General features: G+C 73.5%; 49 protein-coding genes (2 of these 49 cut by a window edge). 19 read left to right on the top strand and 30 right to left on the bottom strand.

Translation table 11 applies throughout. From position 1 onward, the window contains the following. Window positions 1-282, bottom strand: partial view of an SGNH/GDSL hydrolase family protein gene (locus tag ACIGXW_RS29530; protein WP_399575797.1) — the start only. 522 nt of this gene lie to the left of the window's left edge; the window shows 282 of its 804 coding nt (coding positions 1-282); it begins with the start codon at window positions 280-282; its stop codon lies beyond the left edge, outside the window. A 306-nt stretch (window positions 283-588) separates the two neighbouring features. Here ACIGXW_RS29530 and ACIGXW_RS29535 point away from each other — a divergent pair, with 306 nt between their 5' ends. The 6 genes from ACIGXW_RS29535 to ACIGXW_RS29560 all read left to right on the top strand — a co-directional run bounded on the left by ACIGXW_RS29535 (window position 589) and on the right by ACIGXW_RS29560 (window position 8,865). Further along, a complete protein-coding gene (locus ACIGXW_RS29535) occupies window positions 589-1,056 on the top strand; it encodes a hypothetical protein (RefSeq protein ID WP_399575798.1) in 468 nt (155 codons plus the stop codon). A 1-nt stretch (window position 1,057) separates the two neighbouring features. Beyond that, window positions 1,058-2,152, top strand: a complete 1,095-nt coding sequence (locus ACIGXW_RS29540) for a GNAT family N-acetyltransferase (protein ID WP_399575799.1) — start codon at window positions 1,058-1,060, stop codon at window positions 2,150-2,152. Window positions 2,153-2,560: 408 nt separating this feature from the next. Beyond that, window positions 2,561-3,379 carry a glycosyltransferase family 2 protein gene (locus ACIGXW_RS29545; RefSeq protein ID WP_360913686.1) on the top strand — a complete coding sequence of 273 codons (819 nt, stop codon included), beginning with the start codon at window positions 2,561-2,563 and terminating at the stop codon, window positions 3,377-3,379. Further along, window positions 3,376-4,449 carry a glycosyltransferase gene (locus tag ACIGXW_RS29550; RefSeq protein WP_399575801.1) on the top strand — a complete coding sequence of 358 codons (1,074 nt, stop codon included), beginning with the start codon at window positions 3,376-3,378 and terminating at the stop codon, window positions 4,447-4,449. Before ACIGXW_RS29545 ends, ACIGXW_RS29550 begins: the two co-directional genes overlap by 4 nt. Beyond that, a complete protein-coding gene (locus ACIGXW_RS29555; RefSeq protein WP_399575803.1) occupies window positions 4,446-5,246 on the top strand; it encodes a polysaccharide deacetylase family protein in 801 nt (266 codons plus the stop codon). Before ACIGXW_RS29550 ends, ACIGXW_RS29555 begins: the two co-directional genes overlap by 4 nt. Next, the gene (locus ACIGXW_RS29560; protein ID WP_399575804.1) at window positions 5,239-8,865 is read left to right on the top strand and encodes a lipopolysaccharide biosynthesis protein; all 3,627 of its coding nucleotides are present in this window, start codon (window positions 5,239-5,241) and stop codon (window positions 8,863-8,865) included. The genes ACIGXW_RS29555 and ACIGXW_RS29560 overlap by 8 nt, the downstream gene beginning before the upstream one ends. Window positions 8,866-8,876: 11 nt before the next feature. On the opposite strand, the gene ACIGXW_RS29565 is transcribed toward ACIGXW_RS29560, so the two are convergent. The 3 genes from ACIGXW_RS29565 to ACIGXW_RS29575 all read right to left on the bottom strand — a co-directional run bounded on the left by ACIGXW_RS29565 (window position 8,877) and on the right by ACIGXW_RS29575 (window position 11,282). Next, window positions 8,877-9,500, bottom strand: a complete 624-nt coding sequence (locus tag ACIGXW_RS29565; protein WP_071964907.1) for a hypothetical protein — start codon at window positions 9,498-9,500, stop codon at window positions 8,877-8,879. A gap of 2 nt (window positions 9,501-9,502) precedes the next feature. Continuing rightward, window positions 9,503-9,757, bottom strand: a complete 255-nt coding sequence (locus ACIGXW_RS29570) for a hypothetical protein (RefSeq protein WP_399575805.1) — start codon at window positions 9,755-9,757, stop codon at window positions 9,503-9,505. A gap of 118 nt (window positions 9,758-9,875) precedes the next feature. Then, the gene (locus ACIGXW_RS29575) at window positions 9,876-11,282 is read right to left on the bottom strand and encodes a xylan 1,4-beta-xylosidase (protein WP_399575807.1); all 1,407 of its coding nucleotides are present in this window, start codon (window positions 11,280-11,282) and stop codon (window positions 9,876-9,878) included. 113 nt (window positions 11,283-11,395) lie between these two features. Between ACIGXW_RS29575 and ACIGXW_RS29580 the strand changes: the two genes are divergently transcribed. Continuing rightward, window positions 11,396-12,499, top strand: a complete 1,104-nt coding sequence (locus ACIGXW_RS29580) for a DUF5925 domain-containing protein (RefSeq protein WP_399575809.1) — start codon at window positions 11,396-11,398, stop codon at window positions 12,497-12,499. A gap of 161 nt (window positions 12,500-12,660) precedes the next feature. On the opposite strand, the gene ACIGXW_RS29585 is transcribed toward ACIGXW_RS29580, so the two are convergent. The 13 genes from ACIGXW_RS29585 to ACIGXW_RS29645 all read right to left on the bottom strand — a co-directional run bounded on the left by ACIGXW_RS29585 (window position 12,661) and on the right by ACIGXW_RS29645 (window position 28,477). Then, the gene (locus ACIGXW_RS29585) at window positions 12,661-13,035 is read right to left on the bottom strand and encodes a GntR family transcriptional regulator (protein ID WP_071964904.1); all 375 of its coding nucleotides are present in this window, start codon (window positions 13,033-13,035) and stop codon (window positions 12,661-12,663) included. A 14-nt stretch (window positions 13,036-13,049) separates the two neighbouring features. Continuing rightward, a complete protein-coding gene (asnB, locus tag ACIGXW_RS29590) occupies window positions 13,050-14,915 on the bottom strand; it encodes an asparagine synthase (glutamine-hydrolyzing) (protein WP_399575812.1) in 1,866 nt (621 codons plus the stop codon). Between the two features lie 170 nt (window positions 14,916-15,085). Then, the gene (locus ACIGXW_RS29595; protein WP_399575814.1) at window positions 15,086-16,273 is read right to left on the bottom strand and encodes a type III PLP-dependent enzyme; all 1,188 of its coding nucleotides are present in this window, start codon (window positions 16,271-16,273) and stop codon (window positions 15,086-15,088) included. Continuing rightward, window positions 16,270-18,042, bottom strand: coding sequence for an IucA/IucC family protein (locus ACIGXW_RS29600; protein WP_399575816.1), 1,773 nt, complete (start codon window positions 18,040-18,042; stop codon window positions 16,270-16,272). The genes ACIGXW_RS29595 and ACIGXW_RS29600 overlap by 4 nt, the downstream gene beginning before the upstream one ends. Window position 18,043: 1 nt before the next feature. After that, on the bottom strand, window positions 18,044-19,255 hold the full coding sequence (locus ACIGXW_RS29605) for an MFS transporter (protein ID WP_399575818.1): 1,212 nt from the start codon (window positions 19,253-19,255) through the stop codon (window positions 18,044-18,046). Beyond that, a complete protein-coding gene (locus ACIGXW_RS29610) occupies window positions 19,252-20,997 on the bottom strand; it encodes an IucA/IucC family protein (protein WP_399575820.1) in 1,746 nt (581 codons plus the stop codon). The genes ACIGXW_RS29605 and ACIGXW_RS29610 overlap by 4 nt, the downstream gene beginning before the upstream one ends. Continuing rightward, a complete protein-coding gene (locus tag ACIGXW_RS29615; RefSeq protein ID WP_399575822.1) occupies window positions 20,994-22,235 on the bottom strand; it encodes an acetyl-CoA carboxylase biotin carboxylase subunit family protein in 1,242 nt (413 codons plus the stop codon). Before ACIGXW_RS29615 ends, ACIGXW_RS29610 begins: the two co-directional genes overlap by 4 nt. A 162-nt stretch (window positions 22,236-22,397) precedes the next feature. After that, window positions 22,398-23,402 (bottom strand): ABC transporter substrate-binding protein, encoded by a 1,005-nt coding sequence (locus tag ACIGXW_RS29620; RefSeq protein ID WP_399575824.1) that lies wholly within the window; start codon window positions 23,400-23,402, stop codon window positions 22,398-22,400. Window positions 23,403-23,442: 40 nt separating this feature from the next. Continuing rightward, complete coding sequence (locus ACIGXW_RS29625; protein WP_399575826.1) at window positions 23,443-24,270, bottom strand: ABC transporter ATP-binding protein; 828 nt, start codon at window positions 24,268-24,270, stop codon at window positions 23,443-23,445. Next, a complete protein-coding gene (locus ACIGXW_RS29630) occupies window positions 24,267-25,325 on the bottom strand; it encodes a FecCD family ABC transporter permease (protein WP_399575828.1) in 1,059 nt (352 codons plus the stop codon). Before ACIGXW_RS29630 ends, ACIGXW_RS29625 begins: the two co-directional genes overlap by 4 nt. Continuing rightward, window positions 25,322-26,287: a FecCD family ABC transporter permease gene (locus tag ACIGXW_RS29635; RefSeq protein WP_399575936.1), complete on the bottom strand. Its 966-nt coding sequence runs from the start codon at window positions 26,285-26,287 to the stop codon at window positions 25,322-25,324. The genes ACIGXW_RS29630 and ACIGXW_RS29635 overlap by 4 nt, the downstream gene beginning before the upstream one ends. 150 nt (window positions 26,288-26,437) lie before the next feature. Then, window positions 26,438-27,949 carry a carboxyl transferase domain-containing protein gene (locus ACIGXW_RS29640; protein WP_399575830.1) on the bottom strand — a complete coding sequence of 504 codons (1,512 nt, stop codon included), beginning with the start codon at window positions 27,947-27,949 and terminating at the stop codon, window positions 26,438-26,440. Between the two features lie 12 nt (window positions 27,950-27,961). Next, window positions 27,962-28,477, bottom strand: coding sequence for a DUF402 domain-containing protein (locus tag ACIGXW_RS29645; protein WP_071963040.1), 516 nt, complete (start codon window positions 28,475-28,477; stop codon window positions 27,962-27,964). Between the two features lie 156 nt (window positions 28,478-28,633). Between ACIGXW_RS29645 and ACIGXW_RS29650 the strand changes: the two genes are divergently transcribed. The 9 genes from ACIGXW_RS29650 (at window position 28,634) to ACIGXW_RS29690 (ending at window position 35,773) form a co-directional block, all read left to right on the top strand. Next, entirely contained in the window at window positions 28,634-29,251 is a 618-nt protein-coding gene (locus ACIGXW_RS29650; RefSeq protein ID WP_399575832.1) for an RNA polymerase sigma factor, read from the top strand. Next, window positions 29,248-29,964 (top strand): hypothetical protein, encoded by a 717-nt coding sequence (locus tag ACIGXW_RS29655; protein ID WP_399575834.1) that lies wholly within the window; start codon window positions 29,248-29,250, stop codon window positions 29,962-29,964. The genes ACIGXW_RS29650 and ACIGXW_RS29655 overlap by 4 nt, the downstream gene beginning before the upstream one ends. 147 nt (window positions 29,965-30,111) lie before the next feature. Further along, window positions 30,112-30,717 (top strand): hypothetical protein, encoded by a 606-nt coding sequence (locus tag ACIGXW_RS29660; RefSeq protein ID WP_399575836.1) that lies wholly within the window; start codon window positions 30,112-30,114, stop codon window positions 30,715-30,717. Between the two features lie 51 nt (window positions 30,718-30,768). After that, window positions 30,769-31,047 (top strand): hypothetical protein, encoded by a 279-nt coding sequence (locus tag ACIGXW_RS29665; protein WP_399575837.1) that lies wholly within the window; start codon window positions 30,769-30,771, stop codon window positions 31,045-31,047. 188 nt (window positions 31,048-31,235) lie between these two features. Further along, window positions 31,236-31,760: a hypothetical protein gene (locus ACIGXW_RS29670; RefSeq protein ID WP_399575839.1), complete on the top strand. Its 525-nt coding sequence runs from the start codon at window positions 31,236-31,238 to the stop codon at window positions 31,758-31,760. An 82-nt stretch (window positions 31,761-31,842) separates the two neighbouring features. Further along, window positions 31,843-32,679 (top strand): DUF4097 family beta strand repeat-containing protein, encoded by an 837-nt coding sequence (locus ACIGXW_RS29675; RefSeq protein ID WP_399575840.1) that lies wholly within the window; start codon window positions 31,843-31,845, stop codon window positions 32,677-32,679. 48 nt (window positions 32,680-32,727) lie between these two features. Next, complete coding sequence (locus ACIGXW_RS29680; protein WP_399575842.1) at window positions 32,728-33,705, top strand: ATP-binding cassette domain-containing protein; 978 nt, start codon at window positions 32,728-32,730, stop codon at window positions 33,703-33,705. Further along, on the top strand, window positions 33,702-34,490 hold the full coding sequence (locus ACIGXW_RS29685) for an ABC transporter permease (protein ID WP_399575843.1): 789 nt from the start codon (window positions 33,702-33,704) through the stop codon (window positions 34,488-34,490). Before ACIGXW_RS29680 ends, ACIGXW_RS29685 begins: the two co-directional genes overlap by 4 nt. Before the next feature lie 41 nt (window positions 34,491-34,531). Beyond that, window positions 34,532-35,773, top strand: coding sequence for a cytochrome P450 (locus ACIGXW_RS29690; RefSeq protein ID WP_399575845.1), 1,242 nt, complete (start codon window positions 34,532-34,534; stop codon window positions 35,771-35,773). 21 nt (window positions 35,774-35,794) lie between these two features. On the opposite strand, the gene ACIGXW_RS29695 is transcribed toward ACIGXW_RS29690, so the two are convergent. The 3 genes from ACIGXW_RS29695 to ACIGXW_RS29705 form a co-directional block, all read right to left on the bottom strand. Continuing rightward, the gene (locus ACIGXW_RS29695; RefSeq protein WP_399575937.1) at window positions 35,795-36,634 is read right to left on the bottom strand and encodes an esterase/lipase family protein; all 840 of its coding nucleotides are present in this window, start codon (window positions 36,632-36,634) and stop codon (window positions 35,795-35,797) included. 189 nt (window positions 36,635-36,823) lie between these two features. Further along, window positions 36,824-37,780, bottom strand: coding sequence for a hypothetical protein (locus tag ACIGXW_RS29700; protein WP_399575847.1), 957 nt, complete (start codon window positions 37,778-37,780; stop codon window positions 36,824-36,826). Window positions 37,781-37,896: 116 nt separating this feature from the next. Then, window positions 37,897-41,349, bottom strand: a complete 3,453-nt coding sequence (locus ACIGXW_RS29705; RefSeq protein ID WP_399575848.1) for a DNA polymerase III subunit alpha — start codon at window positions 41,347-41,349, stop codon at window positions 37,897-37,899. A 153-nt stretch (window positions 41,350-41,502) separates the two neighbouring features. Here ACIGXW_RS29705 and ACIGXW_RS29710 point away from each other — a divergent pair, with 153 nt between their 5' ends. Together ACIGXW_RS29710 and ACIGXW_RS29715 are read left to right on the top strand one after the other, a co-directional pair. After that, on the top strand, window positions 41,503-42,543 hold the full coding sequence (locus ACIGXW_RS29710; RefSeq protein WP_399575849.1) for a DUF3533 domain-containing protein: 1,041 nt from the start codon (window positions 41,503-41,505) through the stop codon (window positions 42,541-42,543). A gap of 438 nt (window positions 42,544-42,981) precedes the next feature. Continuing rightward, window positions 42,982-43,431, top strand: a complete 450-nt coding sequence (locus ACIGXW_RS29715) for a subtilase-type protease inhibitor (RefSeq protein WP_360913631.1) — start codon at window positions 42,982-42,984, stop codon at window positions 43,429-43,431. Between the two features lie 81 nt (window positions 43,432-43,512). Here ACIGXW_RS29715 and ACIGXW_RS29720 read toward each other — a convergent pair whose 3' ends face one another. The 8 genes from ACIGXW_RS29720 to ACIGXW_RS29755 form a co-directional block, all read right to left on the bottom strand. Beyond that, window positions 43,513-44,592 (bottom strand): S1 family peptidase, encoded by a 1,080-nt coding sequence (locus ACIGXW_RS29720; RefSeq protein ID WP_399575851.1) that lies wholly within the window; start codon window positions 44,590-44,592, stop codon window positions 43,513-43,515. A 298-nt stretch (window positions 44,593-44,890) separates the two neighbouring features. Further along, window positions 44,891-45,745, bottom strand: a complete 855-nt coding sequence (locus tag ACIGXW_RS29725) for a slipin family protein (protein ID WP_399575853.1) — start codon at window positions 45,743-45,745, stop codon at window positions 44,891-44,893. Window positions 45,746-45,917: 172 nt separating this feature from the next. Then, complete coding sequence (locus ACIGXW_RS29730) at window positions 45,918-46,838, bottom strand: S1 family peptidase (protein ID WP_399575854.1); 921 nt, start codon at window positions 46,836-46,838, stop codon at window positions 45,918-45,920. 242 nt (window positions 46,839-47,080) lie between these two features. Further along, the gene (locus tag ACIGXW_RS29735; RefSeq protein ID WP_399575856.1) at window positions 47,081-47,878 is read right to left on the bottom strand and encodes a DUF1684 domain-containing protein; all 798 of its coding nucleotides are present in this window, start codon (window positions 47,876-47,878) and stop codon (window positions 47,081-47,083) included. Window positions 47,879-47,883: 5 nt separating this feature from the next. Then, the gene (locus tag ACIGXW_RS29740) at window positions 47,884-49,182 is read right to left on the bottom strand and encodes an NtaA/DmoA family FMN-dependent monooxygenase (RefSeq protein WP_399575858.1); all 1,299 of its coding nucleotides are present in this window, start codon (window positions 49,180-49,182) and stop codon (window positions 47,884-47,886) included. Further along, window positions 49,179-50,228 (bottom strand): LLM class flavin-dependent oxidoreductase, encoded by a 1,050-nt coding sequence (locus ACIGXW_RS29745; RefSeq protein WP_399575859.1) that lies wholly within the window; start codon window positions 50,226-50,228, stop codon window positions 49,179-49,181. Before ACIGXW_RS29745 ends, ACIGXW_RS29740 begins: the two co-directional genes overlap by 4 nt. A gap of 105 nt (window positions 50,229-50,333) precedes the next feature. Continuing rightward, window positions 50,334-52,205: an FAD/NAD(P)-binding protein gene (locus ACIGXW_RS29750; protein WP_399575861.1), complete on the bottom strand. Its 1,872-nt coding sequence runs from the start codon at window positions 52,203-52,205 to the stop codon at window positions 50,334-50,336. 362 nt (window positions 52,206-52,567) lie between these two features. Next, a complete protein-coding gene (locus ACIGXW_RS29755; protein ID WP_399575863.1) occupies window positions 52,568-53,821 on the bottom strand; it encodes a DUF5685 family protein in 1,254 nt (417 codons plus the stop codon). 274 nt (window positions 53,822-54,095) lie between these two features. Between ACIGXW_RS29755 and ACIGXW_RS29760 the strand changes: the two genes are divergently transcribed. Next, on the top strand, window positions 54,096-54,542 hold the full coding sequence (locus tag ACIGXW_RS29760) for a cell division protein SepF (RefSeq protein WP_071964922.1): 447 nt from the start codon (window positions 54,096-54,098) through the stop codon (window positions 54,540-54,542). Window positions 54,543-54,619: 77 nt separating this feature from the next. On the opposite strand, the gene ACIGXW_RS29765 is transcribed toward ACIGXW_RS29760, so the two are convergent. Both ACIGXW_RS29765 and ACIGXW_RS29770 read right to left on the bottom strand, forming a co-directional pair. Beyond that, window positions 54,620-55,789 carry an acyl-CoA dehydrogenase family protein gene (locus ACIGXW_RS29765; RefSeq protein ID WP_071964921.1) on the bottom strand — a complete coding sequence of 390 codons (1,170 nt, stop codon included), beginning with the start codon at window positions 55,787-55,789 and terminating at the stop codon, window positions 54,620-54,622. Window positions 55,790-55,891: 102 nt separating this feature from the next. Next, window positions 55,892-56,601, bottom strand: partial view of an MFS transporter gene (locus ACIGXW_RS29770; protein WP_399575865.1) — the 3' end only. The gene runs 919 nt beyond the window's last position; 710 of the gene's 1,629 nt are visible here — the last part of the coding sequence; its start codon lies beyond the right edge, outside the window; the stop codon is at window positions 55,892-55,894.

Here is a 56,601-nt window from a genome sequence, read left to right on the forward strand (position 1 = left end):
GACATCACCCGTTCGGGCGCCGGAACATGCGGTGAAAGCGAAGCTCGCGGGGGCGTGCGCGGCTGCCCATAGCGCTGGGTAGGCCTTGCTGCTGCGCTTGCAGCCACCGCTGGCGGAGTCGTAGCCGCCGGCGCCGACGCCGGACGCGTAGGAGTCACCGAGCGCTACATAGGCGGGGGTTGACGACTGTTGGGCGGAGTGGGCGGTGCCGGCGCCGCCGAGGGCGAGGGTGGTGGACAGGAGCAGGGCGGACAATGCACCCGCGCAACGGGACAGTTTCATGGAACCTCCTTTAGCAGGGTTTTCAACTACCTCAGTGGTAGCAGCAACCCTGTGTCACTGGAAGTGTCCATGCCAAATCTGACATCAAGCTGGCAACACATTGCGTGACGGGGTGAGTTGACGGTCGGCTGACCATACGTCGTACCGTCGGACGGCATCGCCGACTGTTCATCCGGCGGACAGCCTCCGGTTGTGGCGGCGCCGTCCGGCGGGGGCTTTTCGCATGGCCTTCACACCTTGACGGGCCTTCGTCCGCTGCGCGACATTGAAGCCCGGCATCCGGCGCTTCGGGGGGCAAAGTCGCCAATGCAGAGCTTCACAGATCTCACCGGGCTTGATGATGCGAAGGAACCGGGCAACGGGAACGGGAGCGACGAGCGCACCGGACGCGGGACGACCGCAGGGGACTCGCTGGCGGTGGTGGCGGGTGCCGCGGTGGCCATCGCGGGGGTGGGCGGCGCGCTGGCGCTCGCCGACATCACCTCACCACTGCGTGCGCCGTTCACGCTGTTCTTCCTGATCGTGGCGCCCGCGTGCGCCCTGGCGGCCGCCCTGCGCGGCCTCGACCCGCTCAGCCGGGCCGTGGTGGCCACCGGCGGGGCCGTCGCGGTGGACCTGCTGATCGCCCAGACCATGCTCGCGCTGCACGCCTGGACGGTGCGCGGCGGCGTCGCCGCGGTCGCGGCCGTCAGCGCCGCAATGCTGCTCCTTTCGTTCCTGATGGCACAGGCACGGCGACACCGGGGCCGCGCCGCGAGAAGTCGGGCTTCCTGAGGTGGACATCAGCGTGTACCGGCCCGGCGAGCTCACCGCCGCCGACCGGGCGGCATGGACGGCCCTGCAGGCCAGGGCGGTGGAGGACGGCTCGCCACAGCTCGCGAATCCTTTCCTCGCCCCCGAGTTCGCCCTCGCCGTCGGCCGCTGCCGGCGCGGGGCGCGCATCGCGGTGGTGCGCGAGGACGGCGAGCCGGTGGCGTTCTTCCCGTTCCAGCGCTCCCCCCTGGGGGTGGGGCGGGCGATCGGGCTGGGGGTCTCGGACGCCCAGGGCCTGATCCACCGGCCGGGCTTCCAGTGGGACACGCGCGAGCTGCTGCACGCCTGCGGGCTGTCCCTGTGGGAGTTCGACCACCTGGTCGAGGGGCAGAAGCCGTTCGAGGCCACGGCCTCCGGCGCGTACGCCTCGCCCGTCATCGACGTCGACCAGGGCTACGACCGCTATCTGGCGGCGCTGCGCAAGCAGTCGCCCAAGTTCACCCGCACCACGCTCGCCAAGGAGCGCCGGCTCGGCCGGGACCTGGGCGAGGTGCGGTACGTGCACGACGAGCGCGATCCGGAGGCGCTGCGGGTCCTGACGGCCTGGAAGTCGGCGCAGTACCGAAGAACAGGGCGCGCAGACCGCTTCGCACGCCCCTGGATAGCCCAGCTCGTGGAGCAGCTGTTCCACACCCGCACGGAGTCATTCGCCGGCCTGCTGTCGGTGCTCTACGCCTCCGGCCGGCCGGTCGCCGCCCACTTCGGGCTCCGCTCGCAGACGGTGCTGGCCTGCTGGTTCCCCGCCTACGACCCCGAGTTCGCCAAGTACTCCCCCGGTCTGGTGCTGCACCTGCGGATGGCCGAGGGGGCGGCCGCCGACGGGGTGGCCTACCTGGACCTGGGCCGGGGCGTGAAGGCGTACAAGGACTCGCTCAAGACCCGCGAGCTGAGCGTCTCGGAGGGCTGGGTGACCCGGCGGCACCCCGTGGCGCTGGGGTACCGGGCCCGCCGGGCACCGGTGCGGGCGCTGCGCAACACGGTGCTGGCACGGCCGGAGCTGTTCGAGCCGGCGGACCGGCTGCTGAAGCGGATGGGGCGGCTGCGCGCGGGCGGTTGAGTGACCCGCCCATGACGAAGGCGGCGTCAATAGCTCAGCCCGTGCGGATGGTTGCATAGGCGCAAAAAACACCAAAGGAGGAGTCTCCGCCCCACCTCTTGCCATACGGTCGCAAGCTTCAATACCGTCGTACATCTACCCGCATCGGCCCATCATGTCTGAGCGGCTCCGGGGAGGGCTTCACAAGCGTCGCGATGGTGTCCGGCGCGGGGCGCGGCAGGGGGTGCCGCGCTCGGCCAGTCAGCAGTGCCGAGTCGCGAGCCGCGCGACCGGCGTTACTTGCCAACTCACCCTGCCCGTACGGCGTCCTGTCGTCGCCGGGCGGGGCGAGTACCCCCTTTTCGAACCGGATAAACGATCGGACCGCTGGGGCAGGCGGTCCACCGGACGAGAGGGAAACGAAGACACATGAGTGCCTTTCTTCGGCCGGCGGCCAGCGAAGAGGATCCCGAGTCACCCGGCCGGTACCGGCCGGTGACCTCGCACTTCGCGATAGCGCCACCGGTGAGCGTCGTCATTCCCGCCATGAACGAGGCGGAGAACCTTCCGTACGTCTTCAAGACCCTGCCCGACTGGATCCACGAAGTGGTTCTGGTCGACGGCAACTCCACCGACGACACCGTCCGGGTGGCGCGCGATCTGCGCCCGGACGTCAAGGTCGTCGGGCAGCTCGGCAAGGGCAAGGGCGATGCGCTGATCACCGGCTTCGCCGCCTGCACCGGCGAGATCATCGTCATGGTCGACGCGGACGGCTCCGCGGACGGCGGCGAGATCGTCAGCTATGTCTCCGCGCTGGTCGGCGGCGCCGACTTCGCCAAGGGCTCCCGCTTCGCCAACGGGGGCGGCACGGACGACATGACGCTGATCCGCAAGCTCGGCAACCGCGTGCTGACCTCCATGGTCAACCACAAGTTCGGCGCCCGCTACACCGACCTGTGCTACGGCTACAACGCGTTCTGGAAGCACTGCCTGGACGAGATCGCACTGGACTGCGCCGGCTTCGAGGTCGAGACCCTGATGAACATCAGAGTGGTGAAGGCGGGCCTGCGGGTCCAGGAGATTCCCAGCCATGAGTTCGTGCGCATCCACGGCACGAGCAACCTGCGGGCCGTGCGCGACGGGCTGCGGGTGCTGAAGGTGATCCTCCGTGAACGCGGCTCCCGCCGCGGCCACCGCCGGCGTCCGCTCGCCCTGGCACCGACGGCGAACCACGGGGAAGTCTCTTGAGCGCTGCACCGACCGGACGGACCGGTGCACCGAGCGTCTCGGTGGTCATCTGCGTCTACACCGAGGACCGCTGGGGCGACATCCTCGCCGCGGTGGCCTCGGTGCGCGACCAGTCCTACCCCGCCCTGGAGACGCTGCTCGTGGTCGACCACAACCCCGCGCTGCTGCGCCGGCTCGCCAAGACCTACGGCGACGACGGCGCGGGGGCGCACCGGGTACGGGTGCTGGCCAACGCCGGGCCCCGGGGGCTGTCCGCCGGCCGCAACACCGGGGTGGCGGCCTCCTCGGGCGAGATCGTCGCCTTCCTCGACGACGACGCGGTGGCCGAGCGGGACTGGCTGCTGCACTTCGCCGAGGGGTACGCCGATCCACGGGTGATGGCCGTCGGCGGCCGCACCCAGCCGGTCTGGGCCTCCCGGCGCAGGCCGGCGTGGTTCCCGGAGGAGTTCGACTGGATCGTGGGCTGCACCTACCGGGGCCTGCCGCCGGGAAGAGTGGCCGTCCGCAACGTCCTCGGCGGCAACGCCTCCTTCCGCCGGACCGCCCTGGAGGCCGTCGGGGGCTTCGCCAGCGGCATCGGCCGCGACGGCCACCGGCTGCCGCTGGGCGGTGAGGAGACGGAGCTCTGCATCCGGCTCACCCGGGCGCTGCCGGACGCCGTCCTGCTGATCGACGACCGCTCGGTCATCCACCACCGGGTGCCGGAGGGCCGCGAGCGGTTCCGCTACTTCCGCACCCGGGCGTACGCCGAGGGCCTGTCCAAGGCCCTGGTGGCGCACAGCGTGGGGGCCCGGGCCGGACTGGAGAGCGAGCGCCGCTACACCACGCGCGTGCTGCCGGCCGGCGTCGCGCGCGGGGTTCGCGACGCGCTGCTGGGCCGGGCGGGCGGCGCGGGGCGGGCGGGGGCGATCGTCGCCGGGGTGGCCGTGGCGGCCGGGGGCTACGCCCTGGGCAGCCTGCGGGCGCGCCGGGGCGGCGGCCGGTTCGCGGTGGCCGCGCTCGAGCCGGCGGCCGGGCCGCCGTCCCTCGAAGGGGCGCGTCCACGCGAACGCCAAGGGGACAGAGCATGAGCGCGGTCCCGGTGCCGATCCTGATGTACCACGCGGTGGCGTTCTCGCCCGCCCGCGCGGCGTACGGGCTGTCGGTCTCCCCCGGCGCGTTCACCGAGCAGATGCGGCTGCTGGCCGGTTTCGGCTTCACGCCGCTGACGGCCCGGCAGCTGGCCGACGCCTGGCGCGGGGGCGGCCGGCTGCCCCCGAAGCCGGTGCTCATCACGTTCGACGACGGCTACGAGGGCGTGCACCGCTACGCCCTCCCCGCCCTGGTCGAACACGGCTTCGTGGCCACGCTGTTCGCCTCGACGGGCTGGCTGCGCGGTGCCCACGAGGCGGGGGGCGCGCTGGACCTCATGCTGAGCTGGGACCAGGTGCGGGAGCTGGCCGCGGCGGGCATGGAGATCGGCGGCCACAGCCATACCCACCCCCAGCTCGATCAGCTGACCGACGAGCGACTGTCGTTCGAGGTACGGCACTGCCGGGACCTGCTGACGGCGGAACTGGGTCACCCACCCGTGTCGTTCGCCTACCCCTACGGCTACTCCAGCCGCAGGGTGCGCGGTACGGTGCGCGCGGCCGGGTTCGGGGTCTCGCTCGCGGTGGGCAACGCGCTGGCCGCGCGCCGCCAGGGGCCGTACGCCCTGGAGCGGGTGACCGTGCGCCGCACCACGGGGATCGCCGAGTTCGAACGGCTCGTCGAGGGCCGGGGGCTCGGCCGGCTCTTCGCCGGCGACCGGGCCCTGACCAAGGGGTATGCCGTCGTCCGCAGAAGCCGCAGCGCCATCAGGAAAGCGACCGAAGCCCGTGCCTGACACGACCGCCCGGCCCGAGGAACGCACCGGGGAAAGAGCCGTGGAACCGACCGCCCGGCGGCTGCGGCTGCCCGGGCGCGGCGTCGGCACCCCACTGTTCCGCAACGCCTTCGCGCTGATGCTCAACACCGGCATCAGCGCCGTCCTCGGGGTGGGGTTCTGGCTGGTCGCGGCCCGCTACTACAGCGAGGAATCGGTCGGCCAGGGCTCGGCGGCCATCGCCGCGATGAAGCTGCTGGCGGGGCTCACGGCGGTGACGCTCACGGGGGCGCTCGCCCGCTTCATCCCCGTCGCGGGGCGCTCGACGGGGCGGCTGGTCTTCCGTACGTACGCGGGCAGTTCGGTGCTCGTCGCCCTCGCGGCGGGCGTCTTCGTGCTCACGCTCGACCGGTGGGGGCCCTCGTACCGGTTCCTGGACGGGCCGCTGCCGGGGCTGGCGTTCGTCGCGGCGGTCGTCGCCTGGTCCCTGCTCACCCTGCAGGACGGGGTGCTGACCGGGTTGCGCAGCGCGCTCTGGGTGCCGGTGGGCAATACCGTCTTCTCGGCGGTGAAGCTGGCGCTGCTGGTGGGGCTGGCGGTGGCGCTGCCGGTGTCCGGGGTGTTCGTTTCCTGGGTGGTCTCGATCGCGGTGTCGGTGGTGCCGCTGGGCTGGCTGGTGTTCCGGCGGCTGGTGCCGGCGCACGTCCGGGCGACCGAGGACAGCGCGCGGCCGGCGTCCTGGCGGGAGATGGGCCGCTTCCTCGCGGGGGACTACACCGGCTCGCTGTTCTCGCTGGCCGTGGTCTATCTGGTGCCGGTGATCGTCGCCGCCCAGGTCGGCTCCGCCGACAACGCCTACTTCTACATCACCTCCACCATCGCCGGCACGGTCAATCTGCTGGCCATCAACATGGGCGCCTCACTGACCGTCGAGGGCTCGCACGATCCGGCGCGGCTGGCGGAGAACTGCCGGGCCGCGCTGCGCCGGATGGCCAAGATCATGGTGCCGGTCTGTGTGCTGCTCTTCCTCCTCGCGCCGTACGTCCTGGGCCTCTTCGGGCGTGGGTACGCCGAGGCGGCGACGCCGCTGCTGCGGTGGTTCGCGGTGGGGGCGGCGCTGCGCGTGGTGATGGAGGTCTACTTCGCGGTGCTGAGGGCACAGAGCCGGACGGCCGGGCTGGCCTATCTGCAGGGTCTGCTGTGCGTGCTCGTCCTGGGGCTGACGCTGGTGCTGCTGCCCCGGATGGGGCTGACGGGCGCGGGCGTCGCGGAGATCTGCAGCCTGACGGTGATCGCCGCCATAGCGGCGGTGAAGCTGCGGGGCGTGCTCAAGGCGGCGTCCCGGTCGCCGGCGGCTCCGCCGGCCGCCGGCGACGACGAGGCGCCGCCGGACGGGGACCTGGCCGACCTCGCGGTCCACGGCGACCGGCGGGACGACGGTGCCAAGGACCGCCGGACCCGCGCGTTCGGCACGCGCTGGGCCCTGCGGTCGGCGCTGGACGCGGACACGATCCCGCTGGGGGTGCGGCTGGACATCGACCACCTGGAGCGCCGGCCCGACGTGCGGCCCGCGCCCGAGGCGACCGGGGCGCCGGCCGCGCCCCCGGCCCCGCCGGTGGCCGCCGCGCCGCGTCCCGCCCGCCGGTGGCGTACGCCGCAGGCCGCGCTCTGGCTGCTGCTGGCCGCGGCGCTGGCGCTGTACTGGGTACCGCTGAAAGCCGTGGGCGAGGTGGACCTGGACGGCATGGGCGGGTTCGGGCTGGTGTCCGTGCTGCCGGTGGCGACGCTGCTGGGGGCCGGGCTGCTGGTGACCGCCTTCGCGGGCACCCTGTGCCTGGAACGGCCGCACCGGTGGCTGCTGGCGGCGGTGCTGCTGGCGACCGTGGTCTCGCTGCACGCCGTGCCCGCGCTGCTGGAGGACCGGCCGCGCTTCGCCACGGCCTGGCAGCACCTGGGCTTCCTGGACTACCTCGACCGCACCGGCACCGCCGCGCCCGACCTCGACGCGCGCTGGAGCTGGCCCGGCTTCTTCGCCCTGGCCGCGTTCGCGGCCCGTGCCTGCGGCGCCGGGGACCTCACCGAGGTGCTGCGCTGGTGGCCGCTGGCCGTCCAGCTGCTCTGCCTGGCACCGCTGTACGTGCTGTTGCGGGCGGTACGGGCGAGCTGGCGGGCGACGTGGACGGCGCTGTGGCTGTTCGCGCTGTGCGGCTGGGTCGGGCAGGACTACTTCTCCCCCCAGTCGCTCAACTACTTCTTCTATCTGCTGTTCGTGGCCGTCCTGCTGATGTGGTTCCGCTGGCCCGGCCAGCTGCGGGGCAGACTGCTGCCCGGCGAACGGGAGGTCGCCCCGGCGGGCCGCGGTGCCCGGGTGGCCCTGCTGGCGCTGGTGATCACCCTGTTCGCCGCTTCGGTCGCCAGCCACCAGCTGACCCCGTTCGTCATGCTCGGCGTCGTCACCGCCCTGGTCCTGGTGCGCCGGCTGACCCCGGCCGGGCTGCCCCTGCTGTGCGCGGTGCTGCTGGCGGTGTGGGTGGGGTTCCTGGCGGAGCCGTACTGGTCGGGGCACTTCGACGACCTCTTCGGCGGGCTGGGCTCGCTGGGCGGCAATGTCTCCTCGTCCGTCTCGGGCCGCATCGAGGGCGGCAGCAGCACCCACAAGATGGTGCTCTACGTCCGCGTCGCGCTCGCGGCCGGCGTGCTGGCCTGCGCCGCGCTGGGCTGGTGGCGGCGGCGCCGGGCCGGGCTGCGCGACCTCTGCCTGGCGGTGCTGACCTGCGTGCCGTTCCTCGCCTTCGGCATGCAGTCCTACGGCGGCGAAGTGGCCCTGCGCGTCTTCCTCTTCGCCCTGCCGGGCGCCTGCGCCCTCGCCGCGCTCGCCCTCTTCCCGCGCCCGGAGCCCGGGCGCTCCCGCGTGTACAGGGCGCCGCTGGCGGCGATGCTGGCCGGGCTGGTACTCGTCCTGGGCTTCCTGGTGGCCCGCTGGGGCAACGAGCCCTTCGAACGCGTCCGCGCCGGCGAGGTAGCGGCCATGGACTACGTCTACCGCCACGACCGGCCCACGGCACGGCTGCTGTGGCTGAGCAGCGACACGGTCAACGACGTCACGCCCGCGATACCGTGGGGCGCGCGCGACATGGAACGGGTGCTCTACGAACCGGTGCTCGCCCCGCGCGATTCCGGGCAGGTGCCCGACCTGGTGGCGGCCCTGCGCAAGGCCGGGCCGAACGCCTATCTGATGGTCAACCGCGGCCAGTCCGTCTATCTGGAGCTCAGTGCGGGGTACGCCCCCGACTGGGCACAGCGGCTGCGGCGCTCCCTGGACGGCCGACCGGAACTGCACCGAGTGCTCACCAACGACGACGCGGTGCTCTACGCGCTGAAGGACCGGCCCGCCGGCAGCGCGCCGGAGCCCCGCCCCGGCCCGGCCGGGCCGCGGGTGACGTGGACGCCGGGGTCGGTGGCCGGCGCCCTCGCCGCGGTGGCGCTGCTGGTGCTGCTGACGGTCCGGGAGCTGGTGCGGGTGGGGGTGCGGCCCGGGGTGGGGCAGCTGCGGTGGCTGCAGGCCTCCTTCTGGTTCTCGCTGCCGCTGCTGGCCGTGGTGCTGGGGTCGTTGCTGTGGCGGCTGGTGACGATGTCGTAGGGGCGCGGCTTTTAGAACAGGGGCCGGTAGCACAGGGCCGCGACCGCGTTCGGTCCGGTCACCGGGCGTCCGGGCCGGTGGTGCGGCAGGACATGGCCGTCGAGGGCGGTGACGCCCGTGTGCGGGTAGGTGACGCGCGTGCCGCCGGTGCGGTCCCAGCGCGGATCGCTCTCCAGCGCACCGAGCTGTTCCATGGTGGCGCCGATCAGGCCCGGGTGGACGTGCAGGGGACCGACGTCGCCGAACGCGGTGGTGAGCAGGGTCAGGTCGCACTGTTCGGTGTCGATGTGCAGGAAGACCTCGTCGTCGCCTTCGTAGTAGCCGTACGCGGCGAAGGTGGGCACCAGCAGCCGTCCGGTGAGCGCCCGGGCCAGTCCGGTCAGCGACAGATGGACCCGGGCCAGCAGCGGGCCGCTCGCGGCGGGTGTGCCCCGGCGGGGCAGGCGCCGGGCGGTGACGGGGGTGCGCGGCCCGCGCCGCGGGACCTCGGCCACGGCGTGCCGCTCGCGGCCCTCCGCGGCGATGCCGTCGGCCAGCGCACGGTCCCACAGCCCGGGGAGGCGGACGTGGCCGTGGGCGGCGAAGGACCGCTGCTCGGCCCGGGTGACGGTGGTCCGGGACAGGAGGGCGGCCATGGTCAGGAGGTGGTCGCGACCGGCCAGGAGGCCTCGGGGGTGTAGTGGGCCATCTCGTCCTCGTCGGCCAGGTTCAGCATGCCGGCGAAGCAGTAGCCGTCGGCGAGCGGGATCTTCGGGTACGGCCTCAGGTGTGCCTCGATGGCGGCCTTGGCCTCGGGCGCGGCCTTGGCCGTCTCGACGGCCTCCCGGGGCAGGACGTAGTAGTTCTCCTCCGCGTCGACGATGACCAAGGCCTGACGTGCGTTCTGGGGCACGACGGTGTTCCTTTCGCTTCCGCTCGGTGACGCCGCTGGAAGTCTTGCCGCGCCCGGGTCGGATGACAACTGCCCGGACAAGCCCCGGAAGGATGATTCCCCGGCCACCTGTACGCCGTCACAGCCAGCGGGTCTCGAAGGCCCCGAGCTCGACCTGACGGCCGTCGACCCGGGCCGTGACGGCCCGGTCCTGGGTGTTGACGGCCAGCACGGAGGTGCCGGCCGCGAGCACCTGCACCCGCGCCGCGTCCTCGCCGCCCACCTCGGCGTCGCGGAAGGCCGTGCCCGGCGGGAAGGCCTTGGCGAACCGCTCCAGCAGGTCGAGCATCGGCAGCCGGCTGCCGCCGTCGGCGAGTTCGGTGCTTCGCCACAGACAGCCGGGGCAGTCGCTGCCCTCTTCCTCGGGGTTCCAGTAGAACGCTCCGGCCGCACCCGCCGAGGCCAGTCGCATCAGCGCGCTGGCCTGGACGGCGACGCGGTGCGGCTCGGTCCACGTCTTGCGGCCGTCGTTCTCGTCGGCGGGCTCGACGTACCACTCGGCCCACCACACCGGCAGGCCCGTGGTCCTGCTCAGCCACGTGGTGACGTCGGCGAACTTCCGCGTGGCCCGGAACTCGTCGGGGACGGGACGGTTGCCCGTACGGGTGTAGCTGGCGCCGTCGACGACGACGAAGTCCGCCCCTTCCTTGTGCTCGTCCCAGTACTCCACGGCGTCGACGGCCCGCTGGTCCACCGCGCCCCAGTCCCCGCTCACCCGGGAGGCGTCGGAGCCGGCGCCGGGGGCCTCGCTGTCCATGACGACGTACGGCCCCCCGACGAGCGCGTGCCTGTTCCGCTTCTTCAGCTCCTTGTAGACGAGGTTGTAGAGCTCGGTGTACCCCTCGTAGTCCCAGCGCTTCCTCGATTCGTCGTAGAAGCCCTTGAACTCGTTCCAGACGATGAAGTGCCGTACGTCCGGGTAGCGTTCGGCGATCACCCCGGCCAGCTTGGCGAAGTCCTTGTAGTGGGCCCGGTCGGGGGCGGTCTCCAGGGACTTCTGCGACCAGTTCGTCCGCTCGCCGCCGCCCTTCATCCAGTCCGGGGCGCAGCACAGCGTCAGCACCGGCGTGGTGCCCGTACTGCGCATGAGCGCCACCCGCCGGTCGAGGTCGGTGAAGTTGTACTTTCCCGGCCGGGGTTCGGGGTTGTCGGCGCCCCAGCCCATGATGTGCTGGTTCTGCGGCATGGGGGCGCCGGAGAGGGTCTTCGCGGCGTTGCGGCGGGCGGCGTCCTGGCCCCGGTCGGCGCTGTGCTGGGTGTGGGTGAAGCCCCAGCCTATGGTGGCCGCGGCGGCGTTCGGGCGAGCGGGCCGGTCCCGTGCGTGCCAGGCCTCGAGGGAGACGGTGACCAGCGCCGCGAGGGTCAGGAGGGCGGCCGAGAGCAGCGCCGTGAGCCGCCACCGTGACGGCCGCGACCGCCACCGCGTCCCCTTCGGCTGCCACCGCGCCGGCCGGGGCGACGGCCGACCTTCACCATGACGTCCCATCACGGAAAGGGTAACCGCGGCGGAAACGGTGTGCGGCGGCTTCTCGGCCAACGGGGGCGGAACCGGGGAAAACCAGGGTGCGCCGGGGCGTTCCGTGCCGGATCATGGGCGGCATGTGTGCCGACACGAGTGCCGAACGCCCGCCGTCCCCGCTCATCCGGCTGAACGTGGACGGCGACACTCCCGCCGACGTCATCGACGCCCTCTTCCTCGGCCCCTTCACCCGCGGCGAACAGCCCTACGCGCGGGGCCACTCGGTGGAGCGCGTCCGCTCCGGCGCCTCGCTCCTGCCGCCGGAGGCGCGCGTGGTGCGCTCGGCGCGGGACGACGACCGCAGGGCGCTTCTCGCCGAGGGGGACGGCTGGTCGCTGCTGGCGGCCCGCTGGAACCGCAGCGCGGACGTGACGGTGACGGCCGTCAGCGACGAGCTTGCCAAGAAGGTGCTGGAGCAGGCGGTGGAGGGCGCCGAGGACGACCCCGAGCCCCAGCCCGAGCACGTCACGATGGGGTTCTGGTACCTCTCCCCCCGGCGCGGCCCGTACCGCACGACCCGGCAGATCTCCGCCGGCACCTGGGAGGAGGTCCGGGCCAACTACACGGCGCCGGTGGCCGAGGCGATGGACGGGCTGATGAAGGTCACCCCGGACGACATCGCGGGCCGGCTGCTGCTCCTGCACGGCCCGCCGGGCACCGGCAAGACCTCCGCGCTGCGGACGCTGGCCCGCTCCTGGCGGGACTGGTGCCAGGTGGACTGCGTGCTGGACCCCGAGCGGCTGCTGAACGACGTCGGCTATCTGATGGACATCGCGATCGGCGAGGAGGACGGCTCGGCGAAGGGCCGCTGGCGGCTGCTGCTCCTGGAGGACTGCGACGAGCTGATCCGCGGCGAGGCACGGCACGCGGCCGGCCAGGCGCTCTCGCGCCTGCTCAACCTGACGGACGGCCTGCTGGGGCAGGGCCGCAACGTCCTGGTGGGCGTCACCACCAACGAGGACCTGGAGCGGCTGCATCCCGCCGTGGTGCGGCCCGGGCGCTGTCTGGCGCGGATCGAGGTGGGACCGCTGACGCGGGCGGAGGCGGTGGGCTGGCTGGGCCGCGAGGAGGGCGTGGGCCGCTCGGGAGCGACCCTGGCCGAGCTCTTCGCCCTGCGACGCGGCACGGGGCCGACCTCGGTGCCGGCCCAGCAGGAGGGTGCGGATGCGGGGTTGTACCTGTAACGGGATTTTGCCCCTGCCCCGCCCTTTCACCGTTTCTTGTCCTCAAGCGCCGGACGGGCTGGATTTTTCGCCGGCTCCGGGCAACAGATCCGCCGGTTCGGGCAACAAAATCAGCCCGTCCGGCGTTTGAGGACCGGGGGTCCGGGGGCGGAGCCCCCGAATCAGTCGCCGTAGGCGACGCGCAGCGCGTCCTGTACGGCGGCCAGCGCCGCCCCGGCGTCCAGCCCCAAACGGTGCGCCCGCTGCGCATAGGCGGCGGCCGCCGCCGCCGCTTCGCGGTCGGCCGTGTCGCCCGGCGCCGCGATGAACGTGCCGTTGCGGCCCCGCGTCTCGATGACCCCGTCCGCTTCGAGCGCCCGGTAGGCCTTGGCCACGGTGTTGGCGGCCAGGCCCAGTTCCTCGGCGAAGCCGCGCACGGTCGGCAGCTTGTAGCCCACCGGGAGCGCGCCGGAGCGGGCGCGCTCGGCGATGCGGGCGCGGATCTGCTCGTAGGGAGGTTCGGCGGCGTCCGGGTCGACGGTCATCTGCAAAGCCATACGGCCATTGTGCGCTACAGCTCCAGTGCGGCGCCGTAGCCCCGCAGCCAGGTGTCGATGCCGAGGACGACCTCGGTGGCGGAACGGAAGGAGTCGCCCGCGTCCTCGGCGAGGGCGCGGGCGACGGTGCCCTGGTCGAGCAGGGGGCGTACGGGCGCGTCCGGGTCGGCGAGCACCTGCCGCAGCCTGGTCTGCAGGGCCACGGCGTAGCGCGGGTCCTGGGTGCTGGGGTAGGGGCTCTTGACCCGGTCGGCGACGGCGGCGGGCAGCAGGTCGCGGGTGGCAGCGCGCAGCAGGGACTTCTCGCGGCCGTCGAAGGTCTTCATGGACCAGGGGGTGTTGAAGACGTAGCTCACCAGGCGGTGGTCGCAGAAGGGGACGCGGACCTCCAGTCCGGTGGCCATGCTGGCCCGGTCCTTGCGGTCGAGGAGCATCTGCACGAAGCGGGTCAGGTGCAGGTAGCCGATCTCCCGCATGCGCCGCTGCAGGCCGCTCTCACCCCGCAGACGGGGGACTTCGGCGAGGGCCTCGCGGTAGCGCGCGTCCTGGTAGCCCGGCATGTCGATCTTGGCGAGGAGGCCCTTGTCGAGCAGGGCGACGCGGCCGCCGCTGTTCTCGCCGGAGAAGTGGTCGGCGACGCCCGCGGCGATCCACGGGAAGGTGTCGGCGTGGACGGACCCGGGGTCGTGGAACCACCGGTAGCCGCCGAAGATCTCGTCCGCGGACTCGCCGGACAGGGCGACGGTGGACTGTTCGCGTATGGCCTTGAAGAGGAGGTACAGCGAGGTGTCGCCGTCGCCGAAGCCGGCGATGGGCAGGTCGCGGGCGGTGAGGACGGCGTCGCGGTGGGCCGGGTCCATGAGGGCGGCGGTGTCGAGCACGATGTCGGTGTGGTCGGAGCGCACGTGTTCGGCCAGCGCGTGGGCGTAGGGGCCGTCGGGGGTGGGCCGCAGGGCGTCGGCCTTGAAGTGGTCGGTGTGGCCGGTGAAGTCCACGGAGAACGAACGCACCGGGCCGCGGCCGGTCTCGGCGAGGCCCTTGGCGGCGAGGGCGGTGATGGCGGAGGAGTCGAGGCCGCCGGAGAGCAGGGTGCACAGGGGGACGTCGGCGACGAGCTGGCGGGCGACGATGTCGTCGAGCAGCTCGCGCACGTGCCGGACGGTGGTGGCGGTGTCGTCGGTGTGCTCCCTCGCCTCCAGTCCCCAGTAGCGGCGCACTGTCAGGCCCGTGCGGCGGATGCGCGCGGTGTGGCCGGGGCGCAGCTCGTACATGCCCTTGTAGACGGCGTGGCCGGGGGTCTTGGTGAAGGCCAGCAGCTCGGCGAGGCCCTCGGCGTCGACGGCGGGGCGTACGGCGGGGTGGGCGAGGACGGCCTTGGGTTCGGAGCCGAAGAGCACGCCGTCGGGGGTGGGGTGGTAGTAGAGCGGCTTGATGCCCATGCGGTCGCGGACCAGGAGGAGTTCCTCGGAGCGCGGGTCCCACAGGGCGAAGGCGTACATGCCGTTGAGGCGGGTGGTGAAATCCTCGCCCCATCGGAGGTAGGCGTGGAGGACGACCTCGGTGTCGCTGTGGGTGCGGAAGGTGTGGCCGTGGGCCTCGAGTTCGGCGCGCAGCTCGCGGTAGTTGTAGACCTCGCCGCTGTAGGTGAGGGCGAGCCGGGTGCGGCCGTCGTGCTCGACGAGCATGGGCTGGCGGCCGCCCTCGATGTCGATGACGGCGAGGCGCCGGTGGCCGAGGGCGGCGTGGGTGTCCAGCCAGATGCCGCCGGCGTCGGGGCCGCGGCAGATCATGGTGGCCGTCATCGCGTCGAGGGTGTCCCGGGCCCCGGGCAGGCGCGTGAGGTCCTGGTCGTAGGAGATCCATCCGGTGATGCCGCACATGGTCGCGGTGTCCCCTTTCGGTAGGCCACCCCGGAGGTGCCGGGGTGCGGCTCGAGCCCCCGTGGTCGCGGTCCGCACCGTCCCTTTCCGCGGACCGCGACTGCGACGCTACGCCTACATAGATGCATCCACCATCTACATTTGGCAAAGTCGTGGGGGCCCGGCCGGCCTCACGTCAGGAAGTGGAAGGTCGGCGCCGGGTGCATCAGGAACTCGTGGTGCGAGATGTTCCACGCGTAGGCGCCGGCCATGGTGAACGCGACCCGGTCCCCCACCCTCAGCTCCGCCACCGGGACCCGCGCGGCGAGCGTGTCCTTGGGGGTGCACAGCTGTCCGCTGAGGGTCACCGGCTCGTCCAGGGCGGCCGGGCGGGGCCAGGGGCGGTCCCACTCCTCGACCGGCAGCACGGTGAAGGGGTGGTCGTGGCCCTTGGCGGCGGGGGTGCGCATGTGGTGCGTGCCGCCGCGCAGGACCGCGAAGGCCTCCCCGTGGCTGTGCTTGAGGTCCAGGACCTCGGTGAGGTACCAGCCCGCGTGGACGGTCAGCGCCCTTCCGGGCTCGATGCGCAGGGTGTAACCGGGGTGGCGGCCGGCGAGTTCGGCCAGGCCCTTGCCGTAGGCGGCCCAGTCGAAGGGGAGGTGCGGCCGGCCGTAGTCGACGGCCATGCCGCCGCCGACGTTGACCTCGCTCAGCCCCAGGCCGTGCCGCTCGTCCAGGTCCCGGGCCCAGTCGGTGACGCGGGCGGCGACGGCGAGCTGGGCGGCCGCGTCCAGGCCGCTGGCCAGGTGGGCGTGGATGCCGCGCAGCAGCAGCCGGGTGCCGCGCAGCAGCGGCAGGCAGGCCTCGGCGCGGCGCGGGTCCAGGCCGAAGGGGCTGGGCCGGCCGCCCATGGCCAGCGCCGCGCCGCCCAGGTCGCCGTCCCCCACGGGGAGGTTGACGCGCAGCAGCACGTCCACGGGGTCCTGGCCGGGCCGTTCGGCGGCGAGGGCGGCGAGCAGCCGCAGCTCCTGTTCGCTCTCGACGTGGAAGCGCTCGACGCCCAGGTCGAGGGCCAGGCGCAGCTCGGCCTCGGTCTTGCCGGGGCCGCCGAAGGCGAGCGGGAGGCCGGGCACGGCCTCGCGGACGTGGGCCAGTTCGCCGCCGGAGGAGACCTCGTAGCCGCTGACGTGCGGGGCGAGGGCCCTGAGGATGTCGGGGGCGGGGTTGGCCTTGGCGGCGTAGTACAGCTCCACGCCGTCGGGCAGGGCGGCCCGCACCGCGCGGGCGTGCTCGTCCAGGGCGGCGAGGTCGTACACGTAGGCGGGGAGTTCGCCGGCCGGCAGGCGGGTGGCGTGGGCGGCGACGCGAGGGGTGATCACAGCGTGGTGCTCCAGGGTTCGGTCCGGGAATCCGTCGCGGCCAGCACCGTCAGCAGGTCGGAGACCAGGGGCGAGCCGATGCGGACGTATCCGGCGTGCCGGTCCGCCTTGCGCTCCCAGCGGGTCAGCAGGTTGGCCTTGGCGGGCAGCGGCACCCCGGCGACCAGGGCGCGCAGCAGCGGCGGGTTGTCGTGGGCGGCGGCCCGCGCGGCCAGCACCCGGCGGACGGCGGACCACAGTTCGGGCTCGAGGTGGGGGTGGCGGTCGGCGAGCGCGGCGAGCATCTCGGCGAGGTGGTTGACGAGCAGGCAGTACACGACGCGGTCCCAGCCGCGTTCGCGGTCGTACGTCATGGGGCCGGCCACGTCCTCGGGGAGCGCGGCAAGGGCGTCGGCGTGGTGGCCGGGGAGCAGCTTGGTGCCCTCCAGGTCGCGCAGCAGGACCTGCCGGGGCATGCCGTCGGCGTCGACGCCGATCACGACGTTCTGCAGGTGGGGTTCGAGGACGACGCCGTGGTCGAAGTAGGCGGCCAGCACCGGGGGAACGAGCAGCCCGAGGTAGGCGTTCCACCAGGCGAGGGTGGACTCGGGGCCGGTGCCCGCCAGGAGCCTGGAGAGCTGGGCGCCGCCGGTGGGGTACTCGTCGGCGACGGCGGCGGCGAGCAGGGCGGTCAGGCCGGGGGCGAGCCGGGCGTCGAGGCCCTCGCGGACGATGACGCCGAAGCCTTCGGCCAGCTCGCGGCTGCCGAGGTCGAGGGTGCGGTAGCCGGGCTCGCGCAGCAGCTCGGTGCCGGGGAAGCGGGCGGCCAGCTCGGCGGCGACCGGCTCCAGGATCCGGGTCAGGGCGACGGCGCCGGTCAGCTCGTACTCGGCGTTCTTGCGCAGGCAGTTGGTGATGCGCACGTTCAGGCTGAACTTCAGGAAGTCCCGGCCGTCGTAGAGGGTGCGCACGGAGGCGGTCGGCCCGAACTCGGCGCCGCGCGGCCCGAGCTCGAGGACGTCCCCGCGCCTGATGGCCTGGCGCAGGACGGGGTGGTCCCGGAGCATGCCGTACTGCCAGGGGTGCACGGGCAGCAGGACGTACCCCTCGGGCACGCTCCCCTGCCGGTCGAAGGCGTCCAGGGCGGTGGCGGTGGCGGCCTCCTGCCGTACGAGGTCGCGGCGTACGGCCAGGTGGTGCAGGGCGAAGCGGGCGCGGGCCTCGGGGGCGAAGCGGCCCCAGTCCTCGGGGGCGCCGGTGCGGGCCTTGGGGGTGGGGTGGAAGCGGTGGCCGAAGAGCAGGGACTGCTCGGAGTCCATGTAGCGGTCGGCGGGGGCGGCCGGCCCCTCCTCCCGGGCCTTGCCGGCCGGCGGGCGGGCGGCGAGGGCGGCGCTGGTGCCGGCGTGGCTGGAGGCCACCTGGCCGAGGAACTCGTCGTTGCGGACGCCGGTGCGCAGCTCCAGCTCGCGGTGGATGTACTCGGCGAGCCTCTGCCAGGGCAGCTCGTGCCAGGCCCCGTCGCGCTGTTCGCCGACTCCTCCGGTGAAGCGGTGGGCGCCGATGAGGGAGGCGCGGCGCAGCCGGACCCGCAGCAGGGTGTCGCTGCGGGGCAGGCGCAGCAGCAGGTGCCCGTCGGTGACGGCGGTCTGGTGCTCGGGGCCGGAGACCTCGCGCAGCAGGCAGTTCAGGAGGGTGTGGGCGACCACGTCGTCGGCGGTGGGCGTGCCGGCGACGGCGGAGGGGAGCACTGCGGCGGCAGGGGAACCGGAGGCAGAGGGGGCTGAGGACATTTCAGCGACTCCAGCGGAGGAGGGAGGACGTGCTGACGAGCGCCGTCAGGGCTGCGACGGCGGATCCTGCGACGATGGGGGCGGCCGGGCCCCAGACGTCGTTGGAGACGGCGGCGACCGCTCCGGCGACGACGGCCCCGGCCTTGGATATGAGCTCCAGGGACCCGAACAGCCGGCCGGGTCTGCGGCCCTTGCAGGCCTCGGCGGCCAGCGCCGACAGGCTCACCAGGCCCAGGGTCATGCCGGCGCCCAGCAGCAGCCGCAGTACGACGAAGGAGGGCAGGGACTCGGCGCCCCAGTGCCCGGCCAGCGCCGCGGCCACCAGGGCGAAGCCGGTGGCGGCGCCCAGGTGCGGGCGGGTGGCCACGAGCGTGTGCACGGGCTTGGCCAGCAGGGGGTAGCACACGTGCGGCAGGGCGAACAGGAGCCCGCTGACGGCGGAGCCGAGCCCGGGCAGCCGCCCTTCGACGAGGGTGATCAGGTAGGGGTAGGAGATGACGGTGGCGAGGACGAAGGTGAACTCGAGGACGTAGAGGGTGCGCAGGGAGCCGCGGCCCCCGCGCCCCGTCTGCGACCCGGCCCCCGTGTCCTCGGGTCCCTGCGGTGCGCCGTCCTCGGAGCGCGGGGGCTCGGGGAGCGCGGCCAGCATCACGGCGGCGGCCAGCGGCAGCACGGCGAGCAGCGCGTACTGGCGGTGCGGCGAGACCCAGGGCGAGAGCGTGCCCACCACGATCGGCGCGGCGACGAGCGCGAGCCGGGCGGCGCCCTGCATCAGGGTCAGCGCCCAGGACAGGCGCTGTCCGTCGAGGGCGGCGGCGAGGTAGCCGTTGGAGGCGGCGAAGGTGCCGCCGAGGATGCCCTGCAGGACGAGGGCGGCGGCGAAGGCGGGCAGGCTGTCGGCCCAGCCGGCGAGCAGGAAGGAGACGGCGAGGCCCAGCTGGGCCCGCAGCAGCAGCCGTTTGCGGCCGTAGCGGTCGGCCAGCCGCCCCCACAGGGGGGCGCCGATCGCGCCGAAGACGGTCGGCACGATGTAGAGGAGCCCGGCCCAGCGGGCCTGGTGGTCGCCCAGGCCCGGCAGGATCGCGGTGAGATAGGGGGGCAGGCCGAGGGCCGCGAAGGAGGCGACGAAGTAGCAGGCGGCCACGGCGTGGATCTGCCGGGTGCGCAGGGCGGCGGGCGCCCGCTGCTCGGTGCGGTCCAGGACGGCGGTCACCGGGCGCCCTCCCGCAGGTAGTTGGGCCCGTCGACGTAGTGCTTGTTGATGTCGGCGGCGCCCGAGCGCTCCTTGGTGAGCAGCGTCCCCGCGGTGATCATGGCCTTGACCGGCAGCCGGCCGGCGTCCAGCACCCGGGCCCGCAGGACGGCGGCCGCCCCGGGGGCGAGCCGGGCCGTGGCCTCGGAGAGCCGCTCGCGCAGTTGCCGCAGCCATCCGTCGAGCGGTCCCCGGCCGAGGCGGGCCAGCTCGAAGGCGAGGGCGCCCGCGCACAGGTGGACGGTGATGGTCGCGAACACGTCGGCGACCGGGCCGTCGCCCGCCACGAGGATGCGCCGGTCGTCGAAGCCCAGCAGGTCCGCGGCCTCGCCGCCGAGGCGGGCGGCCAGGCGCACGGCGTGCACCCGCGGCCCGTCGTTGTCCTTCAGCAGCAGCCGCAGCCGGGGCCTTCCGTCGATCTCGTCGAGCACGACGGAGGTGTTCTGCTGGTGGGACTCCAGGGCGATGCCGTAGGAGAAGAGGGTGGTGTGCCAGTCCAGGAGCAGGGTCAGATAGGCGTCCACGAAGGCGACGAGCGAGCCGCCGTAGTAGCGCTCGGCGAGGGCGTCGGCGACGAGGCGGCCGTCGGGGGTGCGGGCGAGCAGCCCGGCGACGGTGACGACGTGGGCGTCCTGCAGGCCGGCCGGGTAGCGGCGCACGAGGGCGGCGAGGAGTTCGTGGCCGGCGCCGAGGTGGGTGCGTTCGTCGGCGAGGAGCACGGTGCCGGCGAAGCGCGGCTCGTGGGCGATGACCTCCTCGAGCAGCCGCTGGCCGACCTCTCCGTCGAGGAGGGTGCCGGGCTTGATGGTGCGGCGGTTGCGCTGGCCCAGGGTGGCGGTGGCGAGCGGGAGCTTGAGGTGGACCTCCGGGTCGTCGGCGACGGCGACCGTACGGGTCGACAGGGTGGGGGTCACCTCCAGCCAGGGCTTCTCGGCCAGGTGTGCGGAGCCGGTGAGGCCGGTGGCGCGCAGGGCGTCGGCCAGCGGGGCGCCGGCGGTGAGGGGGTGGACGGGCAGCGCCAGGTGGGTGGCGTCCAGGCGGGGCAGGCCGAGGGCGGCGGGGGTGGGCCACCAGTGCGGCAGTGCGGCGTGCTCGCCGGTGACTGCCTCGCGCGGCAGGGCGAGCCAGCGCAGCGGGAAGGAGGGGTGGAACTCGGGTGCGTACGCGCGTAGTTCACGTTCACTGAGGCCGGAGCGGGCGCGGCCGGTGGGGTAGACGGGGTGGTCGCGGAAGGCGGCGAGGGTGTCGTAGGCGAGGGAGCCGCGCAGCCCCGTCCAGTCGGCCACCGTGTGCCCGTACGTCCCGGCCAGCGCCCCGACGACGTCCTCGCGCACCCGGCCGTGCAGCCGCATGGCGGCCAGCGCCTCGTCGCACTCGGCGAGGAAGGCGTCGAACCCGGCCCGGTCCTCGGGCTCGGCGGCCGCCCGCAGCCGGGCGAGGACCGGCCGCAGGCCGCGCACCGGGCCGTTCGCCGTCTCCAGGAGGGGCTCGCGGGCCTGGACCTCGCACTGGAAGCCCTCGGGGCCGACCGGGAGCAGCAACGTTTCGCCCGTGACGGGGAGCCGGAGCCAGTCGCCGTCGGGGCGCGCTTCGGCGACCGCCTTGCTGCGCAGCCGGTAGGCGTCCTCGCGCAGCAGGGTGCTGAGCACCCGGCCGAGGAGTTCGTCCTCCACGGCGTCGGGGGCCGTCGCAGCCGCGCTCATGAGACGATCTCCCATCGGTGGGCCGCCAGGAATTCCGCGACGGCACGGTCGATCCGGTCCTCGTCGGTACCGGTCGCCCGCAACACCCCCAGGTAGTCGCGGTTCGTGCGGTAGAGCGGGTGTTCCTCGCCGAGCTCGCGCCAGGGCCGGTAGACCAGCCGTACGCCGTCGTGCTCGGTGTCGCTCGCCCCGGGCGCGGCCTTGAGGGTGCCGGCGCGCTCGGCGCACACGTACTCCATACGTACCCGGCCGTCCGTGCGCCCACCGAGATCGGCCGGAAGCGGCTGTCCGAGGTGGGTGCGCAGGGTGTGCTCGAAGAGCGGAATGCCCAGCAGCCCGGCCAGGACGAGGTCGCACTGGTCGCCGATGGCCCGGTAGTTGACCTCGATGATGCGGGCGCGGTCGCCCTGGGCCACGTACTCGGTGTGGCAGATGCCGAAGCCGATGCCGAGCGCCTTCAGCTGGGCGATGACCTGCTCGCTGTGGGGCTGCGGGAGGGCGGGCAGCAGGTCGAGGCGTTCCTCGATGAAGTACGGCGGTGGGGAGAGCCGGGTGCGGAAGGCCGCGAAGGCGTGCAGGGCGGTGCCGTCGCCGAGGGTCTCCAGGGTGTGCAGCTGCCCGTTCAGGTACTCCTCGACGACCAGGGCGGCGTCGGGCCGCCGCGCCCTGATCTCCCGGCAGCGGCTCGCCAGTTCGCGCGCGTCGCCCACGAGGACGACGTCCTCGCTGGCCACGCCCTCGCGGGGCTTGAGGACGCAGGGGAAGGGGGCGCCGTCGAGGCGGCCGTCGCCGAGGGCGTCCGGGTCCTCGCCGGGGGCGAGTTCGGCGCAGAAGACGGCGTCGAGGCCGGCTTCGGCGAGGCTGCGGCGCAGCTGGGCCTTGTTCTTGGCGCGCAGGGCGGCGCGCCAGTCCTTGCCGGGGAGGCCGAAGTAGTCGGCGGCCAGGGCGGCCTGGGTCTGCAGGTGGTCGCTGTTGGTGAACACCGCGTCGGGCCGGCCGAGGGCGGAGATCCGGCCTATGACCTCGCGGAAGTCGCGCACGTCGCAGAGGTGGACGTCCAGCTCGGGCAGGGGTTCGCCGCCGCCCGCTGCGCTTTCGGCGTGTCGCTCGTATGCACGCCGGTGGGCGTCGGGCTGGTCGGTGAGGAGGGTGACGGCCAGGCCGAGGCGGGCGGCGGCGGGCAGGAAGCCCTCGGTGACGGAGTCGGTGGGGTTGAGCGCGAGAAGATGCAGCCGCACGGGGGCACCTTTCGGGGGGCAGGGGTGTGGGTGAGGGCGTCCGTGCCGGGCCGCGCCGCACACGCGGCCCGGCACGGAGGGTGGGGAGGTGGAGCGAGGGGTCTTGCGGTGGGGGGTGTGACGGGGCGGCCTGCCGGGTGGGGAACCGGCAGGCGCGGGCGGCTACTTGGGCGCGTCGACGCCGGCGGCCTTGGCGATGTCGTCGAGGACGTGGTTCGCGGCCTGGATGCCGATGCCGGACATCCACGTCTCGTCGGGCACCTGGAAGACCTTCTCGTTCTTGACGGCGCCGAGGCCCTTCCAGAGCGGGTTGCCCTGGACGGCGTCCTGCTGGGTCTTCTTCGGGTCGTCGGCGACGGTCACGAAGACCAGGTCGGCGTCGGCCTTGTCGATCTGCTCCGGGGAGACCTCGAGCATGGGCTTGTCGACGTCCTGCGACTCGGGGCGGCGCAGGCCGGTGTCGCTCAGGACGATGCCGCTGAAGGACTGCTTCTGGTAGAGGCGGGTGGGGCCGGCGACGAAGCGGACGACGGAGGCGGTGGGCGCCTTGCCGTCGTTCTTCTTCTTGATCTCCTCGCCGAGGGCCTTGGCGCGCTTCTCGTAGGCGTCCATGGCCGAGGCGGCCTCCTTCTCCAGGCCCAGGGCCTGGGCGTGGACCTTCAGGTTCTCCTTCCAGGGGGCGCCGGTGGTCTCGGTGAAGACGGTGGGGGCGATGCCCTTGAGCTTGTCGTAGACCTTGGCGTGGCGGACCTTGGAGGACAGGATCAGGTCGGGCTTGAGCGACATGATGCGCTCGATGTTGGGCTCCGCCATGGGGCCCACGTCCTTGGTGTCCTTCGTCTTGTCGCCGAGATAGGAGGGGAAGCCGCCCTCGGTCTTCATGTGGGGGGAGACCGCGCCGACGGGCTTGATGCCGAGCATGGTCACGTCGTCCAGCTCGCCGGTGTCGAGGACGACGACGCGCTGGGGCTTCTTCTTGATCTCGGTCTTGCCCATGGCGTGGGTGATCGAGCGCGGGAAGCCGGTGTCGGAGGCGGCGGGCTTGGACTCGTCCGACTTCTTCTCGTCGTCGCCGCACGCGGCGAGCGCGCCGGCGCCGATGATCACTGCGAGAGACGTCGCGAACACTCTGCGCATACGGGTGTGGGCCGGCCGGAGCACGGTCATGGTGGGGTCCCTCTCGAGCGGTGGTGGGTGGTGGGGGGCGTCAGGAGGCCGCTGATGCCGCGCGTCTGGCGGACCGGGCGCGGGGCACGACCAGGGGGGTGCCGGTCTCGGGATCGGGGACGACCCGGCACTCGACCCGGAAGACCTTCTCGACGAGTTCGGCGGTGAGGACGTCCGCCGGGGGCCCGGCCGCGGCCGGGCGGCCGTCGCACATGACGACCAGGTGGTCGGCGTAGCGGGCGGCCTGGCCGAGGTCGTGCAGGACCATGACGACGGTCCGGCCGGCCTCGGCGTTGAGCTCCTCGACCAGATCGAGCACGTCGAGCTGGTGGCGCAGGTCGAGGAAGGTGGTGGGCTCGTCCAGGAGCAGCAGCGGGGTGTCCTGGGCGAGGGCGAGGGCGATCCAGGCGCGCTGGCGCTGGCCGCCGGAGAGTTCGTCGACGGCCCGGTCGCGCAGCGCGTCGGTGCCGGTGCGGGCGAGCGCGTCCTCCACGGCGTTCTGGTCGGCCTTCGACCAGGGGGTGAGCATGCGCTGGTGGGGGTAACGGCCCAGGCGGACGAGCGCTTCGACGGTGATGCCCTCGGGGGCGACGGCCTGCTGCGGCAGCAGGCCCATGCGGCGGGCCAGGGCGCGGGCGGGCATCCGGTGGATGTCGCTGCCGTCGAGGGTGACGGTGCCGGCGGCGGGGGCCAGCAGCCGGGCCATGCCGCGCAGCAGGGTGGACTTGCCGCAGGCGTTGGGGCCGACGACGGCGGTGACGGCGCCGCCGGGCAGCGTCAGGTCGACGCCGTCGACGATGACGGTGTTTCCGTAGCCGAGCCGCAGGCCGTGGGTCGCCAGCTCGTTGGCGTTCGTCGTGGCGCTCATCGGGTGGCACTCCCAGCGTTGGGCTTCATTTGACGCAGCATCAGTACGAGCAGCCAGGGCGCCCCGAGGGTGGCGGTGACGACGCCGACGGGCAGCCCGTGCACGGGCAGGACGTGCAGGACGACGAGGTCGGCGCCCAGCAGCAGGACGGCTCCGGTGAGCGCGGTCAGCGCGAGGGTGCCGGTGGTGGGCGGTCCGGCCAGGAACCGCACGATGTGCGGTACGGCCAGGGCCACGAAGCCGACGGGCCCGGTGAGGGCGGCGGCGACCGAGGCCAGCACGACGGCGAGGAGCAGCAGGTGCAGCCGGGCCGCGTTGGGGGGCAGGCCGAGGGCGCCGGCGCTGTCGTCGCCGAGGTCGAGGACCGCGATCCTGCGGTGGCAGACCAGGGCGAGGACGAGCCCGGCGAGGATGACGCCTCCTCCGGCCTCGACCTCGGTCCAGGTCCGTCCGTACACCGAGCCGGTGGTCCACTGCAGGGCGGAGGAGGCGAGTTCGGCGGGGAAGCGGACGATGAGGAGGTTCACGGCGGCGGCGAGGCCGGACTGCACGGCGAGGCCGACGAGGACGAGCCGGGAGACGGTGAACCCGCCCCGCCAGGCCAGCAGTCCGAGCAGGCCGGCGGCGAGCAGTCCGCCGCCGAGCGCGGCGGGCGAGATCAGCGAGGCCGAGGTGCCCGAGGCGATGACGGCCATGGCGCCCAGCGAGGCGCCGCCGGTCACCCCGACCACGTCGGGCGAGGCGAGCGGGTTGCGGGCGACGCGCTGCAGGATCGCACCGGCGACGCCCAGCCCCGCGCCGGCCACGACGGCGGACAGCACGCGGGGGGCGCGCAGTTCCTGGACGAGCATGACGTTGCCCGGGTCGCCGAGGCCCAGCAGGCCGCGCAGGGCGTCCAGCGGTGGGATCGAGACCTCGCCGGTGCCGAGCCCGATCGCCGTGAGCACCACGAGCAGGGCCGTGGCGGCCGCGCTCAGCAGGGCGGTCCGCCGGCGCTGCCGGGCGAGCGCGCCGCCTGCCGTGCGGGGCGCGGCATCGGTCGCAACGGGGGTCATCGCGCCACCTTCCGGGCGAGGAGGGCGAGCAGGGGCGCGCCGAGCAGGGCGGTGACGATGCCGACTTCCAGTTCGACGGGGCGCAGCACGAGGCGGCCGAGGACGTCCGCGGTGAGCAGCAGCAGCGGGCCCGCGATCAGGCAGCCGGGGATGAGCCAGCGGTGGTCGGCGCCGACGAGCTTGCGTACGAGGTGGGGGGCGGCGAGGCCGACGAAGGAGAGCGGGCCCGCGACGGCCACGGAGGAGGCGGCGAGCAGGATCACGGCGATGCCGCCGGCGGCGCGCACCTTGGCGACCGGGACGCCGAGGGCCTGGGCGGTCTCGTCGCCGAGGGCGAGGGCGTTGAGCGCGGGGGTGACGGCCAGGGCCAGGACGAGGCCGATGACGAGCGGGGCGAGGACGGGCAGCAGGATGTCGGTCTGCCGCCCGGCGAGCGAGCCGGCGAGCCAGAAGCGGGCCTCGTCCAGGGTGCGGTGGCTGGTGAGCATCACCGCGGAGGTCCAGGAGATGAGCACGGCGTCCAGCACGGTGCCGCCGAGCGCGAGCCGTACGGGGTCCAGGTCGCCGGCGCGGCGGGCGAGGGCGAGGACGGCGAGGGTGGCCAGTGCCGCGCCGGCGAAGGCGAAGGGCAGGTACTGGGCCGGGTGCGTCAGGTGCAGCGCGTAGCTGGCGACGACCACGGCGAAGCCGGCTCCGTGATTGATGCCGAGCGTGGCGGGCGAGGCCAGGGGGTTACGGGTGATGCCCTGGGCGAGGGCGCCCGCGACGCCGAGGGCGGCGCCGACCACCACGCCGATGACCGTGCGCGGCACGCGCAGCCCGGTGACGACCAGGCCGTCGCGGCTGCGGTCCCCGTCGGCCAGGGCGTGCCACACGGTGCTCAGCGGCACGGCGCGGGAGCCCGCGGCGAGGCTCAGCGCCACGCACAGCACGAGCAGCACCAGGCCGCCCGTCAGCAGCAGGACCCTGCGGAGTGCCGCCGGGCGCCCGGCGACGGGCCGGGGTGGCCGGACTGGCCGGACATCGGTCGCGTTCACGGGGATGACCTTAGGTTAGGCAAGCCTAAGTTTGTCAATTCCCGTTGAATGCTTGCCCGCAATGCCCGTATTTCTTTATGACGAGCTGCCACCTGCGCCACCGAGGCGCCGATAGCGCGCACGGCGTCCCGAGCGCCGCTCGTGCTGGTCACACGCCCTGAGAGCAGCCATTTCCGCTCCGATCACCCGACCCAGGACCAAAAGGAAGTTCCCTTCCTCTTCTACGATGCGGTCCACGATCCCGTTCGCCAAGAGGTCGGCGGAGCGCACTCCCTGGCGCCCCGCGACCTCGTAGGCCCGCTCCGTCGTCCGGTGCAGGATCGCCGACGCCCCCTCGGGCGGCAGCGGCGACAGCCAGGCGTGCCGTGCCGCCACCACCCGGTCCGCCGGCAGCAGCGCCAGGGCCGCCCCGCCCGCGCCCTGACCCAGCAGCAGGCACAGGGTGGGCGCGGACAGATCGACCAGGTCGGCCAGGCAGCGGGCGATCTCCCCGGCGAGCCCGCCCTCCTCGGCCTCCCGCGAGAGGGCCGCCCCGGCGGTGTCCACGACGGTCAGCAACGGCAGGTCCAGTTCCGCGGCGATCCGCATGCCCCGCCGGGCCGCCCGCAGCCCCGCCGGTCCCAGCGCCTGCCCGGTGGCCGGGTCGGGATGGCTGCCGCGGTCGTGGCCGAGCACCACGCACGGCGTGCCGTCCACGCGCGCGAGGGCGAGCAGCAGCCCCGGATCGCGCTCCCCCGCGCCCGTACCGCTCAAGAGCGTGACGTCGGTGGCGGCGGCGCGCAGGAACTCCCGTACGCCGGGCCGGTCGGGGCGGCGCGAGCGGCGGATCGACTCCTCGGCCGGGGGCGCCTCGGCGCTCGCCCCGGGCGCGGGATCCGGTGCGGGCTCCGCGGGCTCCGCGGCGTCGTCGCACAGTACGGACAGCGCCCGCGCCGCGACCTCCGACAGCCGCCCCGCGGGCAGCACCGCGTCCACCAGGCCGTTCGCCAGCAGGTTCTCGGCGACCTGTACGCCCGGCGGGAACTCCTCGCCGTACAGCGCCTCGTGCACCCGGGGCCCCAGGAAGCCGATGAGGGCGCCGGGCTCGGCGGCGGTGAGGTGGCCCAGCGAGCCCCACGAGGCGAGCACGCCGCCGGTCGTGGGGTGCCGCAGATAGACGAGATAGGGCAGCCCGGCCGCCTTGTGGTCGGTGATCGCGGCGGTCACCTTCACCATCTGCAGGAAGGCGATGGTGCCCTCCTGCATCCGGGTGCCGCCCGAGGCGGGCGCCGCCAGCAGCGGCAGCCCCTCGGCCGTCGCCCGCTCCACGGCCCGCACCAGCCGCTCCCCCGCCGCGACCCCGATCGACCCGGCCAGGAAGCGGAACTCACAGGCCACGAGGGCCACCCGGCGCCCGGCCACCCGCCCCTCGCCGGTGACGACGGACTCGTCGAGCCCGGTCCGCTCACGCGCCGCCAGCAGGTCGGCGCGGTAGCCGGGGTCGTCCGCCGTCACCGCGACGGGGGCGTCCCAGCACCGCCAGCTGCCGGGGTCGACGGCGGCCAGGATCAGATCGAGCGCGGACGTGCGATTGCTGGAGTCGGCCATGGTGACAGCCTGTCACGTCAGGGCGAGAAGGCCACCGAGGCCGCCCGACCGGGCCAGCGCCTCCAGCTCGTCCAGCGCCGAGCGGGCCGCCCGCGCGGCGTCGGGGTCGCGCCCGTCCAGGCCGCTGTCGGCGAACTCGTCCTCGTCCAGGCGCAGTACGGCGGAGCCGTCCGCCGAGACCCACAGGTCCAGGTCGAGGTCCTCGACGACGATCGCGCCCTGCTCGGCGTGCGCCGGGCGGGTGACGTCGCAGTACCAGCCCTTGAGCACCCCGCCCGCGTCCCGCACCTCCTTGACGGCGTACCAGCGGTCGCGCCAGTAGTGCTCGGTGAACACGTCGCCGTCCTCGAACCGCACGAAGCCGAAGTCGCGCGTCTGCGCCCCCGCCCACGGCGCCCGTACGACGACGTGCGTGCCGTCGTCGTGGACGACGGCGGCGGAGTAGCGCACCTTGATCCGGCCCGCCTTCCGCAGGAAGACGGCCACCGTGGCCCCCGTCGTCAGGGTCGCCGCCGCTGTGCTGGTCATGATGAGGAAGCCTCCGTGCTCGCCGCTGGTCAACGGCGGCAGCGTCTCCCGGCGAGGGGGTCCGGAGCCACTGATTTACCGGGCGGCCCACGGCCGGCGAGGTGCTCGCGGCAAGGCCGACGGGAACCGACCGCACCGCCGCGGGTATAGAAGGACGTGGACACCTCGGGGGCGCCCGACACGCGAGCAACGGACCAGGAGTTGTGGGACCGGGTCCGGTCCGGGGACAGCGAGGCGTTCGGCCTGCTGTTCGCCCGGCACGGCCCCACGGTCTTCTCCTACTGCTTCCACCGGACCGCGTCCTGGGCCACGGCCGAGGACCTGGTCTCCACGGTCTTCCTCGAGACCTGGCGGCTGCGCGAGCGGTTCACCGTGGAGGACACGGCCGTCCCGTTACTGCTCGGCATCGCCCACCGCGTGACCCAGAAGCACCACCGCTCGCTGTCCCGGTACCGGGCCGCGCTCAGCCGCCTGCCTCCGGAGGCCGACGAGCCGGATCCCGCCGACCGCGTCGCCTCGCGGCTCGACGCCGAGCGGCGCATGCGGCGGATCCGTGCGGCGCTGCTGGCGCTGCCGCGGCGCGAGCGCGAGGTGGTGGAGCTGTGCGTGTTCGGCGAGCTGGAGTACGCGGCCGCCGCCCGGGCGCTCGGCATCCCCCTGGGAACGGTGCGCTCCCGGATGTCACGGGCCCGGAGCCGACTGCGCCACCTCACCCTCGCCGACCCGCTCTCCCCCCACCCCACCCCGGCCCCCACCGCAGGAGTCTGCCGATGAACCTTCCCGACGCCCCGCACGTGGAGCTCTCCCCGATGCGGCTCGAACAGCTCAAGGCGTTCGTGGTGCGCGAGGCGGAGAACCGGCCCCGGCCGGCCCGGCTCGCCTCCCGGCGGACCCGGGCGGTGCTGGCGACGGCCGCGCTCGCCGGCGTCGTCGGCGGCTGGCAGGCGGTGGGCCTGCTGTCCGGCGCCGCGCCGGCCGGTGCCGCCTGGTCCGCGGTCCCCCGGCCCCTGGCCGCCCCCGACGCCGAGGAGCTGGCACGCACCTGCTCCGCGCGGCTGCCGGCCGGGACCACGCCGGGGGGCACCAGCACACCGGTGACGCCGGTGCTGGCCGAACGCCGCGGCACGTCCTCGGCGGTGCTCATGGGGGGCGCCGACAACGCCGGCGTCTGCCTCCAGGGCCGGAACTTCTGGGCGGCGGGACGCACCGAGGCCCCGCCGCTGAAGGCCGGTCAGGCCCTGGACGTCCAGGAGAACGGCGGCAACGTCACCGAGGGCGACGCGGCGCGGTACGTATACGGCCGCGCGGGATCCGCGGTGACCGCCGTGACGGTCGACACCTCCGACGGACGGCGGGTCACGGCCACCGTCAAGGACGGCTTCTTCTTCGCCTGGTGGCCCTCCGTCGCGGACCCCACGACGGTCACCGCGGCTGACGCGACAGGTGAGAAGGTCGGCTCCGTTCGGACGCCGAAAATCCGGCACTGATGCGAATCCGCCGTCCCTCGTCCGACGGTTCGAAGCTCCTCAAATGTTCTTGTTGCGCGTACGTCACGCGTGGAAGCGTCGCCTGCAACCACGGGGGTGGGAACGTCAGTTCCGAACTCCCCTGCCTTTTCGAGCAGGAGGATGCTCATGCGCACAAGACGCACGACCCTGGCCGCAGCCGTTCTGGGTGCCGCGGGTGTGATGGCGACCCTCACGTCCACCGCGCAGGCGGCGCCGGCGCTGGACGGGATGGCCCTGAGCAAGCAGGTGGCCTCTTCTTCCGACCCGGGCCGGGCCTACTCCGCCCTGTCCGCGGCGCAGCTGGCCGCCGTGAAGAACGTGAACGACCCGGTGTCCGAGACCGTCGAGACCTCGGGGATCAGCGAGATCCCCAAGGACAAGGGGGAGGTGGCCACGGCGCGGTGCTACACCGCACGCGTCACGTACAAGGCCAAGGCCGCCGCGGGCAACGTCATCTACACCTACTGGCAGCGCCTGAACTGGTGCCACAACGGCTCCAAGGTCACCAGCTGGAAGGTGGCCGAGCGGGGCGGGGAGACCTCCACGCCGCTGTGGAGCTACGAGGGCCACGCCGGGAAGGGCTCCCACAACGTCGGCTGGGAGATCCGGTCCTGGACCCAGGAGCGCTTCAAGTACGGCTTCGGCCCCGTCAGTTCCACACAGACGCCCTGTGTGCAGATACGCGGCGGGAAGGGCCTCTACTCGTACCAGAAGTCCTGCAACACCGGCTGATCCGCAGGCCCTGAGACCTGCGGAAGCGAGACGAGAGGGAGAGCGATGACCATGGTTCGCACCAGTGACCGGCCCGCGAGCCGGAGCGATGTCACGGCGGTGGCGCTGGCGGCGGCCGGGCTGGCCGTCGCCCCGTTCGCCTGGTACGTCGCGGCGGTCCTCAGCGTCCTGGCCGGGGCCGTCCTCGGCGTCGCCGTGGGCCTGCGGCACCACCCGCTCTCCCGCTGGACGCGGGCGGGGATCTGGCTGGCCGGCGCGGGTCTGCTGCTGGAGCTGGTGATGCTCCTGGCGTTCACCCCGCTCTCCGTCACCTCGACCACGAGCGGATAGCTCCCTCGCGTCCGCGAAAGGGCGGGCCCGGCCGACTGCAGCGGCCGGGCCCGCTCTCGTCATGTCCGGGCCCGGCGCACGACCCGGTGGCACCGGATGGCACCGGATGGCACCATGTGACGCCACTTGGCGCCATCCATGCGCCACCATGACTTGCGATGGCGCCATAGTGGTGCCATGATGACGTCATGGACCTCACGCCCTATGTCGACAACCTCCGCCACGAGCTCGCGGTCGCCGCCGATGCGGGCGGGGAGGACGCCCGTGCCCTGGCCGAGCGGCTCACCGCGCCCCTGGAGTCGGCCACTCGGCTGACCCTGCTGAACGCGCTGTCCGCCGCCATGGACGAGGTCACCCGCGACCTCGCGCCGGGCTCGGTCGACGTACGGCTGCGCGGGATGGACCCCGAGTTCGTGGTGACGCCGCCGCCGGCCCCGGAGGCGTACGAGCGGGGCGGGGAGCCCGAGAGCGTGCCGGCGCCCGCGCCCCCCGTCGCCGCGGACGGCGACGAGGGCGGCACGGCGCGCATCAACTTCCGCCTTCCCGCGCACCTCAAGGCCCGGGTCGAGGACGCCGCCGGACAGGAGGGCCTGTCGGTCAACGCCTGGCTGGTACGGGCCGTCGCCACCGCCCTGGAGCCCGGCAAGCCCACCCGCCCCGCAGGCGGCAGCCGCCATCAGGGCCGGCAGAGCTTCACGGGCTGGGTCCGCTAGCCGGACCGGCCCTCCGCACCACTTCTTCCTCACCCGCCCCACCGGCGGGAACACACTCCACAGCCGCGAGGACGGAACCGCCATGCCTTCTTTCGACACTCCCGAACCGATCTCCCTCGTCCTCGAATTCGACCTGGGGACCGCCCGGATCACCGCCTCGAAGCGCATCGACACGGTCGTCGAGGTGCTGCCGGCCAACGCCGCCGCGGACCTCGACGTACGGGCCGCGGAGCAGACCAAGGTCGTCTTCTCGGGCGGCACGCTCTCGGTCAAGGGCCCGAAGAAGCGCTCCCTGTTCGGCAAGAGCGGGGCGCTCCAAGTGAGCGTCGAGCTGCCGGCCGGGTCGGACGTGCGGGGCACCACGCCCATGGCGGACTTCCTCTGCGAAGGCCGCTTCGGCGAGTGCCGGATCAAGACGTCCATGGGCGACATCCAGCTCGACGAGGCGACGACCGTGAACCTCAGGAGCAGCTGGGGCGACATCCGGGTGGACCGCGTGTCGGGCGACGCCGAGATCGTCGGAGCGGGCCGGATCGAGGTCGGTGAGATCGCGGGCGCGGCCGTCGTCAAGAACGGCAACGGCGAGACCTCGATCGGCTCGGTCACCGGCGACCTGAGGGCCAACTCCTCCAACGGCCGCATCTCCGTCGACGTCGCCCACGCCTCGGTCAACGCCAGGTCCGCCAACGGCTCCCTGCACGTCGGCAATGTGACGCGTGGTCAGGTGACGCTCCACACCGCCGCGGGCGACGTGGAGGTCGGCATCAACGACTCCACCGCCGCCTGGCTCGACGTGCACACCGGCGCCGGCGGCGTGCACAACTCCCTCGGCGCCTCCGACGGCCCCGGCGCCGCCCAGGAGACCGTCGAGGTGCGCGCCCGCACCGGGGTCGGCGACATCGTGATCCGCCGCCCCTGACCGGATGACCACCCCCTCCCGGCGATACCGCACACAGACAGGACTGTCATGATCATGACCAATGCTGCGCTCTTCGCGCCCCCCGTCACGCCGGCCATCACCGCCACGGGACTGTCCAAGTCCTACGGCGGGAAGACGGTGCTCGACGGCATCGACCTGACGATCCCCCGGGGCACGGTCTTCGCGCTGCTCGGGCCCAACGGCGCGGGCAAGACCACCACCGTGCAGATCCTCTCCACCCTCATCCCCGCCGACGCGGGAGAGGTGACGCTCGCCGGCCACGACCTGGCCCGCGAGGCCGACGCGGTCCGCGCCGCGATCGGCGTCACCGGCCAGTTCGCCGCTGTCGACAACCTCCTCAACGCCGAGGAGAACCTGATGCTCATGGCGGACCTGCACCATCTGCCCCGCCGCGAGGGCCGCCGACGGGCCGCCGAACTGCTGCGCCGCTTCGACCTCACCGAGGCCGCCAGGAAGCCGGTCACCACCTACTCCGGCGGCATGCGCCGCAAGCTCGACCTCGCGATGACCCTGGTCGGCGACCCGCGCGTCATCTTCCTCGACGAGCCCACCACCGGCCTGGACCCGCGCTCCCGCCGCACCATGTGGGAGATCATCCGCTCCCTGGTCGCCGACGACGGCGTGACGATCTTCCTCACCACCCAGTATCTGGACGAGGCCGACCAGCTGGCCGACCGCATCGCCGTACTGGACGGCGGAAAGCTGATCGCCGAAGGCACCGCGGAAGAGCTCAAGCGCCTGATCCCCGGCGGCCACATCTCCCTGAAGTTCGCCGACCCGGCCGCCCTGGACCTGGCCGCCTCCCGCTTCCCCGCCACCAGCCGCGACGACGAGGAACTGACCCTCCAGATCCCCTCCGACGGCTCCGTCCCCACCCTCCGCGCCGTCCTGGACGTCCTCGACGACGCCGGCATCACCCCCGAGGCCCTCTCCCAGCACACCCCGGACCTCGACGACGTCTTCCTCACCCTGACCGGCTCCGACCAGCAGGAGATCTCCCGATGAGCGCCCTCTCCTACGCCGCCCGCGACTCCGTCACCATGTTCCGCCGGAACATGAAGCGCGCGGTGCGCTACCCGTCCGTGGTCGTGACCATCGTCCTGATGCCGGTCCTCTTCCTCCTCCTCTTCACCTACGCCTTCGGCGGCGCGCTCGGGACGGGAATCCAGGGCCCCCAGGTGCAGGGCGACTACATCGACTACATCGCCCCGGGGATCATCCTGATGACCGTCGCCACCGGCTCCATCGGTGCCGCGCTCGGCGTCTGCATGGACAAGACGGAAGGCATCGTCAACCGCTTCCGCACCATGCCCATGTCCCACGCCTCCTTCCTCACCGGCCATGTCCTCGCCAACCTCGTCCAGACCGCCCTCGGCACGGCCGTGGTCACCGCCGTCGCCTTCGCGATCGGGTTCCGTCCCGACGCCACCGCACTGGAGTGGCTGGCCGCCACCGGCCTCCTCGCCTTCCTCGCCTTCGCGCTGACGTGGATCTCGGCCGCCATGGGCCTGATCGCCAAGACCGTCGAGTCCGCCTCCAACCTGCCCATGCCGATCACCCTCCTGCCCTTCCTCGGCAGCGCCATCGTCCCCACCGACACCATGCCGTCCTGGATGCGCTGGTTCGCCGACCACCAGCCCTTCACCCCGGTCAACGAGACCCTCCGCGGCCTGCTGATGGGCACCGACATCGGCGACAGCGGCGTCATCGCCCTCGCCTGGTGCGCCGGCCTGAGCCTCGTCGGCTACCTGTGGGCCCGCTCCGCCTTCCACCGCGGCGCCCGCCGCTGAACCGCCCGTCGTCCCCACCACCACCCTCACCGGAGGACACCATGCGACGAGAAACCCCGGCACACTCCCCCGAGCAGACGGCCCAGGTGGTCGAGGAACTGCCGACGGGCCGCCCCGCGGGCTGCCCCTTCGACCCGCCCGCCGGGCTGGCGGAGCTGCGCGAACGGCAGCCGCTCGTGCGGATGCGCTACCCCGACGGCCACTTAGGCTGGCTGGCCACCGGGTACTCCACGGCCCGCGCCGTCTCCTCCGACCCCCGCTTCAGCTCCCGCTACGAGCTCATGCACTCCCCCTTCCCGGGCACGGAGGAGCTCACCGCGATCCCCCCGGCCCCGGTCGGCGACCTCACCGGCATCGACCCGCCCGAGCACACCCGCTACCGGCGGCTGCTCGCCGGCAAGTTCACGGTCCGCCGGATGCGCGAACTCACCGCGCGCGTCGAGCGGATCACCACGGAGCACCTCGACGCCATGGAACGGAACGGCCCGGTGGTGGACCTGGTGGAGGCCTACGCACACCCCGTCCCGGCCCTGATGATCTGCGAACTCCTCGGCGTGCCCGAGGCCGAGCGCGAGGTCTTCACCTGGCGCGCCGCGGCGATCAGCGACCCGTCCTCGACCGTCGAGCAGCAGATCGAGGCCGTGAACGCGCTCGCGGAGTTCGTCCACGAGCTGGTCCTGGCCAAGCGGGCCGCCCCCACCGAGGACATCCTCAGCGACCTGACCACCACCGATCTCACCGACGCCGAGCTCGCCGGCCTCGGCGGCTTCCTCCTCGCCGCGGGCCTCGACACCACCGCCAACATGATCGCCCTGGGCACCTTCGCCCTCCTCGGCAACCCCGGGCAGGCGGCCGCCCTGAGCGCCGGACCCGAACTCGCCGACCAGGCCGTAGAAGAGCTCCTGCGCTATCTGAGCATCGCCCACACCGGGGTCCGGGTGGCCCTGGAGGACGTCGAGCTGGACGGCAGCCTCATCAGGGCCGGCGAGTCGGTCACCGTCTCGCTCCAGGCCGCCAACCGGGACCCGGCGCGCTTCCCGGACCCCGACACCCTCGACCTGCGCCGCAAGGCCACCGGCCATCTGGCCTTCGGCCACGGCATCCACCAGTGCCTGGGCCAGCAACTTGCCCGCGTCGAGATGCGGGTCGCCCTGCCGGCGCTCTTCACCCGCTTCCCGGACCTGCGCCTGGCCGTCCCGGCCGCGGAGGTGCCCCTGCGCACCGGCATGAGCATCCACGGAGTGCACCGGCTCCCCGTCACCTGGGACGAGGAACCGGCCTGACGCACGGGACGCGAGACCCCGTCAGCTCACCATCGACGCGCAGTTCGCCGGGGTGGCGTTGGCGGGGTCGAGGGCGTTGGCGGCCTCGTGGAAGGCGACGCGGTCGATCGTGCCGAGGGTCAGGTGCATGGAGATGTCGACCGGGCACAGGTCCTGGACCAGGACGTTGCGGACGTTCGGCCCGGAGAGGAACTGCGTCTCGTAGGGCGTGACGACCTCGTCGTAGCGGGTCGCGATGACGGTGTAGCGGACGCCGGGGACGGTGTCGCCGCCCTCGTTGAGGCGCTTCATGAAGTCCGAGCCGACGACCTGGTCGGTCAGGCCGGGGGCCGTGCTGCCGATCACGCCGCGGGCGCCGGGGACGATGTCCAGCAGCTTGGTCAGCCCGGACAGGGTGGTGCCGTGGTTGTTGGGCGCGATGCCGACCAGGGCGCCCACCTTCTTCGCACCGCCGTTGAACTTCATGTACTGACGGGGGAGCATCCCGCCCTGCGAGTGGCCGACGATGTCGACCTTGTCCGCGCCCGTGGCGGCCAGCACCTTGTCGACGTCCCCGGCCAGTTCCTCCGCCGACTTCGCGACCGGCCCGAGGCCGTGGAAGGCGGGGACGCCGGGCAGCTTGCCGTAGTCGAAGGAGAAGACGCAGTAGCCCCGGTTCACCAAGTAGGGCGCGAAGGCCCACCAGTTGCTCTTCGCGTTCTCGAGCGTGCCGTGCACCAGGACGACGGGCCGGGGGTGGGCGGCGGAGGGCTTGCAGGAGTAGTCGTTCCAGCCACGGCTGACGGTCTCCGCGGCGCCGGGAGCGGCTGCCGCGGTCCCCGGAACCGCGGCGGCCGCCAGGGTCAGAGCCAACGCGGACAGGATCGATCCGAACGGTCTACGGGGTCTACGGCGCGTCACTCGAACTCCTCGCAGGTGGGGGGTGGGTATGCCGAACAGCACCGGCAACTGTGTTGCGGGCGCATTAAATGGGCGTTAATTACTGTTCAGTAGGGTGCGGGCAATCTTTTGCTTTCGTCAAGCAAGTTCCAACAGTTGCCCACGAAATATTCAGGCCACGTACAAGGTGGCGGCGGGCCCCACGGCCCCCACGCCGAAGCGCGCCCGCGCCCGGTCGACGGCGGCCTCCACGCGCCGCGCCTTCTCGTCGGCGGGGTCGAACGTCAGCTGGTGCGCGGCGAGGCACGCGTCGCACAGCCCCTCCGCGCGCAGTGCCACGGCCCGCACCCTGGCCCGCTGCAGCGCGAGGGAGGCGTGCAGCGCGTAGGCCGCGGCGGTCAGTTCGGGGGTGTGTGCGGTCGGCTCGGCGAAGGTCCGGGACCGGGTCGTCGACGAGCCGTCGGCGTAGCGGACGGTGAGCTTCAGCCCCCGTGCGACCTGTCCGCTCCCCCGCAGCCGGGCGCCCAGCCCGTCGGCGAGCGCGAGCAGCGCGTGGCGCCGGTGTGCGGCGTCCAGTTCGTCGCCGCCGAAGCGGTGCTCCGCTCCCATGGAGCGGGCCCGGGCGTCCGGGGTGACGGGCGTGGGGTCGAGGCCGCGCGCCCGCTCGTGGATCCGCCGCCCGGCGGCCGCGCCGAGGATGCGCTGCAGCGCGCCCAGCGGCGCGTCGGCGATCCGCCCGATGCTGTCGAGCCCGTACGAGCACAGGGTGCGGGCGGTGGCGGGCCCCACCCCGTACAGCGCGACGGCGGGCTTGCGGGCAAGGAACGCGGCCACGGCCTCCGGCTCGCCGGAGAGCGTACGGACCGCTCCGGGCGCCCCGTCCTGCGCGGCCATCCGCGCGAGCATCGGATTGCCGGCGATCCCGATCGTGCAGTCCACCCCGTACCGCGCGAGCGTGCGCACCCGCAGCAGCTCCGCGAGCTCTTGCGGCCCGTGCCCGAAGTAGCGCACGGCGCCCCGGACGTCCATGAGCGCGGCGTCGGGCGGCAGCGCCTGCACGACGGGCGTCACCTCGGCGAGCAGCGCGAGCAGCCCGTCGTAGGTCTCCTCGTCGGGGGACGCGCCCATCCCGCCGGCGGGATGGAAGTGCAGGTACAGGACGGGGGCTCCGCCCCCGGACCCCCGGTCCTCAATCGCCGGACGGGCTTGATCGTCGCCCGGAACCAGGGAAAGCCTTCGCGTGTTCATCCGGCACTCCCCTGACTCGCATGCCACAACTTGCGCCCCGTGGCCGCCCCTTCACCCGCCGGCTGCAGGTCCGCCCACGGATGCATGGCGTACCCGGTGGACATCCGGATGCGCCGCTCCGGAACCGCACCGGCGGAGACCGCAGGATGCGCCAGCACCTCCGCCACCGCCCCCAGTCCCCCCTCCGCCCGCAGCGCCGTGAGCTCCGCCAGATCCCACGCCGCCGCGCCCACCACGCTCAGGCTGCGCGGCCCGCGGCGCTGGACCACGCCCCGGACGAGCAGCAGCCAGGAGTGGAAGACCGTGTGGGCGCACGCCTCGTGGCTGTCGTCGAAGAAGGCGCAGTCGACCAGGCCCGTGCCGTCGTCGAGGGTGGTGAAGATGACCCGCCGGCCCGAGCGGACCGGTGGCGTCTGGGTGGCGGCCTTGGCGCCCGCGACCAGGACGGTCTCGCCGTGCCGCGCGTCGCGCAGCCGCCGGGCGGGGATCGCGCCCAGCTCCGCCAGGAACGTCCGGTGGTCGGACATCAGGTGGCGCGAGGCGTCCATGCCGAGGACGTTCAGCTCCGCGCCGAGCCGCTCCCGCGCGTCGAGGTCGGGCAGGCCGACCGGCTCGGCCCGGGCGCTGTCGATCAGCGTCGGCTGGGCCGTGGAGCCGGCGCGGTGCCGCGCGTGCAGCTCGGCGATGTGCAGCAGCAGGTCCCGGCGGTTGGTGCCGAAGGCGTCCAGCGCGCCGACCCGCGCCAGCCGTTCGGCGACGGGCCGGGCGGGGTGGGCGCGCTGCCACAGGTCCTGGAGCGAGGTGTACGGGCGTCCGTCGACGATCCGCCGCACCTCGGCCCCGGAGATGCCCTGCACCTCGGAGAGGGCGAGGCGGATGCCGAAGAGGCCCCGATTCCCGGACATCAGTTCGATCGAATAGGCGGCGTCCGACCGGTTCACGTCCAGCGGCAGGATCGGCACCCCGCGCCGCCGCGCGTCCGCGAGCAGCAGCCGCTTGGGGTACATCCCGGGGTCGTGCGTGAGCAGCCCGGCGTAGAAGGCCGCCGGGTGGTGGGCCTTGAGCCAGGCCGACTGGTAGGTCGGCATGGCGAAGGCCACGGCGTGCGCCTTGCAGAAGCCGTACGAACCGAACGCCTCGACGATCTCCCAGGTGCGGTGGACGACCTCCGACGCGTAGCCCCGCTTCCCCGCCCGCTCCGCGAACCAGGCCCGTACCCGGCCCAGCAGGGCGGGGTCGGACAGCGCGCGCCGGGTCTCGTCGGCGAAGCCCCGGTCGCAGCCGGTCATGATCCGCAGGATCTCGATGATCTGCTCGTGGAAGACGACCACGCCGTAGGTCTCGCGCAGCACGTCCGCCAGGTCGGGGTGCGGATAGCGGGCGGGGGCCCGGCCGTGTCGGGCCTCGATGAAGGGGCGGACCATGTCGGCGGCGACCGGGCCCGGCCGGAACAGCGAGATGTCGACGACGAGGTCGTGGAAGGTCGAGGGCTGCAGCCGTCCGATCAGGTCCCGCTGGCCCGGCGACTCGATCTGGAAGCAGCCGAGGGTCTCGGCGGAGCGGATCAGCTCGTACGTCCCGCGGTCGCCCGGCGGCACCTGCGCGGGGTCGTCGAGGTCGATCCGGCGCCCGGTGGCCCGTTCGATCTCCCCCACCGCGTGCGCCATGGCGGACTGCATCCGCACGCCCAGCACGTCGAGCTTGAGCAGCCCCAGCTCCTCCACGTCGTCCTTGTCGAACTGCGACATCGCGAACCCCTCGCCGCTGGTGGGCACGATGGGGGTGCGCCCGCGCAGGGAGGCGTCGGAGAGCAGCACTCCGCAGGGGTGCATGGCGATGCCGCGCGGCAGCCCGTCCAGCGCCTCGACCAGCTCCCACAGCCGGCCGTGCTCCTCCCCGGCCACGCCGCGCAGCTCGGGCAGTTCGGCCAGGGCCGCGCGGGCGTCGCGGGCCCGGATGTGCGGGAAGGCCTTGGCGAGCCGGTCCACCTCGGCGGGGGCCATGCCCAGCGCCGCGCCGACGTCCCGTATCGCGTGCCGGATCCGGTAGGTCTCGGGCATGGAGACGGTGGCGACGCGCTCCTTGCCGAAGCGGTCGAAGATCGCGCGGTAGACGTCCAGGCGCCGGGCGGACTCGACGTCGATGTCGATGTCGGGCAGCGCCTTGCGGCGCGTGGACAGGAAGCGTTCCATCAGCAGGCCGTGGGCGACGGGGTCGGCGTGCGCGATGCCGAGCAGATGGTTGACCAGCGACCCCGCGCCGGAGCCCCGGGCGGTGACGCGGATGCCCAGCGCCCGGGTGTCGTCGACGACCTGGGCGACGGTGAGGAAGTACGAGGGGAAACCGCGCTGTTCGATGATGCGCAGCTCCTCCTCCAGCCGGTCCCAGTAGCGGCGGTCGCGGTCGTATCCGCGCAGCACCATGGCCCCGGCGCAGCGGGAGCGCAGCACCCGGGCGGCGGTGCGCCGGCCGGCGCCGACCAGGTGCGGCTCGGGGAAGTGGACGGACCCCAGGCCCAGGTCGTCCTCGGGGTCGACGAGGCACTCGGCGGCGGTCTCCTGCGTCATGGCGAGCAGCCGGTGCGCGGCCCCGCGGCGGAATCCGGCGGCCTCCGCGATCCGCTCGGCGGCGGCGGCCATGGCGGCCGGGTCCTTGAGCCAGCGCTCGCCGCCGTCCAGGGCCCCGGGCCTGCGGCGGTCGATCGGCACCAGTCGGCGGGCCGCGTCGAGGACGTCGACGACGGGCCCCTGGCCGGGGTCGGCGTAGCGGACGGCGTTGGTCAGTACGGCCCGTACGCCCTGTTCGGCGGCGAAGCCGGCGGTGCGGGCGGCGAGCCGCAGCGAGCCGGGGCCGGTGCCGGCGCGGCCGTGCCAGACGGTCTCCAGCCGCAGGGAGTCACCGAACATTTCGCGCCAGGGCAGCAGGAGCCGTGCGGCCCGGTCGGGGCGTCCGGCGGCCAGCGCGCGGCCGACCTCGGAGTCCGGGCCGAGCAGGACGGTCAGCGGGGCGCGGGCCCCGCCGGCGGCGGCCGCGAGGTCCTCCCGGGTCAGCTCGGGCCGCTCGGTGCCGCCCGCGTGGGCGGCGGAGACCAGCCCGCACAGCGCGGCCCAGGCGGGCGCCCCGGCGCGGGCGAGGAAGACGGCGCGGGGTGCGGACTCGTCGACGAAGGCGCCGCCACGCACGGGGGCGCGGCGGCGCACCGTGGGCCCGGGCTCCGGCAGCGGCTCGCGTACGGCCAGGTCCACGCCGAACAGCGGCCGCACCCCGGCTTCGGCGGCGGCCCTGGCGAACCGGACCGCTCCGGCCAGGCTGTCGCGGTCGGTGAGGGCGAGGGCGTCCATGCCGCGCTCGGCGGCCCGCTCGGCCAGCCGTTCGGGGTGCGCGGCCCCGTACCGCATCGAGAAGCCCGAGGCGGTGTGCAGGTGCGCGAACGCCGAAGGCCTTGCCATCGCACCCTCCTGCCGTGCTCACCCCCTGACCGAAAACCGCCCCTCCTTATCCACCATAGACCACTTCTCGAACGTTCGTACGAATAGAACGGGCGGTCGCCCGGATGGCCCACACCGCCTGCGCCGCACCCCCGTCTCTCGCAGGCTCGAGGCATGGTCCTCTCCCCCAGCGGCGGCGCCCGCTTCCTCCAGGAGGTGCGGGAGGGCGTGACGGGCCGGGCCGCGCTCCTGGTCATCGGCGTGCTGGTGCTGCAGCTCGCGTTCATCGCCTCCTACGTCGGCGCCTTCCACAGCCCGAAGCCCCAGGACATCCCGATCGGCGTGGTCGCCCCGCCGCAGGTGGGCGATCGGCTGGTGGAGAAGCTGGCCGCCCTGCCCGGCGACCCCCTGGACCCGCGCACGGTGCGCGACGAGGCGGCGGCCGTCGCCCTGATCCGCGACCGCGAGCTGGACGCGGCGCTGATCGTGGACCCGCGCGGCAGCACCGACACCCTGCTGGTCGCCGGCGGCTCCGGGGCCTCGCTCGCCCAGGCCACCGAGGCGGTCGTCACCCGCGTCGAACAGGCCCAGCAGCGCAGGGTGAAGGTCACCGACGTGGCCCCGGCCGCCTCCGGCGACTCCCGCGGGCTGACCTCGTTCTATCTGGTCGTGGGGTGGTGCGTGGGCGGCTATCTGTGCGCCGCGATCCTCGCCATCAGCGCGGGCGCGCGGCCCGCCAACCCCCACCGGGCCGTCATCCGGCTCGCGGCCATCGCCTTGTACGCCATCGGCTCGGGCCTGCTCGGCGCGGTCATCGCGGGCCCGGTCCTGGGGGCGCTGCCCGGCGGCATCGTGGGCCTGTGGGGGGTGGGCGCGCTGGTGGTCTTCGCCGTGGGGGCGCTGACCCTGGCCCTGCAGGGGCTCGCGGGGGTGGTGGGCATCGGGCTGGCGATCGCGATCGTCGTGGTGCTGGGCAACCCCAGCGCGGGCGGGGCGTACCCCTATCCCCTGCTGCCGCCCTTCTGGCGCACCATCGGCCCGGCCCTCCCGCCGGGCGCGGGCACGTGGTCGGCCCGGTCCGTCGCCTACTTCCGGGGCAACGCACTGACCTGCCCCCTGCTGGTGCTGTCCGCCTGGGCGGTCGCCGGCACCGTGGCGACCCTCTGGAGTGCGGCATTCCGGGCCCGGAAGGGGGAGACCGAACGGTCGGTCTGAGCGGACTTCGGCCATTGCTGCGGACGCTCCGCGATCGCTTCGGACGCCCCGGAGCCGGGCACCGAGCCGCTTTTCGGCCGGACAGCGGAGGTTGGGCCAAGGGGCCCTTGACCCCTTGAATTCAACGCCAGGACCCCTAAGGATCAACTATTCCTAAGCCGGACTTGACGCATCGTCAATGATTACAAGGCATCTCCGCTGGTCAACACTCCTGAAACATTAATCCCCCTCCTTCCCGCACAAGTCGGGCATCAAAGAGCGCCCTATGTTTCCCCGGTTTCGCTCGGGCGACCTTGCCCCCATCGGATCCGGCCAGAACCAAGCGCTACTGAGGGTTTTCATCCGACGACTGAAAGTGTTCGATCGGGGTGCGTTCATGCCCGAGTTGGGCAAGACTGCCGTCCGTTATCTGCACCGACGAACAAGGGAGTGTTCGGAATGCGGTACATCACTGGGGGGATCGCGCTGGGAGCCGCGCTGGCACTGGGCGGCCTGGTGGGAGCCGGAACGTCGGCGAGCGCCGAACCCGCGCCTGCACCCGCGGCACAGACGCAGAGTCTGTACGCGCCCTCCGCACTGGTGCTGACGGTAGGTCAGGGCGACTCGGCGGCGACCGCGGGCATACAGCGCGCGGTGACGCTCACCTGTATGCCCAAGGCCGACGGCACCCACCCGAACACCCGCGGAGCCTGCGCCCAGCTGCGCCTGGCCGGCGGCGACTTCGAGAAGGTCACCAAGATCAAGGAGGGCACGGCCTGCACCCGGGAGTGGAACCCGAGCGTGGTCACCGCCGAGGGCGTCTGGGAGGGCCGTCGGGTGAGCTTCGAGCGCACCTTCGCCAACCCGTGCGAGATGAAGGCGGGCAAGGGCATGGTCTTCGAGTTCTGACCCCCTAGCGGTCGGCACCGAACGTGCAGCGGCCCCCGGACACCGTGGAGGTGTGTCCGGGGGCCGCAGTCCGTGGGGGCGTCAGCCGAGACTCGCCCCGTAGGCGTCGAGGGCGGCCTGCACCGGTTGGTAGTAGGTCACCTTCGACGGGCTCAGCAGGCCGCAGCTGCCGCTGCCGCCCGAGAGGAGCCCCAGCGCCTTGGAGCCGTCGAAGAGAGGGCCGCCGCTGTCGCCGGGCTCGGCACAGACGTCGGTCTGGATCAGACCTTTGACCTGTCCCTGCTCATAGTTGACCGTGGCGTTGAGGCCGGTGACCTTGCCGCCGTGCAGCCCGGTGGTGGAGCCGCTGCGCTGGACCGCCTCACCGACGGTCGCCGCGCCGACCGAAGTGATGGCCTGCGACCGGCCGTTGTGGAGGTCCACGGCGCCCGGGGCCTCGGCGGCCGCGGTGTAGAGGGCGATGGCGTGGTCGCCGCCGGGGAACGTCGACGCCTCGGTCCTGGCGATCTGCGCGCCGCCCTGGGTGTCGGACCAGGTGGCCACGGCGTTGCCGCAGTGGCCGGCCGTGAGGAAGCCGGGCTTGCCGGCCTGTTTGACGTTGAAGCCGAGCGAACAGCGGGCGTTCGGGCCCCAGATGGCGTCGCCGCCCTCGATGAACCGGGTGAGCCGGGTGGAGATCCTGCGCACCGTCACCGTCTCCCCCAGGCCGGAGACGACCTTGTCGAGCTGCGCCCGCTTCGCGCCCGTGACGGTGGGGTCGGCGGTGACGACGACCCGGTTGACTCTGGGGTCCTGCACCCAGGCGGTGCCGGGAATGGCGGCGCGCTCGTTCAGCGCCAGCAGGGTCGAGTCGAGCCGGGCCTGGGTGAACCGGACGCGCTGGGGCCGCGCGCCCGCCGCACGCACGATCTTCTCGGCGGTCCGGTCGACGACGTTGACCACGAGGGCGCCGGCCCCGTCGTCGTAGTACGAACCGGCGACGGAGTCCTGGAGCCGGTCGGTGAGCGATACGGCGAGCCGTTGGGCGGAGAGCGGGGAGAGGGTGGCGGAGACCGGCCCGGGGGCCGCCTGGGCCTGTTGCGGGGCCAGGGTCACGGCGGTGAGGGCGACGACGGCCGCGCCGGCCAGAACAGCCCGCACGGACACCCGAAAGGACTTCAACTCGGCACCTCCAGTGGGGGGTTGGGCCCGCACTGAAGCCTGCGGGCCCGGAGGACGAACGACACAGCCGCACCCCCGATAGGAGGTCGCGTCCATGCCAAGTTGGTCCGTCGAGTGTCCCGATCGGGCAAGGGAGTGCACAAGGGCGACTTCCAGTCGCGCGTATGGTCATGCGTACGCCCCCCGCGTGCGCGACGCGCCGCCGGGGGACTTCCGCTCCGGCGGCGCGGTGGCCGGGGGAGTTCACGGGCACGGCACGTGGCGCGGCCCGGGGGAGGTTACCCCCGGGAAGAGGCTCCTAGGCGTGTCCGATACTCGCCTCGCCCTCCCCGGTTTCCGGACCGGGGGGCGCGACCGCCGGAGCGGGCGCCCGCTCCGCGCCCTCCGCGCCCGGCTGTGCCGAGCGCTCCAGGAAGCGCAGCAACTCCACGGGGAAGGGCAGCACCAGCGTGGAGTTCTTCTCCGCGGCGACCGCCACGATCGTCTGCAGCAGCCTCAGCTGCAGCGCGGACGGCTGCGACGACATCGTCTGCGCGGCCTCGGCCAGCTTCTTCGAGGCCAGCAGCTCGGCGTCCGCGTTGATCACCCGGGCCCGGCGCTCCCGCTCCGCCTCGGCCTGCCGCGACATCGACCGCTTCATCGTCTCCGGCAGCGAGACGTCCTTGATCTCCACCCGGTCGATGTGCACGCCCCACCCCACGGCGGGGCTGTCGAGCATCAGCTCCAGACCCTGGTTGAGCTTCTCCCGGTTGGAGAGCAGATCGTCCAGGTCGCTCTTGCCGATGATCGAGCGCAGCGAGGTCTGGGCCATCTGGGAGACCGCGAAGCGGTAGTCCTCCACCTGGATGACGGCCTCGGCGGGGTCGACGACCTTGAAGTAGACGACCGCGTCGACCCGCACCGTGACGTTGTCCCGCGTGATGCCTTCCTGGGCGGGCACCGGCATGGTGACGATCTGCATGTTCACCTTCCGCAGCCGGTCCACACCCGGAACGATCAGGATGAACCCCGGCTGACGGATCTGGGAGCGCAGCCGTCCCAGCCGCAGCACCACTCCGCGCTCGTACTGCTTGACCACCCGGGCCGCCGCCGCCAGGTAGACGGCACCGGTCGAGGCGACGGCCACTCCTGCCACCACGAGGTCTTCGACCATCACGGCCCCCTGCGTTGCACGTCAGGCGATACGTCCACGGTATGCCCGCGCCGGACCGTGGTCGAGCCCCCGGCCCCACTGGGGGGGCCGGGGGCCCTGTGCTGCTGGCCGCAGGCGTGGGGAAGGGCGGAGCGCGCTCGCGGTCAGACGCCGGGGACGGTCACGTACGGGGTCAGAAGATGCTCACCCCGTAAGCGCTGAGCGCCTTGGTGACCGGCTGGAAGAAGGTCGTGCCGCCGGAGCGGCAGTTGCCGCTGCCGCCGGAGGTCAGGCCCAGGGCGGTGGAGCCGGCGAAGAGGGCGCCGCCGCTGTCGCCGGGCTCGGCGCACACCGTGGTCTTGATCAGGCCGCGGACGACCTGGCCGCTGCCGTAGTTGACGGTGGCGTTCAGTCCGGTGACCTTGCCGCTCTTGAGCCCGGTCGTGGAGCCGCTGCGCTGGACGCTCTGGCCGACGGTCGCGTTGCCGGCGCCGGTGATGCGCTGCGATCCGCCGTTGTAGAGGTTGACCGCGCTGGGGTGGGCGATCGAGGTGTTGGCGTACTGCACGATGCCGTAGTCGTTGCCCGGGAAGCTGGTTCCGGTGGTGGGGCCGATGCTGGTGGTGTGGGAGGAGTTGGCGTAGTACTGCGGCTTGCCCTCGGTGCAGTGGCCCGCGGTCAGGAAGTAGTAGGTGCTGCCCTTGCGCACGTTGAACCCCACCGAGCAGCGCCAGCTCGGGGCGTAGACGGCGTCGCCGCCGGCCAGGAGCTTGCGGAAGGTGCCGGGGGTGCGCTCGACGCGCAGCGCTTCGGCACCGGGCCCGGCCTGGCGTCTGATCCGGGCTATGGCCGCGTCGGAGACGCTCGAGTCGGCGGTCACCACGAGCGTGTTGGTCCGCGGGTCGACGACCCAGGCGGTGCCGGCGACGTCCGCCGACTCGACGGCCGTGCTCACGGCGGCCAGCTGCGCTGCCGAGTGCGCTGCTGCCGTGGCGTCCTGGGCGTGGGCGTCGGTGGCGGCGAGGGCGGAGACGGCCGCGAGGCCGGAGGCCACCGCGGCGATGCGGGCTCGTCTGACGATGCCGGCGCGGGGGGTGGTGCGCTTGATCCTCACGTTGTTCCTCCCGAGTGGGGTCGGGGGCCCGGGTACGCGGACCCGTGAGGCGCAGCCAAAAGGACACCACGGTTCCACTTTCGCCGTGCCCCTGACAAGCGCTGTTCGGGAGTATTCGGGCCCCGCACCGCACGGCGCAAGAGCACCTTTCGGACGCGCCCCCGGCGCACGCCAAGTAGCCCCGACGGCTCGTGTGCCGCCGGGGCCGCGCAGGAGGCGGTCCCGCTCGCCGCTTCGACGCGTCAGCGCGTGCGCAGGTTCCGCTCCCCCGCCGGGACGTCGAACGGCAGCCTGTTGCCGGGCGGAGGGAAGGGACAGATGAAGTGGTCGGCGAAGGCGCACGGCGGCAGCACCGCGCGGTTGAAGTCGATGCTCACGCTCCCGTCGGCCGCGGGCGGCGGGGGCTTGAGGAAGCGGAAGCGGTAGCTGGAGACGCCGCTGGTGCCGTCGGCGAAGACGGCCCACATCGCCCCGTCCGCCTCCGCCGAGACCTGCAGCGTGTACTCCTCGCCGCCGACACCAAAGGCCAGTTCACCGGCGAGGTCCAGGCCGCGCCTGAGCCCGTCGGCGTTCTCCACCGCGATCGTGCGCTCCCGCTCGTACGGGCGGAACACCCCGGGCAGCGCCCAGCGCTCGTCGTGGTCGAAGGTGTCGATGCCGGCGAACGCCCGGCGGCCCGGCGACTGCGGGTCGTAGACGCGGACCGCCCACTGCCCTTCGCGGCGCATGACCAGCAGCTTCCGGGCGCCGTGCGCGAGGCGGGCGGTGGCCGGGCCGCTGTCGGGGCGCAGCAGCGCCTCGCCCTCCAGCGGCCGCCCGTCCAGGGTCAGCCCGTCCTCGGGACCGGCCGTCAGCAGCACACCGCCGCCTTCCCCGGGACGCGCGGTCCAGCGGCCGGGGATGGCCGGGATCCGACCGTCCGGGACATCGCCCAGCCAGTGCGTACCGGTGAGGGCGAGCGGCCCGTAGGGGGCCGAGACCGTCTCGGTGCGCTGCTCGCGCCACGCCTGCCACTGTCGTTGCGCCTCACTCGTGCTCATGCCGGTCAACCCTTCCATACGGGCAGCGGCAGCCCGAGGTGCTCGCGGAGCGTCGGGCCCGCGTACTCCGTACGGAACACGCCACGCTCCTGGAGCAGGGGCACCACGCGGTCGACGAAGTCGTCGAGTCCGCCGGGGGTGAGGTGGGGGACGAGGATGAAGCCGTCGGCGGCGTCCTCGGCCACGAACTCCGCGAGCCCGGCGGCCACCTGTCCCGGGGTGCCGACGAAGGTCTGCCGGCCGGTCGTCTCGAGCACGGTCTGCCGGATGGAGAGGCCCTTGGCCTCCGACAGGGCGCGCCACCGGGCGGCGATGGCGAGCGGGTCGCCGTGCCGGACCCGGCCCTGGGCCACGACCCCCGTCGGGTCGGGGTCGCTCTCCGGCAGCGGACCGTCGGGGTCGTAGGAGGACAGGTCGCGGCCCCAGACCTGTTCCAGCATCAGCAGGGCGGTCTGCGGGGATATCTGCTGCCTGCGGATCCCGGCGGCCTTCTCCTGGGCCTCGGCGGCGGTGTCGCCGAGGACGAAGGTCACTCCCGGCATGATCTTCAGATCGCCGGGGGCCCGGCCGTACGCGGCGAGCCGGCGCTTGACGTCGGCGTAGAAGGCGCGGCCGGCCTCGAGCGTGCCGTACCGGCAGAAGACGACGTCGGCGGACGAGGCGGCGAACTCCCGGCCCTCGTCGGAGTCGCCCGCCTGGATGACGACGGGGTGGCCCTGCGGGCTGCGCCCCACGTCGAACGTCCCGGAGACGGAGAAGTGCCGCCCGTGGTGGGCGAAGGGGCGCGGGGCGCCTCCGGGCGTCCAGGAGTCCCACAGTTCGCGGGCGGTGGCGACGAACTCGGCGGCGCGGGTGTAGCGGTCGGCGTGGCCGAGGTAGCCGCCGCGCCGGAAGTTCTCCCCGGTGAAGGCGTCGGAGGAGGTGACGACGTTCCAGGCCGCGCGGCCGCCGCTGAGGTGGTCCAGGGAGGCGAGGCGGCGGGCGAGTTCGTAGGGCTCGTTGAAGGTGGCGTTGACGGTGGCGGCCAGGCCGAGGTGGTCGGTGACGGCGGCCAGTGCGCTGAGCACGGTGAGCGACTCGGGGCGGCCGACGACGTCCAGGTCGTGCACCTTTCCCTTGTGCTCGCGCAGCCGTAGCCCCTCGGCGAGGAAGAAGAAGTCGAACAGGCCGCGTTCGGCGGTGCGGGCGAGGTGCTCGAAGGAGGCGAAGTCGATCTGGCTGCCGGCGCGCGGATCCTGCCAGACGGTGGTGTGGTTGACGCCGGGGAAGTGCGCGGCGAGGTGCAGCCGCCTGCGTGCCGTCATGCCGTCTCCTTCGTGGGGGCGTAGCGGTTGGCCGGGCGGGGCAGGCACAGGTGCTCGCGCAGGGTGCCGCCCGGGTAGAAGACGCGCAGCAGGCCGCGGTGCTGCAGCACGGGCACGGTGCCGTCGACGAGCAGGGCCAGGTCCCGGTCCGGGTCGGCGGGCCGGAAGTGGAAGCCGTCGGCCACGCCGTCGGCGTACCAGCCGGCGACGAGGTCGGCGAGGGCGACGGCGTCGGCGGCGGTGTGCAGTGCGACGGGCAGGGAGGCCAGGACGACGATCCGGCCCCCGGCGCTTCCCGGGTCGCGGCCGTGGGCGCGGGCGCGGCGGCGCAGGTCCTCGCGGGCGGCGCGCAGCGAACGGACGGCGCGGGCGTCGGGGGCGGGGCCGGTGCGGACGTAGGCGATGTCGGCGTACCGGGCGGCGGCCTCCCGGGGCAGCGCGGCGGTGGCGTCGACAGCGGTCACGGGGTGGCCCTGCGGCGGCCGGGGCACGATGGCGGGGCCGCGCACGCCGAAGCCGGGGCCTGCGAAGTCGACGTAGTGCAGCTTGTCGCGGTCGATGAAGCGGCCGGTGGCCGCGTCGCGGATCTCGGCGTCGTCCTCCCAGCTGTCCCAGAGCCGGGTGACGACGTCGGCGACCGCCCCCGCCTCGTGCCACAGGACGTCGGCGGGCGGCGCGGCACGCCGGCCGAAGGCGCCGGCCTCGTCCTGGCCGGGGGACACCCCCACGGTCCAGCCGGCGCGCCCCCGGCTCACCCAGTCGAGCGTGGCGACGGCGGAGGAGACGTGGAAGGGCTCGGTGTGGGTGGTGGTGACGGTGGGCACCAGCCCGATCCGGCCGGTGGCGGGCGCGAGCCTGGCGAGCACGGCGAGGGCGTCGAGCCGCCCGGCCCCGCCGACGGGCGGCCCGAAGGAGTCGCCGAGGGTGACGAAGTCGAAACACCCCCGCTCGGCAAGCCGCACGGCATCGAGATACGGCCCGGCGGCGAAAACACCGGCCCGATCGATGGCGACGGCAAGATGCAGGGGACGAGTGGGTTCAGACATAAGGGATCCTCGGAGTTGTGGGCAATCGTTCCGCTGGGCTGGGGGCACCTCCCAGCGGTAGCTGGGGGAAGGTGGGCACAACGGACCTGCAGGCAACGACCGCCCTCAGCGCAAACGCAAGGCGCGAAGCGCCTCACGCACCACGGCATCGTTCTGCCGAAAGGCCACGGCATTGGACCCCGGCCGCCCGAACGCCCCCGCCGACCGCGCATCGGTATGCGGCCCGAGCGCGAACCGCCGCGGATGCGGCCGCCCGTCGCGCCCCAGGACGCGGCCGTCCCCGGGATGCACGGCGAGCAGCCCGGCCGGCGTGACGCTCACCTCGGTGCGGAGCCCGCGCAGCAGGGGATCGCGGGAGCGGACGACGGTGGGGGCGGGCAGCCGGGCCTCGACGAGGGCCCTGGCCTCGACCGTCCGGCCGGGCACGCTCACGCTGCGGGCCAGGAACGTCCCGCGCTGCGGATCGGCGTCGACGGTGGTGTCCGCGCCGAGGAACCGCACCACCCCGGCGCGGGAGAGCGCGAGCAGCTGCCGCAGCCGGGGGCCGGGCGGCCCGGAGGCGAGGTAGCTGAAGAACCCGGGCCACTCGGCGCCGGTGTCCCCGAGCCCGGCGAGCCGGCCGTGGACGGAGAGCAGGGCGAGGAAGACGGCGAGGTCGGGGCTGTGGCAGGGGTTGTGGCGGCGGGCGAGGTCGGCCTCGATGTGGGAGCGCAGGGCGTCCTGCAGCGCGTCCCCGTCGGGGAAGCGCAGCCCGGCGAGCGGGGTGTCGAGCGCGTCGAGGTCGAGCCGGTCGGCCGGGTCGGGCACGGAGGAGGTGACCAGGACGTCGAGTTCGGCGCTGCCGGGGGCGCAGGCGGCGTACTTCTCCTCGAAGTCGGGCCAGGCGACGCGGGTACGGGCCGGGTGGGCGGTGAACAGGCGGTGGTAGTGGGCGAAGCCCAGTTCCTTCTCGACGAGGGGCCGGATGTCGCGGCGGTAGTCGAGGGGGCCCGGGCGGCGGCGCAGCTCCTCGATCCGGTCGGGGCCCAGGAAGCGGGGCAGCGGGGGGAGTTCGCCGTGCCAGGTGTAGCCGGTCTTGGCGCGGTACGGGACGCCGCGCCGCGACCCGACGTGCAGGACGGGCTCCTGCCCGGAGGGGTGGTAGGTGAGCGCGCCCGTCCCGGTGGCGTCGGTGCTGAAGCGGCCTCCCCTTCCTTCGGTGAGCAGGGCCATGAGGTCGATGAAGGCGAGGCCGAAGCCGCGGACGAGGACCGCTTCGCCGGGGCGGAGGCCGTCCAGGTCGCTGTCGGCGGTGAACTGGGGCGGCAGGTAGGTGAGTCCGTGGGTGGCCGCGAAGGCGGCGAGGTCCTGTTCGCCGGGGTCGGGCTCGGCGTCGAGGTGGCCCAGGGCGAGGACGACGATGTCGGCGACGAGGGGCCGGGGACGCCCCTGGAGCCACAGCAGTTGCCGGCCCGCGCGGGGGCCGGAGAGCCGCAGGGCCCGGCGGCGGTGTTCGTGGACGGTGACGCCGCTCGGCAGGGCGGCGACCGCGCGCCGGTACACCCAGGACAGATAGGCGCTCTGCAGCCGGCGACCGGCGAAGTCCCGGGGCCCTAACCGGCGGGCCTCGGCGGCGGTCGGCGGGTCCAGCCGGATCGTTTCGTCACCGTCGCGGAAGCGGGCCGCCCAGGTGGCGAGGGAGGGGCCGTTCCATACCGGGCCCTCCTGCTCGACGGAGGCGTCGGAGTACATGGTGACGTCCTCGGCCATGGAGTTCATCCACAGCAGCGGCGACTGGTCGTGCCGCCAGACGCGGCCGCCGCCGGGCGGGTACGGGTCCACGATGTGCAGGTCGAGCCGGGCGCCTCCGAGGAGTTCGGGCGCGTTGGCGGCGATCCGTTCGACGAGGCAGGTGCCGCGCGGGCCCGCGCCGACGATGGCGAGGGAGGGCGCGGGGCCGTGGACGTCAGGGGTGTGCGGAACAGGGGTCGCGGGCATGCGAAGGCTCCGTGGATGCGGGGATCGAACACGGGACGTGCTGCCTTCACATGGGCCGCGCCCCTCAGCACGGCCTGGGCCGAGGCTAATCCGGAGCAGCGGCCCACTGTCAACCCTGTCCATATGGATGTCCACACTGTGGGCGCCGGCACCCAACTCGGTTGACGCACAAACGGATGGCTGCTCCACTTGGGCTTATGCGTCCACGGCAGCGGCTGGTCACCCGCGACCACATCGACTTCGGTCGGGTGTGGTCCGCCTCCTGTACGGGCTGACCCCGCTCCCCCGCCGCGCGCTCGTCCGCGCGCGGCCCCGCTGCCTTCCTCCGCGCGGCAGTTCAGCCGCTCCCTCCCCTCGCGCTTTCAGCAGCCGCAGTCGCAACCACAGTCACAGCCGTCACAGCAACCGCCGCCTTCACCACCACCCTCACCACAGCTGCCACAGCAGTTGCAGCACTCCCCGCAGTCGCCACAGTCACCGCAGGAATCACAGCACTTGGCACACCAGCCCTCGCGCGGCCGCCCGTCCCACGGGTCGTGGTAGGGGTCCTTGCAGCACACCTGACCGGTGCAGAACAGCCCGGTCCACACGGCGCATCCGGCGATCAGCCCACGCCGCCGCCCGCCCCGGGGCGGCCCCGGCGGCGCGGGCGGCGGGGGCGTCGGGGGCGCGCCGTACGGGCCGTACGAGCCCTCCGCCTCATGGCCGGGGCGGTGTTCGTGCTGCCCGGGCACCGCACAACCCCCGCCGGCGAAGGCCCGGTCGACGGAACGTTCCAGCTCGTGCGCCAGCAGGATGTGCGCCAGCCTGCCCTGCGCCTTGCTCGCGAAGTCGACCTCGCGCAGCGCCAGCCGCACCCCGTGCACCGCGTCGTCGCACAGCCGCCGCACCTCGGTGAGTTCGGTACCCGTGGCGGCGATGGGGTTCCAGGCCCCGGTGCGGGTGTCCTCGTCCAGGTCCTCGACGGCGTCGAGCAGATGGGCGAGGCGCCCGAAGAGCCGGCCCGCCTCCTCCAGCGGCGCCCGGTTGGCGGGCCGTCCGGCCAGAACGGCCGTATAGGCGAAGGCGGCCGCGGTGGCCGTCTCGGTGGGCTCGGTCACCTCCAGCAGCGAGGTGCCCGTCCGGGCCAGCGCCTCGATCCCGGCCTGCCGTTCGACGGCGTCGACCAGAACGGCCGTGTCGAAGCCGAGTTCCGTCCCCGTACGGGCGCCCGCACGGTCCCACCTGGCGGCCACCCTGCGCGCCGCCGCCGCGACCGGGCGGCGCGCCAACATCCCGTCGCCGTCGGCGACATGGTCGCGCATCTTCGCGGACGCCAGTACGAGCGATACCGAAGCGGCCAACCGGGCGCCCTCGCCCTGTGCCACGGGCGCGGAGCGCATCCCGCGCAACGGGCAGGGCCCCGCCGTGCGCCGCCAGGAGTCGGCACCCTCGGCGGCCGACGACTGCGCCTCGACGAGCACCGATATGACCAGCCCGTCGTAGTTGGTGGCTATTCGAGCAAACTGCCCGTGATCGCCCTTCAGTGCCAGGCAGAGGCCGCAGAGATGGGCCATCCACTCGGTTCGCATGCTCTCGGACAGCCGATGACGGCATGGCCTGATGATCCCGAACAAAACGTGCCCCCGTGTGTGGTGTCGATGTGCCCGGGCATCCTATTCACCGGGGACAATCGAGCTGGGCCGGAGCCCGCTCCCTAGAACCATGCCGCATATGCCCAGGTCCAGCGCCTGCGGCCAACTAACAGGGGTTTCTGACGCACCGCCACCCGCTTTGCACCAGATGCGTCACGAAATCCCCGCATGGCCGCCATCCACTTGGCACATCATCCGCATCATGGACGACCATAGAGGAGCGGGCGGAACACACCGCGTGTGAGAGGAGGCGTCCATGGGATCGGTGCGCAAGGCGAGTGCCTGGCTTGGCCTCGTCGACGACAGCGATGACGAGCGCTACTACGGCGGCTACGAAGAGGACTCGGACGAAGGGCCCGAGCCCGGCGACTCCTGGGTGACCAACCCGAAGGTGCGTGTGGCCGACGAGGTCGCACAGGAACAGGGCACCCGCATCGCCACGGTCACCCCGGACGGCTTCCGGGACGCCCGGGGCATCGGCGAGCTGTTCCGGGCGGGCGTCCCGGTGATCGTCAACCTCACCGGCATGGAGCCCAGCGACGCCAAGCGGGTCGTGGACTTCGCGGCCGGCCTGACCTTCGGCCTGCGCGGCTCGATCGAGCGGGTGGCCAACCGCGTGTTCCTGCTCACCCCGGCCGACTACAAGGTCGTCAGCGGCGAGCAGCCCGGCCGCGCGAACGGCGGCTTCTTCAACCAGAGCTGACGGCCGGAGGTCCGGGGGCGCCCCCCGGATAGACACAGCAACCAGAGCTGACGGCCGGCGGCCGACTGGGCGGGGGCTTACCGGAACGCGTCGAGACCGGTGAGTGCCTTGCCCAGCACCAGCTGGTGCATCTCCACGGTGCCCTCGTACGTCAGCACCGATTCCAGGTTCGTCGCATGCCGCATCACGGGGTACTCCAGCGAGATCCCGTTGGCGCCCAGGACCGTGCGGGCCGTACGGCAGATCTCGATCGCCTCCCGCACGTTGTTCAGCTTCCCGAAGCTCACCTGTTCCGGCCGCAGCCGTCCCGAATCCAGCCGCCGCCCCAGATGGTGGGCGAGCAGAACGCCCTTGTGCAGCTCCACCGCCATGTCGGCCAGCTTGGCCTGCGTCAGCTGGAAGCCGCCGATGGGCCTGCCGAACTGCTCCCGCGTCCGCGCGTAGTCGAGCGCCGACTCGAAGCAGGTGCGGGCCGCGCCCATCGCTCCCCACACGATCCCGTACCGCGCGTGGTTCAGACAGCCCAGCGGCCCCCGCAGCCCGGTGGCCTCCGGCAGCACGGCGTCGGCGGGCAGCCGCACCTCGTCCAGGACCAGCTCGCTGGTGACCGAGGCGCGCAGCGACCACTTGTGCTTGATGTCCGGTGCGGAGAAGCCGGGGCTGTCGGTGGGTACGAGGAACCCCCTGATCCCGGCGTCGGTCTGCGCCCAGACGACGGCCACCCCGGCCACCGAGCCATTGGTGATCCACATCTTGCGCCCGGTCAGCACCCAGTCGCCGCCGGCGTCGCGCTTGGCGTAGGTGCGCATGCCGGCGGGGTCCGAGCCGTGATCGGGCTCGGTCAGACCGAAACAGCCGATGATCTCACCGGCCGCCATCCCCGGCAGCCAGCGCTGCTTCTGCTCCTCGGAGCCGAAGCGGTGGATGGCGTACATCGCGAGGGAGCCCTGCACGGAGACCAGGGAGCGGATGCCGGAGTCGGCGGCCTCCACCTCCAGGCACGCCAGCCCGTACTGGACGGCGCTCGCGCCGGCGCAGCCGTAGCCGGTGAGCTGCATGCCGAGGGCGCCGAGGGAGCCGAGCTCGCGGGCGAGTTCACGGATGACGGGCAGTTCGCCGCTCTCGTACCACTCGGCGATGTACGGCAGCACACGGTCCGCCGCCCAGGAGCGCATGGTCTGGCGCACCGCGCGGTCCTCGTCGGTCAGGAGGTCGTCGATGCCGAGCGGATCATGCGGGTCGAACACGTCAGCCTCCGGCCGGGCGCGGGGTGATCATCGGTCACCACCGACGCTACGACCGGGTAACCCCCGGCGTCCAGACCCGGCGGCTGCCGGTCCGGCGCCGCCTCAGGCCGCGGGCACCCCGTCCGGCGGGGCCACCGCCGCGGGGGACGCGTCGGCGTCGGCCGCGACGCGCGGCAGGCGCAGTGCGGCGAAGGCGCCGAGCAGGAGCAGTGCGGCGCTGACGGCCAGCGTGATGTGGAGGCCGTGGACGAAGGAGTCCCGTGCCGCGGCCCGCAGGGCCGCACCCGCGGGGCCGCCGAGCCGGTCGGCGACGTCGTACGCCTCCCCCAGCGAGTGCCTCGCCGCGGCGCCCGCCGCGCTCGGCACCCCCGGCACCGCGGCCACGCCCGGTGCGTACGCGGCGTTCATGACGCTGCCGAGCAGGGCGATGCCCATGCCCGCACCGAGCTGGTAGGAGGTCTCGCCGATCGCCGCCGCGCCGCCCGCCGACTCCGCGGGGGCCTCGCTCAGCATGGACTCGTACGCCCCGAAGAGCGTGGTCTCCAGGCCGAAGCCGAGCAGGACGAAGCCCACGACGAGGGCGACGGGCCGGTCCTCGCGGCCCATGACGGTCAGCGAGAGCACCGCCATCGCCGTCAGCACGAACCCGGCCGCGACCATGGTGCGCGGTCCGAAGCGGTGCAGCACCCGGGAGCCGGCCAGCCCCGCCGCCATCGCGGCGAGCGTGAGCGGCAGCAGCCGCAGGCCCGTCTCGAGCGGGGTGAGGCCGAGCACGAGCTGCAGATACTGGGCGGCGACGAGCTCCAGCCCGA

It is taken from the genome of Streptomyces sp. NPDC053079, assembly GCF_044546695.1.
Lineage (GTDB): Bacteria > Actinomycetota > Actinomycetes > Streptomycetales > Streptomycetaceae > Streptomyces.

Bases quoted from the DNA above. Each gene is read 5' to 3' on its own strand.
- ACIGXW_RS29535 (WP_399575798.1), top strand. From the start codon at position 589: ATGCAGAGCTTCACAGATCTCACCGGGCTTGATGATGCGAAGGAACCG.
- ACIGXW_RS29545 (WP_360913686.1), top strand. From the start codon at position 2,561: ATGAGTGCCTTTCTTCGGCCGGCGGCCAGCGAAGAGGATCCCGAGTCA.
- ACIGXW_RS29555 (WP_399575803.1), top strand. From the start codon at position 4,446: ATGAGCGCGGTCCCGGTGCCGATCCTGATGTACCACGCGGTGGCGTTC.
- ACIGXW_RS29565 (WP_071964907.1), bottom strand. From the start codon at position 9,500: ATGGCCGCCCTCCTGTCCCGGACCACCGTCACCCGGGCCGAGCAGCGG.
- ACIGXW_RS29575 (WP_399575807.1), bottom strand. From the start codon at position 11,282: ATGGGACGTCATGGTGAAGGTCGGCCGTCGCCCCGGCCGGCGCGGTGG.
- ACIGXW_RS29580 (WP_399575809.1), top strand. From the start codon at position 11,396: ATGTGTGCCGACACGAGTGCCGAACGCCCGCCGTCCCCGCTCATCCGG.
- ACIGXW_RS29585 (WP_071964904.1), bottom strand. From the start codon at position 13,035: ATGGCTTTGCAGATGACCGTCGACCCGGACGCCGCCGAACCTCCCTAC.
- asnB (WP_399575812.1), bottom strand. From the start codon at position 14,915: ATGTGCGGCATCACCGGATGGATCTCCTACGACCAGGACCTCACGCGC.
- ACIGXW_RS29600 (WP_399575816.1), bottom strand. From the start codon at position 18,042: ATGTCCTCAGCCCCCTCTGCCTCCGGTTCCCCTGCCGCCGCAGTGCTC.
- ACIGXW_RS29610 (WP_399575820.1), bottom strand. From the start codon at position 20,997: ATGAGCGCGGCTGCGACGGCCCCCGACGCCGTGGAGGACGAACTCCTC.
- ACIGXW_RS29620 (WP_399575824.1), bottom strand. From the start codon at position 23,402: ATGACCGTGCTCCGGCCGGCCCACACCCGTATGCGCAGAGTGTTCGCG.
- ACIGXW_RS29625 (WP_399575826.1), bottom strand. From the start codon at position 24,270: ATGAGCGCCACGACGAACGCCAACGAGCTGGCGACCCACGGCCTGCGG.
- ACIGXW_RS29630 (WP_399575828.1), bottom strand. From the start codon at position 25,325: ATGACCCCCGTTGCGACCGATGCCGCGCCCCGCACGGCAGGCGGCGCG.
- ACIGXW_RS29640 (WP_399575830.1), bottom strand. From the start codon at position 27,949: ATGGCCGACTCCAGCAATCGCACGTCCGCGCTCGATCTGATCCTGGCC.
- ACIGXW_RS29645 (WP_071963040.1), bottom strand. From the start codon at position 28,477: ATGACCAGCACAGCGGCGGCGACCCTGACGACGGGGGCCACGGTGGCC.
- ACIGXW_RS29655 (WP_399575834.1), top strand. From the start codon at position 29,248: ATGAACCTTCCCGACGCCCCGCACGTGGAGCTCTCCCCGATGCGGCTC.
- ACIGXW_RS29660 (WP_399575836.1), top strand. From the start codon at position 30,112: ATGCGCACAAGACGCACGACCCTGGCCGCAGCCGTTCTGGGTGCCGCG.
- ACIGXW_RS29665 (WP_399575837.1), top strand. From the start codon at position 30,769: ATGGTTCGCACCAGTGACCGGCCCGCGAGCCGGAGCGATGTCACGGCG.
- ACIGXW_RS29670 (WP_399575839.1), top strand. From the start codon at position 31,236: ATGGACCTCACGCCCTATGTCGACAACCTCCGCCACGAGCTCGCGGTC.
- ACIGXW_RS29675 (WP_399575840.1), top strand. From the start codon at position 31,843: ATGCCTTCTTTCGACACTCCCGAACCGATCTCCCTCGTCCTCGAATTC.
- ACIGXW_RS29680 (WP_399575842.1), top strand. From the start codon at position 32,728: ATGATCATGACCAATGCTGCGCTCTTCGCGCCCCCCGTCACGCCGGCC.
- ACIGXW_RS29685 (WP_399575843.1), top strand. From the start codon at position 33,702: ATGAGCGCCCTCTCCTACGCCGCCCGCGACTCCGTCACCATGTTCCGC.
- ACIGXW_RS29690 (WP_399575845.1), top strand. From the start codon at position 34,532: ATGCGACGAGAAACCCCGGCACACTCCCCCGAGCAGACGGCCCAGGTG.
- ACIGXW_RS29700 (WP_399575847.1), bottom strand. From the start codon at position 37,780: ATGGGCGCGTCCCCCGACGAGGAGACCTACGACGGGCTGCTCGCGCTG.
- ACIGXW_RS29705 (WP_399575848.1), bottom strand. From the start codon at position 41,349: ATGGCAAGGCCTTCGGCGTTCGCGCACCTGCACACCGCCTCGGGCTTC.
- ACIGXW_RS29710 (WP_399575849.1), top strand. From the start codon at position 41,503: ATGGTCCTCTCCCCCAGCGGCGGCGCCCGCTTCCTCCAGGAGGTGCGG.
- ACIGXW_RS29715 (WP_360913631.1), top strand. From the start codon at position 42,982: ATGCGGTACATCACTGGGGGGATCGCGCTGGGAGCCGCGCTGGCACTG.
- ACIGXW_RS29725 (WP_399575853.1), bottom strand. From the start codon at position 45,745: ATGGTCGAAGACCTCGTGGTGGCAGGAGTGGCCGTCGCCTCGACCGGT.
- ACIGXW_RS29735 (WP_399575856.1), bottom strand. From the start codon at position 47,878: ATGAGCACGAGTGAGGCGCAACGACAGTGGCAGGCGTGGCGCGAGCAG.
- ACIGXW_RS29740 (WP_399575858.1), bottom strand. From the start codon at position 49,182: ATGACGGCACGCAGGCGGCTGCACCTCGCCGCGCACTTCCCCGGCGTC.
- ACIGXW_RS29745 (WP_399575859.1), bottom strand. From the start codon at position 50,228: ATGTCTGAACCCACTCGTCCCCTGCATCTTGCCGTCGCCATCGATCGG.
- ACIGXW_RS29750 (WP_399575861.1), bottom strand. From the start codon at position 52,205: ATGCCCGCGACCCCTGTTCCGCACACCCCTGACGTCCACGGCCCCGCG.
- ACIGXW_RS29760 (WP_071964922.1), top strand. From the start codon at position 54,096: ATGGGATCGGTGCGCAAGGCGAGTGCCTGGCTTGGCCTCGTCGACGAC.